We start from the raw sequence: 57,127 nt of genomic DNA on the forward strand, positions 1-57,127 counted from the left end.
CAACAACCTTCGCGACATGCCTGCCAATCCCGTGCTTGATGACCCCGACCCCGAACGCCGCCTGACATACGGTCTGTATCAGGGTGAGGTGATCGGCACGCAGGCTGCACAAACTTATCGCGCCGCGCTGAACCGGCGCTATTTGCCAAGGTTGCTGTTGCGGCTGGAAGAGCAGATGGCAGCCAATATCAACAACCCGGATGTCCTCTATGAAGCGCTCAAGGTCTATCTGATGCTTGGGCTGCAAGGCCCGATGAACAAGGACCTAGTTCGCGAGTGGATGAATATCGACTGGACGGTCTCCTATCCTGGGCCATCGCGCGACCAACTGCGAGCCGATTTGAACGACCATTTGGACGCATTGCTTGGTCAGCCCATGCAGGAAATTGCGTTGAACGGCCCAATGGTAGAGCAGATTCAGGGTATCCTGTCCGAGATGCCGCTGGCCCAGAGGGTTTATAATGGGATTATAGCCAGCCCTGCTTCAACCGCTTTGCCAGAATGGCGGCTTACCGAGGTTGGCGGCCCTGCCGTCACACGTGTTCTGGTCCGCAGTTCCGGAAAGCCGCTCAACTCCGGGATCGAAGGTATATTTACCTATCAAGGCTTCAACGGGGTATTCTTGGGAGAAGCTGTCGGCGTCGCAAAGCGTGTTCAACGGGAAAGCTGGGTATTGGGTCCGCGTGGCGAAGCAGAACAGACGGAACTCGCACTTGCAGCTCTCAGCCGTGATGTTCTTGACCTGTATTACAACGACTACATTGCACGGTATGACGCCATTTTGGGCGATATCGATATCATCCCAATGGAATCGCTCAGTCACGCCGTCGAGGTTACAAATGTCCTGTCCGGACCGACTTCGCCGATTGTGAATATCCTGATGGCGATTTCCGACGAAACACGGCTCACCGAAGACCGCTCTGCATTGGCTGACACTGAGGTCAGCAACAAACTCTCCACCGTGGCTGGAATTGAGCTGCAAGCCAATACCTCGGTGCAAACCCAGATCTTGCTCGAGGCGCTGGCAAAAACGGCGACCGGGCAGGGGGCTCAACCCATAGCGCCGCCCGGCACCTATGTTCAGGACCGGTTTGACTGGTTGCATCAGTTGACGGCACGGCCCGAGGCGCAACCTTCGCAACTTGATATGCTGATGGGCTCGTTGACAGACGTGTACCAGGACCTCAACAAAATGTCGTTCAGCGGCGTGTCAGGAGCGGAAAGCGGGCAGGCCATGCAGCGTTTCATGCAAGAAGCGGCGCGTGTTCCTGGGCCAATGGAACGTTGGGCTACGCAGATTGTCAACGGCTCATCTGGCATCACGACGGACAGCACGCGTGCATCGATCAATGCTCGGTGGCAGGCTAATGTTTTGCCGTTTTGCGAGCAGGTTCTGGAAAACCGCTACCCGTTCGACCGTCGGGCGCGTGCGGACGTTGCGATTGGCGATTTTGCCAAGTTGTTTGGGCCTGGTGGGATGATCGACGCCTTCATGAACGACAACCTGATCAAGCACGTTGATATGCGCACGCGGCCTTGGACATGGAAAACTGGCGTGAACCAGACCGATCTCGGGATAAGTCAGGCGGTGTTGCAACAACTGCAATACGCAGCGGAAATCCGCGATGCGTTCTTTGCAAACGGTCCGCAACCGGCAATTAACTTCCAGATCATGCCCGAAGCGCTCGATCCCAAGGCAAAAGGTGTGACTTTGGAAATTGACGGCCAAACCCTGGAGTTCCGTCATCGCGGCGGGCTGCCATCACCGTTAGCCGTGGCATGGCCGGGGCCTGTTGGGCTTGCGCGGGTCAGTTTCGATCCGCAAAAGAAAAACATCGAAAGCGTACTAAGCCGTGATGGACCCTGGGCGTGGTTTCGACTGTTGGATGCGGCCGAAGTGCGACGAACCAACGTATCCGACCGCAAGAAAGTCATTTTCAATGTCGGAGGCCGGATCGCTATCTTCCAGCTACAATCGGGATCGGTGATCAATCCCTTTGCGTTGCCAGCGCTTGCCAAATTCAGCTGTCCCAAGTCGTTTTGATGCAGCGGCAGAGGTTCGGAGCATTCGGTAAGATGCCGTCGGCTGGCGACTTTTTTCGCCTCAGCCTTTCCCAGTCTTTTGTGGCCGAATGGGATGAATGGTTGCAACGCTGTCTGTTGCAGGGGTCCGAGTTGAATTCCGGAAGATGGAATGAGCTTTACATGTCCGCGCCGATCTGGCGGTTCTGCCTGTCACCGGGACTTGCTGGTCCACAAAAGGTCCTGGGCGTTCTGATGCCGTCAGTCGATCGGGTGGGCCGCCGCTTTCCGCTGACACTCGCCGCTCCAGTAGTTTCCGGCAGCAGTGCTTTTCTGGACCATTTCAACAATATCGGTGTATTCGAGGCCCTAGAGAGGGTTGCATTGGACGCGCTGGATGATGACATGTCTCGTGATCGGTTAGACAAGGCCCTGTCTGAAATAGCCGTTCCATCCTCTCAACAGAACGCGAACATACAAAAAACCGGCAACTGTATCATCCTGAGACAGGAAAACGGGCAAAATGGTTGCTTGCCCGATCTAGCTTCGGGACTAATGTCGGATTCTTTTCGCAATCCGAGCATTTGGAGCACAGTCGTTCAGGGCGGTTCCCGTCTGATGGTCTGCGAAGGTTTACCGTCCGGACCAAAGATGCAAGGCTTGTTCAATCTTCATGCCGAAATCTGGGCCGAGGCACCACCTACATGACTTTTTCCAGGGTACGTTACAACGCACGCACGCATGTCGGCCTGAGACGAAAGGTAAACGAAGATTCGATTCTGGCGCTTCCGGATGAAGGTATCTGGCTTGTTTCGGACGGCATGGGAGGCCACGCTGCCGGCGATTACGCCAGCCGTCTGATTGCGGATATGGTGGCCGCAATTCCTTCGGGTCTGACGCCATCCGACAAGCTGCATGCTCTTCGTGACATCCTGCGCCTGGCCCATGAGGCAATCCAAAAAGAAGCCTCGAAGCGCGGTGGGCAGACAATTGGGGCAACAGTGGTTGTTCTGATGATGGCCAACGGGCATTTTGTCGGTTTGTGGGCAGGCGACAGTCGGATTTACCTGATGCGCGATGGTGAAATTCAGATGCTGACATCCGACCACTCCTTTGTGGCCGAGTTGGTTCTGGCCGGTCAGATGACATGGGACGAAGCCGAACATCATCCACAGTCCAACGCCATTACCCGGGCGGTTGGAGTTGGAGGAGAACTGGAACTCGATAAATTTCGTGGCGCACTGCAACCCGGAGACCGATTTTTGTTGTGCTCGGATGGATTGACGAAATACGCTACTTTCGGGATGTTGCAACGTGCCATGTCGGAAATGCCGATCGAAACCATATCGGATCGCTTGGTGCAACTGGCACTGGATGGCGGCGGCAGCGACAATATTTCGGTTATTGTGGTAGATGTGGTTCAATGATTTTAAAAGCAAAAAAATAAGCTCACCTTTTGAGGTTTTGATCTCACAACTGAAGCTCGCCGTCAATGTGTTGATTATGCGTCTTAAAATTCTGTCTCGAGCTCACATCGAAAAGTTTCGGGCCAAATCTGAAAGATTTTCGCAGGCCTCATTGTAAACCGGTACGCGGATTCGAGCCCTCTTCTGGAGAACCCGTGCCCAATCGTGAACGCACTCCTCAAATCTCAGCAAAACTGGTCGGCTCAGACCGCTTGAAAAATACAGTTGCTAAGCCCGTGTCGACGGCACACCTCCGCCGTCGACATGCCTGCCTCGTGTTCCTTGATCGTCCAGATAATCTGCGCTTCGGTGAAACCGCTTTTTCGAATTCATTTGCTCCTTCGAAGGGTTCATCAAACTTGACCTGAGACCCAACTTTCATCCAGTCTTTGGGAGAAACCGTCGTTGATTTGCGCTGCTCCCCAAGTTTGGACCGCCGGAAGCTAGATTTTTCCGGCTCCTTCATGATGGTGGGCTGGTGACGCCATCGGGATAATGCATGGCGATCGGGACGTTATATCCGATCGCACTGTGGGGTCTGTCTTCGTTGTCGTACCTGCGCCAATCCTCCAGCATTTCACGGGCATCCGCAAGACTCATGGACCAGTGCGCGTTCAGGCATTCGGTCTTAGGTAGCAAATGCACCAAAATGCCATCTGGATGACCGGCGAGATCTCGTGTGGAATGGCGGCATGTCGAAACCATTGATTGTTCACACGCTGACAGAGAAGCGGGCCGAGATACTGTGCCAGATTAAAGCATACGAAGCGCAGTTCGCACATGCGAAGCACGATCTGGCGCATGTGAACGCGACGATTGAACTGTTCGCCGCATCTGAACGGCAGCGTGCCCGGTACATTGTGAGCCATGGGTTCTTCAAGAAGGGCGAGATCGCGGATATCTGTGCCCGCCATCTCGGGGTCGATGTTGAGCTGACCACGAGAGAACTTGCCGACCGCGCAATGGCGGAGCGCGACCAGGACATCTCAGATACTGCGCTTAGGAACTCGGTGGTCTTCAAGGTCGTTCAGGCGCTGCGACATGCCAAGCGACGAAAGCTCGTCAGGATGATCGAGAAGAAGAAAGGCATGTGTGTCTGGGGTGCCGGCGACGCCGTCACGCTGCGCGCCGTTGCCAATACCCTTTCCACGACCGGCTGACCGGGGACGCGAGAGCGCCGCCGATCAAACAATCCGCCAGGCGGCCATTGCTCTCCTCCCGATGATCCTCGAGCCAGGCTGCATGGGCCGCGTATGCATCGAGATAACTTCCGTCGACCTTCAGATGCTGTCCGCCAATCATCCGTCTAAGCCGCGAGAAGAAGCTCTCGGCAAGGTTGGTATGAGCTCCTCCGACGCTGTAACCCTCTGAATGATTGATCCTTTGCATGTCAAAGTCAGTTTCCAGAAGACCCAATGCGCGACTTCATCGGCCGAGACAACGGTATCTGGAGCGATCCTTTCCCTTGCGAACTCGACGCCCTGCGCCTCTCGAAGAAAGGTTCTCGTCACAGTTCGGTCGCCCCGCTGGCGGAGCACGACAACCACCCGGCGCTTCCCACTCCGGTTGGCGCGACGCCGCCGGTCGACACGCTCCTCCCGCAGATTGGCGGGCCGGACATGACCACCGAACACGGCGCCATCAACCTCGACCTCGCCGTCCAGACGGACGTCCCGGGTCTCCGCCTTCATTGCTTCTCTGAGCTTGTGCATGGGTAATCCCCCCCGATCTTAAGGGGATGCGGAAGTAGAATTTTCTCGGCAGGATGAACGAGGAGATTCCGATGAAGAAGACACGATTCACAGAGGCCCAGATCATGGGTGTGCTGCGCCAAATGGAGGGCGGTGTGCCTGCCGCCGAGCTTTGTCGCGAGCGCTGGATGAGCAGTGCCACGCTGTACAAGCGGCGGGCGAAGTATGGCGGCATGGACGCCAGTCTCATCAGCGAGATGAAGGCCATGGCCGATGAGAACCGTCGGCTGAAGCGCATGTACGCCGACGTCAGCATGCAGAACGACTTGCTGAAGGAGGCTGTTGGAAAAAAATGATACGGCCAGCTCAGCGCCGGGAGTTGGCCGTGAAAGCGGTGGCGATGAAAGGGGTCAGCATCGCGCTGGCGTGCCGGGCGTTCGGCGTCAGCGAGACGTGCTACAGGCACAGCCCGAAGCTGGATGAGGAGAACGAGCAAATCGCCGACCTGCTCCTCGGCCTGACGGCTGCAAATAAGACTTGGGGCTTTGGCCTGTGTTTTCTGTATCTGCACAACGTGCAGGGGCACAGGTGGAACCACAAGCGGGTTTACCGGATCTACCGCGAGCTGGAGCTGAACCTGCGGATCAAGCCGCGCAAGCGTCTGAAGCGGGAAAAGCCGGACGAACTGGCTGTGCCTGGGCCCCCGAATGAGCTCTGGTCGATGGACTTTATGGCCGACAGGCTGGGGGATGGACCGCAATTCCGGCTGCTGAACGTTCTGGACGACTTCAACCGCGAAGGGTTGGGCATTGAGATCGACTTTTCACTGCCTGCAGAACGAGTTGTTCGAGCCCTGATCGTGTTCGGATAGCCGATCTGCCCGCAGACCCGTTCGAGCGTCTGCACGACATCTTCGCCCCGATAAGTGAAGCGAGGATCGGCTGCCGCACAGAGGCGGGAATGCGTGTCAACAATGGTCAGGATACGCAGCTTGTTGCCCAGGGCAAGTTGGTCGTGCACGAAGTACATTGCCCAGACATCGCTCGGTCCGACTGCTTCCTGGCGATCTTCCCGCAGCTTTGCCTTCACCCGTCGTTTCGGGTGCTTGTTCCTCATCTGCTGGCCTAACTCATTGTAAATCCGGCGGGTCTTCTTCATGTTGATCACCCATCCTTCGCGTCGCAGCAGCACGTGCACACGCCTGTAACCATAGCGCACACCCGTCTCCGCGATCTCTTTGATCCGCCTCTCGACGGCAGCCTGATCCGTTCGCCGGGCCTTGTAGTGGTAGGTGGAGGTGTCGAAGCAGATGGCCCCACAGGCCTTCCGGATCGACACGCCCCAGTCGACGCACATCCTGGTCACGATCTCGCGCAAACGACCAGACTTCAGAGCTTTCGCCGAATGATGTCCTGAAGCATCTCACGGTCAAGCGTCAGATCGGCCACGATCTTCTTCAGCCGGGTGTTGTCATCCTCAAGCGCCTTCAACCGACGTATCTCGTCCGGCAGCAGCCCGCCATACTTCTTCTTCCAATTGAAATACGTCGCCTGACTGATCCCGGCCTTGCGGTAGATCTCCGCGACCGGCGTGCCCTGCTCGCCCTGCTTCAGAATGAAGGCCTTTTGCGCCTCCGTGAACTTCGATGCTTTCATGCGATTCCGCTCCTTTCCCAGCCAAGGAAACCTAGCGGAAAAACCCAGCTTCAATCGATCCAGTTTTCAGGAGGCAGAGCACTACAATCCTGCCCCCTACCGGAATCCACCCCATTTGCACGCATGCTAAACCACGCGTCCTATCTTACCGAAACCATGAACCTGAATTCATTCTCTGGACAAACACCGGTCATGCTAGTTTTCGGCCGTGCAAGCCGCTAGCCTGTTTGTGAAAATCCCACGGTAGCACACTGAAGCTAGCGGGCCTCCTAAGCAACTAACCCCAACCCTTGTTCCCTTGCCAGCCGGGCGGCGACTGATGCTACGGCGAGATCTTGCAGCCCGACACCCGTACCATCGAACAACGTTATCTGCTCGTCACTGGTTCGGCCTGGTTTGTCTCCATTGATTACGGCACCAATTGAAGTGATATCATCTGCTGAAATCAGGCCGTTGGCAGTGGCGTGTTGCGCCTCACCGATTGACACGGATTGAGCGACTTCATCGGCAAAAATCGTGGACGCGGCAACGAGGTTTGCATCGACCTCTTGCTTGCCCTTGGTGTCGGTACCCATGCAGGCGATATGGGTTCCGGGTTTGATCCAGTCTTTCATAAGCAACGGCTCAAAAGCAGACGTAATGGTGATGATGACGTCGGCCAGTGCACCCAAGTCTTCTGGTGTAACCACTTCAAACGCCATGCCAAGCTCCTCGGCGACAGCCCCGAGGCGTGGCAGCATGTCTGGATGCGGGTTCCAAGCGACGACCTTTTCAAAATCGCGTTGTTCGGCCGCCGCGCGCAGCTGGAAGGTGGATTGATGACCCGCGCCGACCATGCCCAACACTTTAGCATCCTCGCGTGCCAAATGGGCGATCGAGATCGAGGATGAGGCCGCAGTACGGACTGCCGTGAGATAGTTGCCGCCCACCAGAGCCGCCAGTTTCCCAGTGTCAGGGTCGAACAGGAACACGGTGGACTGGTGATTGGTCAGGCCCTTGTCCATGTTGTTTGGCCAATAGCCGCCCGACTTGACGCCCAACACCATACCGGCGCGATCAAAGCCGGATTTGAAGCCGTAAAGCGCGTCGGCATAGCCGATTGCCTCGCGGACGACAGGAAAGTTATACGCATCGCCACGCGCCATAGCGGCGAAGACCGCCTCGACAGCGTCAAAGGCCTGTTTTCGTCCAACCAGTTTTTCGCACAAGGCTTCGCTTACGATCAGTAGGCCATCCGTTTCTTCAGTCATGTCTGTCACCGTGCTTTCTTTGTTGTGGTCGCAGTGCGGAGATCGGAGAAGAAGGAGCACCGCATCCCAGGCCTCGAGGCTATCTGATCAAAAAGCCTTACCACGGGCCGAAACCGGCCACAGAGCTTCGACCTTTCCATTGCGCACGCCGACATACCAGTCATGGACATTTGCTGTGGGGTCGCAATGGCCAGGCACCAAGCGCAACTTGTCATTGACCTGGAGGACACCTTTCGGGTCCGAGATCACGCCGTGTTCGTCAGAGCATTTGATGTATTCCACATCATTTCGCCCATAGACAAAGGGTAGGCCGCTATCGACGGACTGGGCTTTGAGGCCCGCGTCACAAATGGCTTTGTCGGCCTTGGTGTGGCTCATTACCGAGGTCAGGATGAAAAACGCGTTTTCCCATTCTCCTTGGTCGATGCGGTTTCCATCCTTATCCAGAATGCGGCCATAATCGGCATCCATGAATGCGTACGAGCCGCATTGCAGTTCATTGTAAACGCCCGAGTTGCTTTCGAAATAATACGATCCTGTACCGCCGCCTGAGACCAGCTCGCACTCGATGCCTTCAGTTTTAAGGCCTCCGACCGCGTCCTTGACCATCGCGATGGCGATGTCGAGCTTTTCCTTGCGAGCCTCGTAGGTATCAAGGTGCTGCATCGCGCCCTGATAGGCCTGAATGCCGGTGAATTTCAGGTTTGGAGCGCCCTGAACTGCTTTGGCGATTTCAATCACAGCAGTGGTTGTGGTCACGCCGCAGCGGCCTGCGCCACAGTCAATCTCGATGAAAACCTCCAACTCGGTACCGTATTTCTGAGCCGCTGCCGACAGGTCGGCCACGTTGTCAATATCGTCAACGCAGACAATGATGCGTGAGCCGAGTTTTGGCAGACGGGCCAGTCGGTCGATCTTGGCGGGGTCGCGCACCTGATTGCTAACAAGAATATCCTTAATGCCGCCTCGGGCAAAAACCTCAGCCTCGGACACTTTCTGACAGCAAACGCCAACCGCGCCGCCCAGTTCCTCTTGCAGTTTGGCAACATCCACCGATTTGTGCATCTTGCCGTGCACCCTGTGTCGCATGCCATGCGCCTTGGCATAGTCGCCCATTTTTTTGATATTCCGCTCCAATGCATCCAAGTCGAGGATCAGGCATGGGGTCTGAATTTCGCTTTCATCCATGCCAATGGTGGCTGGGATGTCAAAGCCAACTTCCAGATCGTCGATGTTTGCCGGTTTGTTCATTGGTCTTCCTCCTTACCCTTTGACCCAGGGCAGTTTGTCCAGATCCACGTTGCCACCGGTGACGATGACGCCGATGCGCTTGCCTCGGAACGTGCTGGGGTTCTTCAAAATCGTTGCGAGCGGTACGGCCGAAGACGGCTCGATCACCACACGCAGGTATTTCCAAGTCAACTTCATCGCATCAATGATCTCCTGATCGGATGCAGTGAAGATATCGGTCACGTAGTTGGACACGAAATGCCAGGTGTTCTCTTTGAGTGGCACCAGCAGCCCATCTGCCACCGTTTTGGGCGCATCGTCGGCAATGATGTGCCCGGCCTTGAACGAACGGTAAGCGTCGTCAGCCTGTTCCGGTTCCGCCGCATAAATTGCAGTTTCAGGAGCAAGGCTCGAAACGGTCAGACAAGTGCCTGATACCATGCCTCCGCCACCGATGGGGGCGACTACTGCGTCGAGCCCGTCGGTTTGTTCCAGCAGTTCCGCCGAACAAGTGGCCTGTCCCGCGATCACGCGCGGATCGTTATAAGGGTGAACAAATTCGCCACCCGTCCGCGCCTGAACCTCGGCAAAGGTGGCCTCACGCGATGAGGTTGAAGGTTCGCATTCGGTGATGGTTCCCCCATAGCGTCGCACCGCATCCTTTTTGGCCTGTGGCGCGGTGCGAGGCATGACGACGTTGCACGGAATGCCCCGGCGGCCTGCGGCATATGAGAGCGACAGGGCATGGTTCCCCGAGGAATGAGTGCAAACCCCCTTCACCGCCATCTTGTCGGAAAGCCCAAAGACCGCGTTGCAGGCACCGCGCACTTTGAATGCCCCGGCCTCCTGCAAATTCTCGCATTTGAAGAACACCTGCGCGCCGGTCAGGTCGTTCAGATAATCCGAGGTCAAGACCGGTGTGCGTCGGATATGTGGTTTTATACTTTCATGCGCCTCGCGCATGTGGTCGATCGTCAAATCTGCCGCTGAAGTGTAGTCGAGCATACGGTCCTCCTCACGCTGCGGCTTTGGTCGGTGTCTGGCGGCTGGTGCGATAGTAATCCTGCGCTGCCGCGACCCCGCTGCCCAGTTCAATCGGATAGTTCAGGTCAGCCATGGCCATTTCGATGGTGGCTAGACCAGACAGAACCAGCACATCGGTCAGACTGCCCAAGTGTCCGATACGGAATGCCCTACCGTTCATTTCGCCCAGGCCGATGCCGAAGGATACACCATATGCGCTGAATGCGTGATCCGTGAGAGCGTTGCTGTCGAAACCCTCGGGTACAAAAATCGCGCTAACGGTATCGGAATAGAGGTCTGGGGATTGAGCAACCAGTTTGAGACCCCAGGCATCAACTGCACGGCGCACGCCTTCGGCCAACCGGTGATGGCGGGCATAGACGTTGTCCAGACCTTCCTCGAACAGCATCTTAAGGCTTTCGCGCATGCCGTAAATCAGTTGCAGAGGTGGGGTGTAGGGAAACCCGCCCGAGGCATTGGCTATCATCATGTCACGGAAATCAAAGAATGTGCGCGGCAGTTTGGCGGATTTCATTGCCTCCAGCGCCTTGGGGCTGACGCAGAGGATCGCCATGCCGGTGGCCAGCATGAACCCCTTTTGCGAGCCGGAAACAGCGATATCCACGCCCCAGCGATCAAACTGGAAATCAACCGAGGCCAACGAGCTGACACAATCGACGAACAGCATGGCTGGATGATCAGCGGTGTCCATCGCGCGGCGCACCGCGCCTATGTCTGAAAGGACACCAGTGGCAGTTTCGTTATGTGTCGTCAGGACTGCCTTGATCTGATGCTCCTTGTCAGCAGACAGGATTTCCTGGAATTTGTCTGCAGGCGCGCCACTCCCCCACGGGCAATCGATGACCTGGACGTCAAGACCGTGGCGCTGGCACAGATCGATCCAGCGGTGGCTGAACATTCCATAGCGTGCCACAAGAATCCTATCGCCGGGGCTAAGCGTATTGGAAACCGCCGCTTCCCATCCGCCGGTGCCACTGGCGGGAAAGGTGATGACTTGGCCTTTGGTAGTGGCAAAGACCTTCTTGGTATCTTCTAGAACGGGTGCGAAAGTGTCTACGAAATCAGGCGCGCGGTGATCCCGTGTCTGGGCCTGCATCGCAAGGCGCAGGCGATCCGGGATGTTGGTCGGGCCGGGAATGAAGACGGGGTTTTGATCGGACATGGCGGTAACCTCCATTGCTTGCTGCAAGCATGGCTGGTTGTTTTTTGCTTTTCAATTTTTTTGAAAAATATTTCCGAAATATGAATGAAAATATTAAGACACTTATATAAAATGCAAAATTATTTTTCAGTGAAAGATATCCCACGCTTTTGGAAAATGTTTTCTTTGCCTTTTCACGGCCCGATCTGGCAAAGTGGTGGCAGGAGGACTGGACCATGACGATCCAGAAGCGACCGCGCGGGCGGCCGAAATCACCATTCTCGGACAGCAATGTCGCCACTTTGCAATCATTGGATCGCGCACTCGGTTTGTTGGTGGCCTTAGCGAAAGCAGGGCGGGCAACGCTGACAGATTTGTCTCTTGGAATGAAAATCCCGGCTGCAACTACCCATCGAATTCTGACGACATTGCAAAAAAACGATTTTGTGTCTTTTGACGAAACTACGCAGGAGTGGATGATAGGTATCGAAGCCTATCGCACTGGGTCAGTCTATCTGCATCGCACCAGTTTGACCGAAATCGGGCAACCGGTCATGCGGGCGTTAATGGAGAAGACCGGCGAAACGGCCAATCTGGCGGTCCCGGACGGAGCGCAGGTCGTGTTCATTGATCAGGTTGAGACGCGCAACCCGATTCGGGCATTCTTTCCGCCAGGGACCCGCACGGCCATGCATGCGTCCGGAACAGGCAAGGCCATTTTGGCAATGCTGACGGAAAACGAGGTTAAACACCTTCTCAAAGACGTTGGTCTGACGGCTTTTACCAAACACACACGCTCAAGCTCGGAGGAACTCTTCAGGGATCTGGCGGAAACAAGAATGCGTGGCTGGTCGTTTGATGCGGAAGAGCGCTATGATGGCATGTCCTGCATTGGCAGTGCGATTTTGGACGAATCCGGGCAACCCTGCGCCGGGATTTCCATATCTGGCCCAAGCAGTCGTTTTTCCGTTGAAACGGTTGCAATGTTCGGCAACGCGGTTTCTGAGGCGGCGGCCGAAATCACGCAAAAACTGGGAGGTGCACCTAAGCCGCAAGCAAAGTAGAACCCCCAAAGACTTTCTCCGGGGGTTTTGTCTTCTTATTGTCCGCCAATGATGGCGTTCAGTGTCGCTGATGGGCGCATGACGGCCGCAGTTTTCGCAGGGTCAGTGTGGTAGTAACCGCCCAGATCGGCTGCCTTGCCTTGGGCCGCTGCAAACTCCGACAGGATTGCATCCTCATTGTTTGCCAACTCTATAGCGATCGGAGCGAATTCGGTGGCCAGGTCGGCATCGTCATCTTGTTCAGCCAGTGCTTCGGCCCAGTAGCGGGCGAACCAATAGTGGCTGTCACGGTTATCTGGTTGACCAACCTTGCGGCTCGGTGACTTGTTGTTGTCCAGGATGCCTTGGGTCGCATCTTCGGCCGCACGGCCCAGAACACCAGCTTTGGCATTGCCTTTAACATCCGCGAGGAAGTTTAGCGATTCACCCAATGCACAGAACTCACCCATCGAGTCCCAGCGCAGGTGATTTTCCTCAACCAACTGCTGCACGTGTTTCGGAGCCGATCCGCCAGCACCGGTCTCGAACAGGCCGCCACCATTCATCAGTTTGACGATCGAAAGCATCTTTGCTGAAGTGCCCAATTCCAAGATTGGGAAAAGGTCGGTCAAGTAGTCACGCAGCACGTTGCCAGTGATAGCGATACTGTCTTCGCCCTCGGTGATTGTCTCAAGCGACTGCCTGGTGGCTTCGCGTGGGGCCATGATCAGGAAGTTGTCAGCAACGCCCGCTGCCTCAAGGGCTGGTTTGACATAGTCAATCAGTTGCGCGTCATGGGCGCGGTTGGCGTCCAGCCAGAAGATTGCTTCGGACCCGGTCAATCGCTGACGGTCCATCGCAAGTTGAATCCAGTTTTCGATCGGTGCTTTCTTGACGGTGCAGGCACGCCAGATATCACCGGCCTCGACCTGGTGCGAGTGCAGGACTTCGCCATTTGCCAGGACAATACGGATAATGCCGTCTGCCTGCGCCTCGAATGTGGTCGGGTGGGAGCCATATTCCTCGGCCTTCTGCGCCATCAGGCCAACGTTTGCCACGGCGCCTGCAGTTGCCGGGTTCAATGCGCCGTTTTCTTTGAAGAACTTGATCGTCTCGTCATAGATCGAAGCATAACAGTTGTCAGGGATTATGCAGTTGGTGTCACCCTTGGCTCCGGTCTGGTCCCACCCCTTTCCGCCTGCACGGATCACGGCAGGCATCGACGCATCGACGATCACATCGCTGGGTACATGCAGGTTGGTGATGCCTTTGTCGCTGTCGACCATGTACATCGACGGGCGCTCCGACTTGAGGGCTTCGATCGCGGCCATGATATCGGCATTGCCCTTGACGCGTTCCAGCAGGTCACCCATGCCGGAATTCGGGTTCACACCTAGCAACTTCATTTCATCGCCGAACTGTTCGAATACGGGATTCAGCCACGCTTTGACCGCATGTCCAAAGATGATTGGGTCCGAGACCTTCATCATTGTCGCCTTCAAGTGCAGCGAGAACATGGTGCCGTCCACCTTGGTGTCCTCGATGGCTTCCGCAAGAAAGGCGTCAAGCGCCTTAGCAGACATGAAGGTCGCGTCGGCGACCGTGCCTTCTTCCAGCTTCCAACCGTCTTTCAGAACAGTGACCGAGCCATCGTTGTCGACGAACTCGATCTTGGCATCACCTGCCTGAGCGGCTGTGATGGTTGCTGATTTCTCATTGGCATAAAAATCGTCGCCGGGCATCGAGCTGACTTTGGTCTTGCTGTCTTTGGACCATTCGCCCATCGAATGCGGGTTCTTTTGAGCATAGTTCTTGACCGCCTTTGCTGCGCGGCGATCGCTGTTTCCTTCCCGCAAGACCGGATTCACGGCTGAACCCTTGATGGCATCGTATCGGGCACGAGTCTCTTTTTCCTCAACTGTCTTGGGATTTTCGGGATAGTTGGGGATGTTATACCCCTGTCCCTGAAGCTCGGTGATTGCCGCCACTAACTGCGGCACCGAGGCGGAGATGTTTGGCAGTTTGATCACGTTGGCGTCGCGGGTCTTGACCAAATCACCCAATGCCGCAAGATCGTCGGTTTGGCGCTGCCCGTCGGTCAGGTTTTCGGGGAATGCTGAAATGATGCGTCCCGCAAGGGAAATATCCTTGGTTCCGACGCTCACGCCTGCGGCCGAAGCGAACTTTCGAATGATCGGCAGGAAGGATGCGCTCGCCAGTTCCGGCGCTTCGTCTACAATGGTATACAATATGTCGAAGTTCGATTTATCTGCCATATTACTTTACCTTTTTTGCCTTTCTGGGCGTGGGATCCAAGAGTGTGAGGCCACCCGCGTGGTGACGAAAGCGGAGCGGATTGATTGACCCGACCCTGCAGAGACACTGTTTTGACAAGCTTCCCTTACATCCCTATGCGTTTGGGATCAATCGGTCAGAGATGCGCATTTTGCCCCACTTGATGCAATTCCTCGCGACTGTTTGTTTCTCTGCAATCGTGAGACGGTTGAGCGCCAGTGTTCAGCGAAAAACTGGAGAGCAAGTTTTGATGGTAGCGACACTTGGCCGGAGATTGTCTTGAGAAGGCATTTTTCGGGGATGAGACCGAAATGCCGAATTTTGAATTATAGGAAATGACTCTGGACACCTTGCGCGCTCTTTCGATCGCATGGCTGCTGCGCGTGCGCGAATAGACCATGTCGCCGATTCGCGAGAAGTTCTTAGGTAATCAGGATAAGTGGAACACGAAATGGCGCAATTTGCGAATGCCAGAAAGCTTGAGCAGTCGACGATCCCGCATGAGGTATGTCTAATTCCACCCTGCCTGCCGTGTATACTGTGCGCAATGGAAAGGCCCGAGCAGAACACCCGTCGCCCAAACCTCAATAACGGGCGCTGTACATTAGTCTCTTTCTCAAAGACCAGGAGACAGCTCCTGCTGGACAGCTTGGCCACGACAAGCACCAACCATCGGCCGTTCAAACTCAATTCGGTGCACGCAGGCTCGAACAATTTCCGGATTTGCTGAACGAACTTTGAAAATTCAGGATCTGAAAGGGTGACTTACCTTGTTCATTTGATCGAACTCAATCCCGCATCGAGCGCGGACAGTATCGTCTCGACATCTTCAGCGGTTATGATGAGCGGAGGTGAAAGAATGATGTTGCAACCCGAGACACGGATCATTGCGCCTGCTTGATAAGTCGCTTTCTGAACTTTGACAGGGACATCTTTTGAAACGGGCGATTTTACCGTTCGATCCGATACCAGTTCCAAAGCGCACATCAGGCCTTCGCCGCCGCGCACATCGCCAATCAATGCGTGTTTTTCCTTGAGTTTTTGCAAGCCACCGAACAATTCGGCCCCCCTGGTTGCAGCGTTTTCCCACACCCGCAACCTTCGAACTTCGGCCAGCGACGCCAGTGCGGCTGCCGCACCGACGGGGTGACCTGAGTATGTGTAGCCCGAGTCAACGGAGGCCATGCCACTGACATCTGTTTCAAAAACTGATGAAACCTCATCCGAAACCATGACTGCCCCGAACGGAAAATATCCGTTGGTGATCGCTTTGGCGGTTGTCATGAAATCCGGCTTTACACCCCAATGACGAGACCCGCTTTCGTCGCCTGTTCGGCCGAAGGCGGTAATGACTTCGTCGGCGATCAGCAAGATCCCATGATTGTTACAAATTTCACGAACTTTCGGCATGAAGCTCTTGTGTGGGGGGATTACGCCACCAGCGCCGAGTATCGGCTCCATGATAAACGCTGCGATCGTATTTGCATCCTGAAACGCGATTTCAGCCTCGATAGCTTGCAAGCACAGTTGCGCGAGTCGCTCGGGGTCGGATTCATTGAATGGGTTCCGATAGGCATATGGTGCGGGAATGTGGAAGCAACCAGGCAGCATCGGTTCATAGGCATTGCGGAACTTACCGTTCCCGTTGACGCTTGCGCCACCGAAATGGGTTCCATGATAGCCGTATTTCAGGCTGAGAAACTTTGTGCGCCCAGCTTCGCCTCTGATCCGGTGGTATTGACGGGCGAGTTTCAACGCAATTTCGACCGAGTCAGACCCGCCGGACGTATAGAAAGCACGCGTTAATCCGTCCGTCGAGAAGAATTCAGCCAATTCATAAGATAGCTCAATCGCTTTGTCATTGGTGGTGCCTCGAAAGCATGAATAGTATGGCAGGTCGCACAGTTGCTGGGCGATGGCTTCTTTTACTGGCTCGCAAGAGTAGCCCAAATTAACGTTCCAAAGGCCTCCGACCGCGTCGATAGTCTTGTGCCCCTCGACATCAACAATGTGAACCCCTTCTCCGCCGGTCAGGATGGTAGGTGGGTTGGTTTGAGCATCTGCAGGATGAGTCATCGGTTGCCAAAAATGGCGACCGTTATTTTCCATCAGAAAGTTCGAATCTTTCATTGGCTTGAACTCCGGATCATGAATAAGACGAGAGGAACTCTCAAAAACGAACTTTGCGATTGAGGTTCGGCTTCGTTCAGTGAGTTGAGTTTGGATAGTCATGCGGGGCACGCCCCCCGAGGGCGGATGTTATTTCTTCCGCCGCACGTTCCAGTGATATCAGACATTTGGCTTCGAGTTCCGGTGTGGCACGAGAAGTTGGAATAGCCGCCGCAACCGCGCCAACAGCCATTTGATTGCCGTCGAACAGAGGGCGGGCAATTCCTTTGACGCTTTCTTCGAATGACCCTTCGGCGACCGCATACCCACGGTCGCGGATAGTAGAAATCATTGCGGCAAGATCGCAGCGATTGGTGACTGTTTTGTTCGTTACCTTGTGTAGATCGTGGGTCAGGAGGTGCTCCAAAAGGCGTTTGTTGCCAAAGGCAGTTACAACCAAACCCGATGCCGTTGCGTGCAGGGGCAGGATTTCGGAAGGATCCACTACTACACGTACCGAGTGGCTTTGAGTTTCTTCAATTGCAACTGTGTTCAGGTGGAATCTGTCCAGCAGAGACATATGAACGGTTTCTCCAGTTGCTCCTACACACTCCCGTAGGATTGGGCGAGCAATGGATCGGGTGGGAAAAGCCATTTCCCTTTGATTGGCGAGCCTCAGAACCGTACTGCCGAGACGATAGAGCTTGGTGTCCGATTTCTGCTCGAGTAAGCCGAATTCACACAACTCACCAAGAAGACGCAACGCAGTCGCCTTATTCAGGCCGGACATGCGCGTAACTTGCGACAGCCCCAGTTCAGGGTGTTGTGTCGAAAAAAGGTCCAACAAGGACAATGCCTTCAGTGTCGTTCCCACCTTTTAAGCCCTGCTGCTACGTCTCATCTCGACATCAAGCTTGACACAAAGAAGTTAATATAGCAATCTTATTTTTGAAATAACGGTTCAAATAATGAGCCAACTTGGGAGGAAATCTTATGGTCAAACTAACTGCTTTCGCAGGCGCTTTTGTGTTGACGGCAAGTGCGGTTTTCGCAGAGTACCCGGAAAAACCTGTGTCGTTTGTGGTGCCGTGGCCTCCAGGTGATCTGGAGGACGTATTGACCCGGTTGATCGCGGATGAGTTCCAGTCGATGTACGGCGTTCCGGCTGCTGTAGTGAACAAGCCCGGTGGTGGTGGCGGGCCGTTTCCCGGGGCGGTGGAGGTCGCGACCGCGCCTGCGGATGGCTATACTGTGGGTTCGTTCGTGGTGGGCGTTCCGGTCATCGGGCCGGAAATAGGCATTCCTGAACTTTCTCCGAACCCATTTGAGCCACTGGGAATATTCATGACCTATCCATTCGTGGTGGCCGCATCTGGAGATGCCCCGTATTCGAGTTGGGAGGAGCTTGTTGCCCATGGCAAGGATAACGAAGTGGCACTGGGTCATTTCGGGACGTTCCTGCCGCCCACCAAGATCACTATGGCTGCAGCCATCGAAAGTGGGTTTGACTTTGCAAGTGAAGCCGCATTCGACGAACTGAACTGCAACACACTCGCTTCAGGCGATGTGGATGTCATCAACACGACGCTGCAGCAGATCATGCCGTGCAAGGATGATCTGCACATTCTGGCAAGTATCGGCAGTCAGCGTATCGCAATCACACCTGACACCCCAACCGTTACCGAGCTGGTACCCGGTCTGACCTTGTCATTGTGGAACGGGCTTTTCGTTCACAAAGACGTGCCTCAGGAGGCGCGCGACAAGATTGCTGCAGCAGCGCAGAAGGCGTTGCAGTCCGAGCAAGCTCAGAGCCTGATAAATGAAACTGGTGTTCTGATCTATTGGCAGGATGCGGCCGAATCCACGGAGCAGATCGAATCTGACAAAGCCATGTTCGGCAAGGTCGCTGAAATTCTTGGGGAATAAAGCTCGTTGACTTCAATGCCCCCGGATGGACCGGGGGCATGACTCGCAGGGAGGAAGGTCAATGCTTGTAAGAACGCTGCAGGATTTGTTCAAACGCTATCGCCGGCCAGGTGACATTGTATTTGCAATCTTTTTTCTCGCTTTCTCGTTTTTTCTTCTGACGCAGCTTGGAGAGCAAACCAAGCTAGTCAAAAGAACCAAATGGTTTGCACAACCTTCGTTGTGGCCAACCATCGCCGTTTACGGAATGGTTTTGTTCGGTGCGCTTCATTGCCTGAGTTCAGCCCTGTCCCCCCGAATTCCCGGTCGTTGGCGCGAAGTACTTTTCTGGCTGAGGTCGCTGGAATTTGTTGCCTATTTCCTCATCTATGTGTTGGTGGTCCCTTACCTTGGATACCTGCCGTCGACAGTTCTCTTCGCGCTGTTTCTAGCTGTTCGTTGTGGGTTCACGAGTTTTGCCTCCTTGGCTGCATCTGCCGCCTTCGGAGTCAGCGTAGCAATTTTGTTTCGCGCTTTCTTGCAGGTCAAAATCCCGGCGGGCCAGATATATGAGTACCTCCCTGATTCATTGCGGGCGTTTGCCCTGACTTACTTATGAGGCCATCCCGATGGATACGCTGATCTCCGGTTTCGGGATAATTGCTCAATGGAACGTGGTCGCAGCCCTCCTTATCGGGTCGATAGGCGGTGTCATCATCGGCGCATTGCCGGGCGTCGGCGCGGCTGTTGCAATTGCAATTCTCTTGCCCGCCACATTTGCCTTTGAACCCATTGTCGGGCTGACTTTGCTTTTGGGTATATATGGTTCATCCATGTATGGCGGCGCGATCCCTGCAATTCTGATCAATACGCCCGGAACAGCGGTCAACGCCCTGACCACTTATGACGGTTATCCGATGACGAAACGAGGACAAGGGCAGCGAGCGTTGTCGCTGGCCTACTCGGCTTCTTTCTTCGGTGGCATCTTTTCGGTTATCTGCTTGATCATCCTGTCGCCGGTTCTTGCGGCCGTCGCCCCGCATTTCGGTAGTCGCGAGATCTTTCTTGCGGCACTCATGGGCATCATCCTTTTGGTGTTGGCCCATCGGGGGCAAACGTTTGCTGCGGCGATGTTGGCAAGTTTTGGCCTGTTGCTGAACACCGTTGGGCTGGAACCGGTCAAATACACGAAACGTTTCACATTTGACCAAAGCTGGCTGGCCTCGGGGGTCGATCTGATCGTTGTTGTTCTCGGACTCTTCGCCATCAGTCAGGCATTACTACTTATGGTCGACAAAGATCACGCGCCGGGTCAGGCGCATGTCGATGGTAATTTACTTTCGGGGTTCAAGGAACTTTTCGGGATCAAGCGGGTAGCGACTGTGTCATCCAGTATTGGCGTTTTGATGGGTATGGTTCCCGGAGTGGGCGAGTTTACGGCGCAATTCCTATCCTATACCTATGCCCAGAAAAGCTCGAAAGAGCCGGGAAAATTCGGTGACGGCTCGCCGGAAGGCCTTGTCGCGTCGGAAGCGTCGAACAATGCCGTGCCAGGCGCTGCCATGATCCCGTTGCTGGCGCTTGGCATCCCGGGCGAGGCGCTGACCGCGATGATGCTGTCGGTCTTTTACGTCCACAATGTGATCCCCGGCCCCCAGCTGTTTGAAAGCCAGATGGACTTTGTCATGGCGATCTATCTGGCGCTGATACTGCTAAACGTGATTGTTCTGGTCTTTTTGCTGTTCTCGACCAACCTGCTCTTGAAGATCATTCAGATCCCGACTCGTTTTTTGGGAATCATAATCATCATCCTGTCCTTTGTCGGGGTCTACAGTCTGCGAAACTCCATCACTGATTGCGCCTTGGCTTCCGGGTTCGGTGTATTTGGGTTGATTCTAAAGCGGCTAAATCTGCCGATTGTCCCAATCATTCTAGGGATGGTTCTGGGAGGTATCATGGAGGTCAAATTGCGCAGCGCGATGGCCCGGGTCAAGACGCCACTGGACTTTGTTGATCGTCCTATCGCCGCCTTCCTGTTCGCAATGATCGTGCTAATTTTCGCGTTGCATATCAGAGCCTTGATCCGAGAGCACAAAGCCCGCCGGAACCCCGAGCCTGTCGGACCGGAAACAACCACACAACAAGGGTGATTCGAATGCTTGACCAGGCAGCTATAGATCGCATCCGACGCCAGAATATTCCCGATCAGGGCCATTTCATCGATGGCAAGTCTGTTTCTTCGGTATCGGGAGAGCACCTGGAAGTCATCTCCCCTATCAACGGTCAATTCCTGACGCGGATCGCCAAAGGTGTTCCGGATGACATGGCCAAGGCAGTGAAGTCGGCTCGGGCGGCGTTCGAGGATGGTCGCTGGTCTCGCGTGGCGCCTGCTACCCGTAAGAAGATCTTGATGCGGCTGGGAGATCTGATCGAGGAGCGAGCCTTGGAATTGGCCGTGCTGGGCGTTCGTGACAATGGAACCGAGATCAATATGGCCTACAGGGCGGAAGCTTTGTCAGCCGCGGCTACGTTCCGGTACTATGGCGAGGCCATCGACAAGATCTACGGTCAGATCGCTCCAACGCCCAATGATGTACTGGGCTTGGTTCACCACACTCCAGTTGGTGTAGTGGGGGCAATTGTGCCGTGGAATTTTCCCTTGATGATTGGCAGTTGGAAAATCGCGCCCGCTTTGGCCGCCGGCAATTCTATTGTTCTGAAACCTGCTGAAAGTGCCTCGCTTACCCTACTCAAAATAGCTGAGCTGGCTTCTGAAGCAGGGTTGCCTGATGGCGTGTTCAACGTGGTGACCGGAAAAGGATCGGTCGTCGGAGAGGCCTTGGCCTTGAGCATGGACGTGGATATTCTTGTTTTTACCGGATCGGGTGCCACAGGACGGTGCTTAATGAAGTATTCGGCGGAGTCCAATCTAAAGCGCTGTTATCTTGAGCTTGGCGGAAAGTCTCCAAATATAGTGTTCAACGACGTGCCAGACCTGGCTCAGGCAGCGGCAATATCAGCAGCAGGTATTTTTCGGAACTCAGGTCAGGTTTGTGTGGCTGCATCCCGGCTGCTGGTACAAGACGACATAGCTGACGATTTCGTGGCCGAAATGGCGCGCCATGCGGGCGCTTTCCGCGTTGGCGACCCCCTCGATCTGAAAATCCAGATAGGTGCCGTACATTCTCTCGCTGAGCTTTCGTCCAATCTGGATTTTGTTCAGACGGCCCAAGACGAGGGCGCTCGCTGCGTTACGGGTGGCGAGCGGATACTGGAGGAAACCGGAGGTTACTATATGTCGCCCACGATCATGAGTGGGGTCAAACCAACCGATAACCTGTTTCGAAAAGAGGTTTTTGGCCCAGTTTTGGCGGTTACGACGTTCAAGGACGAGGCTGAGGCAATTGGGCTGGCCAACAGCACCGATTATGGGCTGTCCGCCGGGATATGGACCTCGAATATAAGCCGTGCGCATCGGATGGTTGACGCGGTGCGGTCCGGTGTCATCCACGTCAATACATATGGCGGTTCCGATATGACGGTCCCGTTGGGAGGGGTCAAGCAATCAGGCAACGGGCACGACAAATCACTGCATGCGATGGACAAGTATTTGGATCTGAAATCCGCCTGGATTCAGCTTTAAGATAATTTGGTTGCGGCGGTATCGATCGCTAGGAGGAAACGAATGTCAAAAAGAACCATCCTGGTAATTGGCACTTACGACACCAAGGAACCCGAAATGAGGTTCATCGAACAATGCATCAAGGGACAAGGAGCCAATGTTCTGAGTATGGATGTGAGCGTATTGGGTGTTCCTTCCGGCCCGACGGATATCAGCAAGCACGATGTTTCCGCCGCTGGCGGCATGACCATTGATGACGTCATTGCGTTAGGAGACGAGAACAAAGCCTTTCGTGTCATGTCACGGGGGGCTGCGTCGTTGGTTGCGAAAGAACATGCAGAAGGGCGGTTTGACGGAATGTTGGCAATCGGCGGCACGATGGGCACGGACCTCGCGCTCGATTGTGCTCAAGTCCTGCCCATGGGAGTGCCAAAATACATCGCCTCAACCGTCAGCTTTTCTGCCTTAGTCCCCCCTGATCGTTTGGCGCCTGACATCCAGATGATCCTTTGGGCAGGCGGCCTCTATGGGTTGAATTCGGTATGCCGGTCATCCCTTTCCCAGGCTGCCGGAGCCATCGTAGGAGCCACAAAAGCTGTTCAGCCGCCCTCTTCAGATCGACCCATGGTCGGTATGACCTCGCTGGGATCATCCTGTTTGAAATACATGAAAACACTGAAACCTGCACTTGAAGAACGAGGGTTTGACGTGGCGGTGTTTCATTCGACGGGAATGGGCGGCATGGCTTTTGAAAAGCTGGCCGGTGAGGGAGCGTTCAATTGCGTCATGGATTTTTCTATGCAGGAATTCGGCAACTTGATGGCCGGGTCGCTCGTTTCCAGTGGTGAAGACCGGCTTACAAATGCAGGAAAGGTCGGGACACCTCAGATGGTGGCGCCTGGAGCCCTAGACTTGGTGGATTTTGCTGGCTGGCAGGATATCCCGCCGCAATATGCCGGCCGCCCCTTTCACGAACACAATCGATTGATCAAAAGCTCTGTCTTCACAGCTGAAGAACGCCGCATGTGGATACGTGAGATGGCAAAACGAATGGCAGCCGCCAAAGGGGCAACACACTTCTTCTTGCCCCTAGGTGGAGTCGAAGAATGGGACCGGGAAGGGCACGAGGCGCACGATCCAGAAGGGCTTGCCGCATTGGTTGACGAAGCCCGAAAGATTATTCCTGGACAGACGCCAATGACCGAGGTGGACGCGCATATTAATGATAGTGAGTTCAGTGACGCAGTGCTGTCTCTTTTTGATGAATGGATCAGGGACGGGACCGTTTCCAAAGAATTGCGGGCGCAATGAACGACCCTAGAAGAACCATGCCGGTTAATAACCTGCCGTCTCCAATTTACTCGCGGAATGCCTTCACGAAGTAGTCTGTGAGCGGTTTGGTCAAATAGGAAAGCGGCGTTCGCTCGTCCGTCTTGATCAAAGTCTCAACGGGCATGCCCGGAAGCAGAACTTGGCCCTGGAGACGGTCCAACTGCCCCTCATCCAGATAGAGTTCGGCCCGATAAAAACTATACCCGGTTTTTTCGTCCGTAAACACATCAGCCGAAATGGTAGCGACATGGCCGTCGATTTCTGGTGTCTGCCTTTGGTTGAAAGCTGTAAACCTCAGTGTAGCCGCCTGCCCAACATGGAGTTGGTCAACATTAATGGCATCCACCCGCGCCGTTACTTTCAGTGGGGTGTCCTGCGGAACCACATACATCATAGGTTCGGCGGGTTGGACCACCGATTGCAGCGCAAAGATCGTGCTTCCATAAACGACACCTGAGACAGGTGCCCGAATATCCATGCGCGACAACTGTTCACGCAGTGAAAGACGCCGTTCGGCCAGTTCAATCTCGCGGAATTGCAGGTCGCGCAAAGTTGTTATGGCTTCTTCCCTTCGGGTTGCGCCAAGGCGGACGATCTCGATCTCAGTCGAGGCGATCTGGCCTTTAAGCCGGGCTACGGTCGCTTCGAGCTGCCCGATTTCACCGTTCAGGTTTGCGCTTTCGCGCTTCAATGCCGAAACGCGGCTGGTCTGTGTAAGGCCCCTTGTCAGAAGGCTTTCCTGATCTTCCAACTCGTCCTCGATCAGGGCAACTTGCTCTCTCAAAGCGACCAGTTGCGCCTGCGTGCCTTTGATTTCGCTTTCGATCTGCGTTTTCTGCTCCCGAAGTTGTTCCGACTGTTTCTCCATTGTTTCTGCTCGGGCAATGAACAAGCGGCGCTGACCGTCTACAAGTTCCTTCGTCGCATGCTCGTCTTCGGTCAATTGCTGGAGTTTGGTGTTCAGTCCTTCGGTGTCCTCACCATCGCGTTCCGCCTCAAGGCGAGCCTTGCGTGCGAGAAGTTCAAACAGTTGCCCCTGGACGATAGTAAGTTCCGACGACAGGAATGTGTCGTCGAACCGGATCAACATATCGCCCGCATTTACCCTGTCACCGTCGCGAACAAAGATTTCGCCCACGACACCACCATCCGGATGCTGAACCACCTGACGATTTGTTTGAACCTCGACAATCCCCGGAGAGACGATAGCACCAGCAAGTTCCGTTTGCGTGCTCCAGACACCGATGCCGCCAACCAAAATGGCCAGCGCGAAGAACCCTACGGCTGCAGGAAAGGCAATACGCCATGCAGGTTTATTGGACGAAGCAGATATATCGGCCATTACTCGCCCGCCTTTCCGAATTGTCTTTTGATCACACCAGCATTTTGAACCATTGCGCTCAGCACCTCATCACGGTTGCCTATCCGCACAATCTGGCCTTTTTCCACCACGGCTAAACGATCGCATTCAGATATGGCTTGAGGGCGATGAGTCATGATCATGACGGCTTTGCCGACAGACTTGAACTCTCGCACTGCGGCATTGAGTGCTTCGGTTCCTTCCGCATCCAAAGCCGAATTCGGTTCGTCTAGGATCAGCAGAACCGGATCGCCATACAAAGCGCGTGCCATCGCAATCCGTTGCTTTTGACCACCGGACAATTGGCTGTCGTTACCTTCGAGAAACGTGTCATATCCCTTTTGCAGGCTCAGGATTAGCTCATGGGCCTTGGCCTTCTTGGCCGCGGCAATAACTGCCTCGGAATCAGGGTTCAGGGACATGCGGGCAATGTTTTCGGCAACAGTTCCATTGAACAAAGTAACTTGTTGCGGCAGGTAGCCGATATGCTTGCCCAGATCACTGACATCGTACTGGTCCAGCGTGGCTCCACCCAATCGAATTTCCCCCGCCGCAGCGGGCCAAAGTCCCAGCAAAGCCTTCGCCAATGTGGTCTTGCCAGATCCGCTTTTGCCGATAACGCCGATGGCTTCGCCCGGCTCCACAGTCATGCTGACATTGCGCAAGGTTGGCGTCGAGGCACCCGGAGGAATGACTGTCACGGATTGCACCGACAGGTGCGCTTTAGGGATTGGTAACTTGGTTCGCTTGTCTTCTGGAGGGATTGAGTCAAGAAATCTGCTCAACGATGTCCACGAGGTTCTGGCGCGTTCAATGAGCCCCCATTGGCCGATCGACTGTTCTATCGGCGCGAGCGCGCGACCCAATAGGATAGAGCCGGCAATCATCGCGCCTGCGGTCATTTCGTTTTGCAAAACCAGGTAGGCACCAAGTGCTAGCATGGCCGATTGCAGGAATAGCCGAACTGATTTGGTTAGAGATGTAAAGCTGCCGGTCCAGTCGCTAGCGGCAATTGTTTGCCCCAGCGCGTCGGACCTCTGCCGCATCCAACGTGCTGTCACGTCGCGTTGCATACCCTGGGAGCGCACAACTTCGGATGCCTGTCGGGCGCTTTCCGAGAAAGCGTTGGCCAAGGCTGACGCTTTTTGGGCGTCCGCTACGCGCTTGCGCGTCAAAGCCTGATTGAGCAATGCGACAACTATCAGTATGCCTCCTCCCACAATTGCAAGCCAGCCAAGCCAAGGATGAAAGATGAAAATCGCGGCAAGAAACAATGGCGTCCATGGTATGTCCAACACGGCCAAAAGTACGGGAGAACTGCACAGTGTTTGAATAGATTCAAGATCACGCAGGGCCGTCGCAGGGGTAGATCGGGCACGCGGGTGAATCGATTGTCTGAGTGTCGCTTCGAAGACTCTTTCATCCAGTTCAGTTTGCAGCCGCGCTCCAAATCGCGCGACGATGCGGCCGCGGGCATAGTCAAGTAGGGCCATCAGGCCATATAGCAGAGCCACCAGCAAGAACAGCGCAGTCAGCGTTTCTTCAGATCGCGATCCTAGAACGCGGTCATAAACCTGAAGCATAAATAACGGGCCTGTGAGCATCAGAATATTTACAAAGATGCTGAACAGGAAGGCCACGCCGATGTATCGAAGGCCATTGTTTCGCGCCGCTTGAAGTTCGTGGCGTGCCTGAGGCATTTGGCTTAGACGTGTCATATTTAAGATCAGACTTTAATGGGCTCACAAAACGCGTTCGCGATGCTTGATTCCCGGGTTTAATTGTTTCCGAACATTGACTGAATTTTCAGCCGCTTATCAGCTTCAGCCCATGTGTCCGGTCATTCGGTCCCCACATTCTGCAAAGAGTTTTAGGAGCTTTCTCGAAGGAGCTAAATACATCTTCGATTTGTGTCTTCAACACTCCCTAGTTCTTGTATTGCGGAAAATCGCCAAACTTTTTGATACTCAGCGACTTATCGCCTGCAACACACCGGGGCGGGTTTGGTTATGCTAGTATTATGTTTGGAGCCAACCCAACTGCGGACGTGCCGATGGTTTTCAACCCACGATCATCTGTTTCATTTTCAGTGCCTCATATTCCAACTCATTGAGGCGAAACTGAACCACATCTCCAATTGTTATCATCCCGCACAAGTTTCCGTCCTTCAATACTGGCATATGTCGGAAGCGCCCCTCGGTCATACGCTTCAAGACGTCCATTAGAAAATCCTCTGGTGCGCAGCTTTGAACTTTCGTGGTCATCAGATCAGAAACGGACTGAGGCAAGGTCTGTCCAGGCGTCTCGGCCATGCGTCGCACGATATCCCGTTCAGAAAGGATACCCTGCAGCGCGCCATTCTGATCCGTGACGACCAAGGCGCCGATACGTTTTTCCTTCAGGAGTTTTACGACTTCATGAATAGTCTCTCCCGGGCGGACGGAAAACACATCGCCTCCCTTTCCTTCCAAGAGCTTGGCTACGGTCGTCAATGAGTGTGACAAATTAGATTCAACGGTTTGGCTGTAGGTGGTGGTCTCGGCCTTGTCGCCACGCTTGGGCGCTTGGTAAGAGCTTGGGGCCATTGGCTGGTCTCCTCCTGTACCGGTTCGAATTCTTGTGTCCACCTTACCGCTGGTGGGCGATCTGTATAGTGGGCAAATGCGTCACAAAATGTCAGAGTACTGTGAATCAAGGGAAATCTGAATGCTGCAAAATCTTCACCTTACTTCGCTAAGTGGTGTTTTGATTGTTTTCTTGGTCGTTGTCTGCGGTCACCGCTTTCGCCAAGCATGGAAGGAGCAAACGCCGGGCTGGCAGATTCGCGCTTGGCTATATGGAGTACCAGCAGCGCTAGGTTTGATAGCGCTGGGATTCCTTCCTTTCGACCACTGAGTGTTGTTTGACTCCGCAAATATGCGCTGTCATATGCCGAGTGCATTTGTCTCTGGAGTAAGTTTATGCGCCACTGGTTCGCTTTGGTCTTTCTGTGTCTGACTGCCGGCTGCCTGTTCGACAAGGAGTCCGAGGTGGTTCGCCTGTCGGGCGAGACCATGGGAACCACTTACAACATTATTGCCATCGGCGACAATCTGGACTCGGAAACGTTGTCTCAGTCGATCAAACAAACCCTTGCAGCGGTTAATGCAAAGATGTCGAACTGGGATCCAAATTCTGAGGTCTCAACTTTTTCGACATCCAACAGTACTGCTCCTGTCAAAGTCTCCGCCGAATTTGCCCGAGTGATGGCGGCGGCCAATGAAGTGCACGAACAAAGCGGTGGTAAGTTTGATGTAACTCTTGGGCCGTTAATTGAACTCTGGGGGTTTGGCCCTCGCAAGCCCGATGATCCGGTTCCAAGCGACCAAGCCATTTTGGCTGCGCTTGAACACGTTGGGCAAGGGTCGCTTCTCCATTTGGACGAGTCAACATTAATGCTTGCCAAGACAGACGGCAGTGTGGGCATCAATTTGTCGGCTATTGCCAAAGGTTTTGGTATCGATGCAGTGGCTGCTACTTTGGATGCCGCCGATGTCCACGATTACATGGTCGAGATCGGCGGTGACCTTGTGGCAAGGGGTGAGAATGACAAGGGAAAGCCGTGGCAAATCGGTATTGAAAAACCGGAGCCCGGCGCGCAGGCAGTGCAACTGGTCGTGCCTGTTAGTGACTTGGGACTAGCAACATCGGGCGACTATCGGAATTTTTTCGAGCAGGATGGGGTTCGATATTCGCATATTATCGACCCGACAACCGGTCGTCCGATTACGCACCACACCACTTCAGTGACGGTTGTATCCGAAAACGCGATGATGGCGGATGCTTGGGCAACTGCGATGTTGGCCTTGGGATTGGATGACGGTATGAAAGTGGCCGAAAAATTCGATCTTGCCGTCTTTTTTATTGCTCGGGATGTGACAGGCGACGATGAAGCCTATATCACGGTGCAAAGCAGTGCATTCAAGGAAGTGCTGGGCCGAAACTGACCGGGGTAAGAACTAAGATGAGCACATTCGTATTGGCATTCTCTTTGTTGTTGATCATCGTCGTGGGCATGTCTTTGGGTGTCATGCTGATGGGTAAGACGATCAAGGGCAGCTGCGGCGGCCTTAATGCAATATCGGGGGCGGACAAATGTGTCGTATGCCAAAAGGACATCGATCCGGACAGTCCGCTGAGGGACAAACTGCAATGCCCGCGTGCACGTAAAAAGTTGGAAGAGATGGAGAGTGAAGCTTCCGTCTGACGCATCGAGTCTGCATGCGGTACGCTGGGCGCAACAGCATTTTCGTAAGGGTCGTTATAGCCAATCGCCAAACGTTGATTTACAATTCAGTTAGCATGTGAAGTAAATCAATTCGGATGGAGATCATGGTCAGGCCGAAGAACATTCTTTTTATTATGTTCGACCAGCTGCGCTGGGACTATCTGAGCTGTTATGGCCATCCGCATTTGCAGACGCCGAACATTGATCGTCTGGCCTCGATGGGCGTTCGATTCACCCGAGCGTATATCCAATCCCCGATCTGCGGCAGTTCACGCATGTCTACGTATACCGGACGCTATGTGCATTCCCATGGGGCCTCGTGGAACGGCATTCCCCTGAAAGTCGGTGAAGTGACAATGGGCGACCACCTGCGGGAAGCCGGAATGGAATGCTGGTTGGTCGGGAAAACGCATATGAGAGCAGATGCCGAGGGGATGGCTCGGCTTGGCTTGGAGCCTGATAGCCTGATCGGTGCCAGAGTGGCGGAGTGCGGATTTGACGTGTTCGAACGTGACGACGGCATGCTTCCCGAAGGGCCCGACGGTTACTATGATGCGAATGGTGCCGAGAACTACAATAAGTACCTTCGCGCCCTCGGTTACGAGAGCGACAACCCATGGCATGACTTTGCCAACTCAGGACTGGATGAAAACGGAAACGTTTTGTCAGGCTGGTTCCTGAAACATTCCCAGAACCCGGCGAACATTGAAGAGAAACACAGCGAAACGCCCTACCTAACGACACGAGGTATGGAGTTCATGCAAGGTAACGAGGGCCCGTGGGGCCTTCACCTCAGCTATATCAAACCGCATTGGCCCTATGTCGTACCCGAACCTTATGCGTCAATGTATGGTCCAGAGCATGTATTACCCGTAAACCGTTCGGATTCCGAACGACAAAATGCGCACCCAGTGCTGAAGGCGTTCATGGATACCAAGGTGGGAGAGGCTTTTTCGCGCAAGGAGGTGCGAGATGCGGTAATCCCGGCTTACATGGGCCTGATCAAACAAGCGGATGACCAGATGGGTCGGCTGTTCGACTGGATGGAAGAAACGGGACGGATGAAAGACACGGTGATCGTTCTGACTTCGGATCACGGCGATTTCCTTGGGGACCACTGGATGGGGGAAAAGACTTTCTTCCATGATGCATCGACCAAGGTTCCATTGATCATCTTCGATCCGTCCGACGAGGCGGATGATACTCGTGGATCGGTTTGCGATGCGCTGGTGGAATCTATCGATCTCGTCCCAACGTTCGTTGAAGTTGCCGGTGGGCATATTGCGGATCACATCCTTGAAGGCGAAAGCCTGCTGCCAATTCTAAGGAGTATGAGAGGCGACACAAAACGCGACTACGTCATTTGCGAGTATGACTACTCTGCTTCACCAGTCGCCGACATTTTGCAGGCGGATGTTCGCGATGCCGTGATGTTCATGGTTGCAACGGAAAAATGGAAGCTGATCCACTGTGAAGGCGGTCATCCGCCCATTCTATTCGACCTCGAGAACGATCCAAATGAACTCGTGGATCTGGGAAAGTCCGAAGCCCACGGGGACATCATTAGTGCGATGTATGACCGTTTGTTCGAATGGACGCGCCGCCCGTCACAAAGGACCACAAGAACACACGAGCAACTGATCGACATGAGAACAAAAAGCCGAGGACGCGGTGTGATGGTCGGAATCTACGATGAGAATGAAGCCCCACTCCACTTGACCGTCAAATACCGGAAACGAAAAGCGAGGCCGTACAAGAGCTATTTGAAATGATATTCTAGTGGTTTGAGCAAGACGGACGAGTCCGTTTTGGGATTCCCTCTGCCTTGGGGTTGTGCGTGTCTACAAACATGCGCACCGGTGTCAGTTTCAGCCTCTCGTCGACCGACCGTCACCGATTGGATGCGATCGTTTCGAATGGCAACAGCCCCCAGAAGCATGTCTGGCGGGCCCGGATCATTCTTCTGAGCGACAACGGGCACGGCACAGCGGCGATCATGTCGGAGACAGGCAAGTCCAAGACCTGCGTCTGGCGCTGGCAGGAGCGCTTCGTGGAGGAAGGCGTCGAAGGTCTCCTGCGCGACAAGACACGGCCACCGGGAACCCCGCCAACGCCGGCAGATAAGGTCGCTGAGGTCGTGCGGCTGACCCAGAAGCCGCCGCATGAGGCCACGCACTGGACGCTCAGGGTGATAGCCAAAGTTGCCGGGGTGGCGCCTTTGACGGTACGTGGCATCTGCAAGGCGCATGGCCTCAGCCCGCATCGCTGGCGCGCGTTCAAACTCTCGAAGGATCCGAACTTCGTAGACAAGCTGATCGACGTGGTGGGGCTGTATGTCGACCCGCAGGCGCACGCGGTGGTGCTTTCGGTCGATGAGAAGTCACAAATCCAGGCGCTGGATCGCACACAACCGGGCTTGCCGATGAAGAAGGGGCGGGCCGGCACGATGACGCACGACTACAAGCGCAACGGAACCACCACACTATTTGCAGCGCTGAACGTGCTCGACGGAACCGTGATTGGTCGGAACATGCAGCGTCATCGCCATCAGGAGTTCATTCGCTTCCTGAATGACATTGAGCACCGCGTGCCCTCAGGCAGGGAGGTCCACGTGATCCTGAACAACTACGCCGCGCACAAGCACGCCAAGGTCCGCACCTGGCTGGAGAGGCATCCGCGCTGGACCTTCCACTTCCTGCCCACAAGCTGCTCCTGGCTGAACGCGGTCGAAGGTTTCTTCGCCAAATTGACCCGGTGCCGCCTGCAACGCGGCGTGTTCCACTCACTCGTCGATTTGCAGGCCGCCATCAACCGCTTCATCGCAGAACACAACACGACCGAGGCCAAGCCTTTCCGCTGGACGGCCGACCCCGACCGGATCATCGCCGCGCGAAACCGTGGGTTCCAGACCTTGGCTTCGGGCCGATAGGTCGATCGAAGTCTGACAGAAGTCGTCAGATGACGGCTTGGAGCCCAAGGCGGCCAAATGTGCTAAGGTCAAATGGCCGCAAGAGGGGATGTTGGCTTTGGTGACTTATGTCAGAACTAGATAGTCAATGGATCGACATTCCGGACGAGCGTTTGCAGCGCTTCGAAGCGATGTTCCGGTGGAGCGAAGAGACCGCCCATTACTATGATGGCGCGTGTCTCGCCCCTGGGCTTGATATTCTGGATTTTGGCTGCGGCCCGGGACATCAAGCAATCGAATTTGTCGACCGAGTTGCCCCTGACGGTCATGTTCATGCTGCCGACGTAAATGAAGATTTTCTCGCGAGTGCTCGATCAAAGGCAGAACAGGCAGGAATTGCCGATCGCATAACCACGCACCTATTGACCGATGAAGATGTGCCCTTGCCGACGGCAAGCGTCGATCGAGTCATCGTGCGAAACACGCTTATTCATGTACCCAAGCCAGAGGCGAATTTGGTTGAGTTTCGGCGTGTGCTGCGTCCGGATGGGAGGCTTCATATGATCGAGGGTGACCGGCGTCTTATGGCCGTCGAACCTCTTGAAATGAGAGAATGGAACGATCTCATCGAAGCGGCGGCTTGGGCCTGGGAACAGCCCGTCATCGGACGTCGGCTTCATGCTCTGGCACGACGTGCGGGCTTCTCCGATATCAAGGTCCAAGTCGTTACTGCAGCCGACACGACCGGCCGGTTGCTTGGCATGATCCGTACGATCGGCGAATATGCGATCGAGGGCGGGATGTCAGCACAGCGTGTCGCGACACTCTTGAAAGATTTGGAAGGTGCCGCCGTGGACGGGACCTATTTGGCAGTGTCTCCGCAGTTTGTAGTCACCGCGCGGACACAAGCCTAACCTCGCGGTATCATTCTTACCTCCGACCTTCGCCGAGGGGCGTGCGACAGGGTTCGCGATGTCTGATTCTGACCATTAGAGCATGATCTCCAGCTAGCCTACTGATCAATGGGCTTCTAGCCTATTAGTCTTTCTTGAAAGCGTCCCTCAGTGCAGCGCCAAGTGCACCAGTGCTGCCGATCTCTTCGGGGGCACTCCTGCGCTGATGGTTTGTTGCTGAGCTGCCTTTGTTCGATGCCGGCCCGCGTGCCGACCGATCTCTCTCAGCAACAGCCCCGCCATCCTTCCGCATGGTTAGACCGATGCGCTTTCGAGAAACATCTACCTGAACCACACGCACCTTTACAACTTGGCCCGTTTTTACCACCTCGTGCGGGTCTTTGACAAACCGATCGGCCAACTGGCTGACGTGAACCAGCCCGTCTTGGTGAACGCCTATGTCAACAAACGCACCGAACGCCGCGACGTTCGTTACAGTACCTTCTAGAACCATACCAGGTTTGAGATCGGTGATTTCTTCAACACCGTCGGCGAAGGAGGCAGTAACAAAACTCGGGCGTGGGTCGCGACCGGGTTTTTCCAGTTCTGACAAGATGTCTCGCACTGTTGGCAAGCCAAAGGTGTCATCGACGAATTGCTCGGCGCGTAAAGTCGTGAATGCTCCGCCACTGCCCATAATCTGCCGAATGTCTCGGCCGCACGCCTTAACGATGCGGCGGGCAACAGCATAGGCTTCGGGATGCACGGCGGATGCGTCGAGCGGTTCGTCTCCATCCGGGATGCGAAGGAAACCGGCACATTGTTCGAATGCACGCGGGCCAAGGCGGGCGACTTTCAACAGTTCTTTGCGTGTTCTGAAAGCACCATTAAGGTCCCGATGTGCAACGATCGCCTCGGCCAGCCCAGGGCCCAAACCGGACACGTGTGAGAGCAATTGTGCAGACGCCATGTTCAGGTCGACGCCCACGGCGTTCACGACGTCTTCAATCACGGCTTCCAGTGATTGACCCAAACGATGCTGATCCACGTCGTGCTGGTATTGACCGACACCGATTGACTTTGGTTCAATTTTGACCAGTTCGGCCAATGGGTCTTGCAGTCGGCGAGCGATTGAAACGGCGCCGCGCAAGCTGACATCAAGATCCGGAAACTCTCGTGCCGCAAGTGCCGAAGCAGAATAGACGGAGGCACCGGCCTCGGACACCACAACTTTAGTTGGACCTTTTACCGAATTCGGCAGTAGTTTCAACGTGTCTGCGACCATTCGTTCTGTTTCGCGACTGGCAGTTCCATTGCCAATAGCGATGAGTTCGATCTTATGTTCGGTAATCAGCTTGAAGATTGTGGTTTGCGCCCCACGCAAATCGTTCTTGGGCTGGAACGGATAGAGCGTCTCTGTGGCGATAAGTTTACCGGTCGCATCGACGACTGCGGCCTTGACGCCGGTTCTGATCCCTGGATCAAGGCCGAGTGTCGGACGTGCGCCCGCCGGGGCTGCGAACAGTAGATCCTTGAGGTTGCGCGCAAAAACCTGAATGGCTTCTTCCTGTGCGCGAGTTCGCAGATCTGCCATGAGTTCGACCATCATCGACAACGAAAGTTTCACCCGCCAACTCCAACCGGAAACTTTGCGCAACCATTGGTCACCGGGGCCATCGTCCCGTGTTTCCAAATGAGCTGCCACCATCGCCTCGGCGCGTGCAGTGCCGCTTTCTGGCTCGGGCGCAATATCCAGAGTTACGATGCCTTCTTTCGATGCTCGCAGCATCGCTAGCGCCCGGTGAGACGGCACATTTGCCCATAACTCAGTATGATCGAAATAGTCGGAAAATTTCGCTCCTTCCTGTTCCTTGCCGTCGATCACTTTTGACGTCAGAAATGCTTCTTTCTGCATGAAGCTGCGCAATTTTCCCAGAAGATTTGCATTTTCGGTTAGTCGTTCGGCGACGATGTCCCGGGCACCATTCAATGCGTCCCTGGACGTTGGCACTGCTTCGGTTACATAGCCTTCCGCCAGCTTTTCCGGGTCGGCGCTGCGGTCAGACAAGATGGCATCGGCCAGAGGTTCGAGCCCGTTTTCTCTAGCAATCATGGCCTTGGTGCGGCGTTTAGGCTTGTAGGGCAGATATATATCTTCAAGCTGTGCCTTGGTGTCGGCTTGTGCGATGGATTTCTTCAGATCGTCCGTGAGTTTCCCCTGATCATTTATCGAGTTCAGGATCGTTTCACGTCGTGCTTCCAGTTCTCTTAGATACGACAGCCGGTCCGACAGAATCCGCAGTTGAGTATCGTCCAGCCCACCTGTCACCTCCTTGCGGTAACGGGCGACGAATGGCACGGTGGCTCCTTCGTCCAGCAACTTGACCGCTGCGCTCACCTGTTCAGGGCGGGCGCTGATTTCGGTGGCAATTGTGCGGGCGATCCGGTCCAAACCTGTCTCCTTGAATCAAATTAGAGGAACTTCTTAGCCAGTGCCTTGAAGGAGGGAAAGAGACGGTTGCACCGATCACGGGAAAAAGAAGCCGGCCTAGATCTCTGAAGCAGGAATCTCACCCAGGCGACTGAGTTTCACTTCAGCGATTTAAGATAAGCGGCGATTGCGGCGCGATCTTCGGGGGTGAGTTGCGAGGTGTTCTTTATAACTGCAACCATGTGCCCTCCGGCACTGTCAAAGTCCGGAGTAAACCCGGTTTCGAGGTAGTATGCGATGTCCGCAGCGCTCCACGTCAACTTGTCCGGCGTCAGGGCAGGGATACGCCCTTCGCCGGTCGGATTGGGGGCGCCACCCAACCAAACGTTTTTTTTCAGGCCGCCCAACGCATCCCGAGGTGTATGGCATTCGCCGCAATGTCCCAGTGCTTCAACCAGCATGCGACCACGTTCAACTTCTGCTGTGGTGACCTCGGGCATAACCCAGTCGGCGGAAAATTTGAGCCGTTTCCATAGCCCCAACCCTCTGCGAACCGAAAATGGAAACGTGATTTCGTGCGGTAGGCTTGCGTCATCAGCTTCGGGGAGTGTCCGCATGTAGGCCCAGAGATCGGCAATCTGTTGATCCGTCATGCGTGTGTACGAGGTATAGGGGAACGCAGGATAGTAGTGCTGCCCGTCCGGTGAAACCCCATATCTCAGAGCGGTTGCGAAATCCGCCAGGGACCAATCACCAATTCCAGCGGATGGGTGCATGGAGATATTTGGTGCCAGGAATGTGCCAAAATCAGAAGGAAACCGTTGTCCTCCGGACAATGTCAACGAATCCTCCGCGCCTGGCGATTGATGACATGACGAACAGCCCGCCGCGAGGAACACTGTTTTCCCGGCCACTGCATCACCTTCTTTTTCGGAAAATGCCTCAGAAGAGAGGCGCTCAGGCGCCGTGAGCAAAAAGAAAACAATGGCGGCCAAAACGGCCGCCAAAGACAGCGCTAGGACACCCCGGCGCATATAGAGCTAGTTCTGAGGTTCACGGAAATCGTCGTGGCAACCTTTACACGTGCCTCCGACGGCTCCGATCGCTGCACCAATCTCGGCTGCACCTTGTCCAGCTGCAGCTTGCATCTGCACTGCGGCAGGGGCAAACGCAGCCCACTTTTCCTGGAACCCTGCGGAATTGCTCCAGATCTCAGGCTTGGCTCTTGTGCCCTCATTGGCTCCGGCTTCCGAGCCCTCAGGCCAATTGGTCAACTGGTTTATATTTGAAATCGCGACAAGATTGTCTGCTGCTGCTTGCGCCAAACCAGCATCATATTCCAACTCGCCTTTGGCCATCGCACCGAGAATGCTGATGTTCAATGCCTGCATTCGCATCTGGCCTTGCCTCGCATTTATGGCCGACGAATAATCTTGGGCTTGTGCAATCCCGGTACTTAACAAAGTCGCTATCGTGATAGTTAAAAAGGTCTTTTTCATGTGTCGTCCGCCTCTCCGGTCGTTTGACCTGTTAAACAATAGAGCGTTTTTTGAAATTGCCATAGCAACTTCTGCGACCGGTCCGGTATCAGGGACCTCCAGTAGGAGCGCGCATGCAAGTCGGGGTTCATGGCCTGTCGCACCGGTCCGGTCAATATGAGCCTGCGACAATCCAGTTCTCAGCCAAACCGACCAAGGTCTGAGAAGGTTGTTCTTCGGTCAGGACCAGAGTCGGAGATCGAGGCAGAAATGGTCCGAAGCAGACCAATTCGAGGATAACACGGGACAAAAGTCTGATTTCCTAGAATTCAATACATGTTCAAATTGCCAGAGAGACGGCTATACCCGTCGGTTTTCGCACTGGCAGAAGGAGAAAGACGGATGAAACAGGCGACGAAATTGGCTTTGACCACAGCCCTATCAGCAACACTGGCAGCAATTCCATTGACCATAACCACTAACGAGCGCGGGTTTGTAACCTTATCCGTGCCAGTAGCATGGGCGAAGGATGGTGAGAGCGGCGGAAACAGTGGCCCCGGTGGTGGAGGGGATAGTGACGGAGGAAGCAGTGGATCTGGCAGCGGCGGCGACGACAGTGACGGCGGGAATAGCGGGCCTGGCGGCGGCGGTGACGATAGTGACGGCGGGAATAGTGGATCTGGCGGCGGCGGCGACGACAGTGACGGCGGGAATAGCGGATCTGGCGGCGGCGGCGACGACAGTGACGGCGGGAATAGCGGATCTGGCAGCGGCGGCGATGATAACAGTGGGCCTGGAAACAGTGACGATGATGATCGCGACAGCCGAAGCTCGCGAGATGATGATGACGACGATGGACGTCGCGGAAGGAAGGGCCGAGGATTGGACGATGACCCGAATCATCATGGGCGCGAAGTGACTTTTGCGGATGGATCGAAGATCGAAATCGAAAATGGCCGGTTCGAACGGAAGAACGCGCTTGGTCGCACGGTCGAAGAACGCCCTGCGACGCCCCAGGATTTTGAGAATTTGGCGAATGCCCGCAGTACACAGGCGACGGCGCCCAGAGGAGCTGCCAGCCGAGCAAAAGGTGGCGGCACGGTAGCCAGTTTCGAGATCAGCGGACGGAATATTGAAGTCAACTATGTGGATGGGTGGAAAGAAGAAATCGAGAATGGGCAGTATGAGTTGAAAGACGCCAACAACAACACTGTGGTTGAACGGACAGCAACACGGCAGGACAGAAGCCGGTTGTTTGGTGCGTTCGAATAGCTTTCATAATTTGTGAAGTTGGTAAAAGTGCCTGGAAAACGGGTCGGTAACCGGTTTCTATATGGACAGACTAGAGGACCTGATCGCGTAGTTGGTCAGGTCCTTTGGCAAGTATCTGGTTGCACCAGTTTTGGCGCCCTTTCTCGAACTAGAACATGAAATCCAAAATACGTAGAGCAAGAACAAGAAGCATGGTTTTCGCTTCCTGCCTGCGAAACACCGCCGAAAGGTGCGCAGTTGCCGTGCCCAACGGATCGGACCGTCAATGAGATTGTCAGGTTCTAGTGCATCAAACCGAACCGCCCATTTCGGGCAGAGTTTTCAAACGTTTTCCACTCAGGACTGGCCGAGGTGGTGGGCCTTTCAACGCGTGTCGGAAGTCAAAAAGAAACAACATCCAACCTAGGCACCAGAAACACGCAGCCCAAAAGAGAAAGTTACTGGAAGATGGCAAGACCAGCACAGAGGCTCTTGTAATGGTGGCAAGCCAAATCAGGGCGACTGCGGCAATAAATACTCGGCTGGCCTTCAGATTGCCGTCTCCGATATGGGACGAAGCTCGGCCCGAAATGGCCATGATAAGTCCCGCCATCGCGCCCATCGTCAAAATGTGCAGCGCGGTGGTTTTGTCCAAAGGCCATTCGAATGCTTTAATAGAACCCATCACTGCCAAGCCAAGTGGAAGAAACAAAAAAGACCCATGCAAGGCGACTAGGAGCGGGTTCCCGAGGACTCTGTGGGTTTGCCACTTACGCATGGACACCAGGATCAAGAGTGAGGCAACCATAAGAGCAACGCCCTCAGCACGCTCTCGCTCGACTAGGAAGAATGCGAATGCGATTAGCAGGAAGGCAATGCTGGCGTATCTGTTTCGGGTGCCTTCGAACTCGGTGACACATTCGCACGATCGCGACATCAGCCAGTTTCGGGTAAAGGCGGGTATTGCTGTACTGCCGATGTTCAGGATCATCAACGCAAACAACAAAATCATAACATGCAGTACCGACGAGCTGGTCGCGAAATTACCCCATGAGGCGCCAGCTAAAAGGGCGCCGTCCAATCCGGACATGGCAAGCACCGCGATGCAGTAGAAAGATCTTCGGTAGGCCTTCGCGGTCACAATGCCTTGGAAAAGTAGGCCTGCCAGTACAAGAAAATACCCTGAATTCGCGATGACAACGAACAATGATGGCAGCCAATCTGCTGTTGCCATTGTGAATCGTGCAAATACCCAAAGACCAACCAGTAATTTCAGACGCCACCCGCAAATCGGATCGGCGCCGGTCCACGAGGGCAAGGCGGTGAGCAAATATCCACCTGTGGCGGCTCCTGCAAATCCAAAGATTAGTTCGTGAGCGTGCCAAAGCGAAGGGGATGGAAAGACCGGCGCGGGAATGCCAATCAAGGGGCCAAGCGGCCACCACATTACCGACAGGAGCGCTGCGAGTATGGCCGCGAGAAACAGCGGTCGGTAAGGGGCGGCTAAAACCTGAGCAAATAGAGTATCCGAACCGCCGTAGTGAGAATTCATACCGCGTTAATATCGGCACCGGACCAACTCAAACCGGTATCGCCTGTAAGGAAACCGTCGCTAAATCTGATACCAGGGTTTTGCGCCGAAATCTCCTCCGTAAGGCCCACGGCCGATGTCTCACCTTCCAGCAAACGACGATACCCCTTGCACAAATTGGTGAAACCCTTCGATTGTGGAGATAGGCGCAGCGCAGAGACCGCGCAGTCTGCCAATAGCCCAATCTGGTTGGCAGCACAGGCATATGTCTCGGACAGGGTCTGCACTCCGTTCATAGCCAGAAACGGTTGATCGTCCAATGTTCGAACCTGCAGGCCATCGGGGTCATCTTCGCAGGCATATTGGCAATTGTCTTTAATCCGCCCATGCAAGCGCGCATGATAGCATCGACCAGACATGGCCAAGGGTATGCGCCCATGCCCCCAGATTTCGATCGCAACACCGAGTTCCTGAGCCTTGTCCGTCAAGCGCCGCACCGAGTTCAGAGGCAGTTCAGGCGGCAGGCAGATGCGGGTTGCACCGCGCTTGGCGAGCCATGACAGCGTACCCTCGTTATAAACATTGATCAAAGGACCGACATGAAAGTCGACGCCTTTCGGCAGGTAAGCCAGCGCAGTCAGGTCATTGACCTCGACAGCCGCGCCCAATTCGGCTAGCTCGGCAGTCAATTTCCGTTCACGTTTTAATGTCACAAGCGCAAGGCTGGTGAGTACCACCTGTTTCCCCGCTTCTGCTAACGTGGTCATCGCTGCCGGGATCTGGTCTTGGTAGAATGGCAACCGTTTAGAGCACACGAGTTCACCCAGAACGACCCTGTCCACAGGTGCCGTTGCAAGATCAGAATAGAATTTGGTCCAGTCCTCTGTGGGCCAAAAGAACTGATTTGGACCAACCGTGAGTTCCATGGCGTCACCTCCATGTTTTTTTATAGGCGCCAGTAGTCATGGCCTGGCCTTCTGACAGGCTTGCCAACATGCCGACAGGCAGCGGCCTGCCTTGTTCGAGCGCGTCGACGGCAGCGCGGAAGTTTCGAACGACTTGGGCCACGTATGAGCGAGAGCGTTGGCGACCCTCGATTTTTAGGGCCGTGACGCCCGCCTTTTTCAACTGGGGAATTAGTTGTTCGGCATTCAAGCTGACCGGGTCTTCGAAAAGATGGCCTTTTTTTTCGCCTGCGCTGAAGCACCCTTTGCACAATGTCGGGTAAGGGGCCGGTTCACCCCTGCCTGCCCGGTGGATGGTAAAACCTCCAAGACGTGCATCCAAAACGCCGTTCTCTTCGATGTACTCAACATGGCTGGCTGGTGAACAAACCCCGTTCATGTTGGGCGATTTTCCGGTCGCGTAAGAAGACAAGGAGCACCGGCCTTCGGCCATCACGCAGAGCCCGCCAAAGACGAATACTTCGGTTTCGACGTCAATTTCTGAATTTATCGCGGCAATTTCGGGTACGGAAAGGACGCGCGGTAGAACAACCCGTCTCACTCCGAACTCACTGGCATAGAAGTTGATTATGTCGGCGTTGGCAGCGGCCGCCTGAACCGAGAGGTGACGGCGCAATTGAGGAAAATTAGCGGCCGCGTAGTCCAACAGGCCTGGATCGGCCAGGATCACGGCATCGGCACCTGCCGTTCCGGCGTCTGACACAGCGCGGTGCCAGGTGCTTTCCGCCCCTGCACGCGGATAAGTGTTGATTGCGACCAGAACTTTTGCTCCATGCGCATGTGCAAAGGACACGCCTTCACGCATTTCTTCTCGACTGAAATTCAGGCCGGGGAAATTCCGGGCGTTGGTTTCATCTGCAAAGCCGCAATAAACGGTGTGTGCTCCGGCCTTAACGGCTGCACGCAACGCGGCCGGTGTTCCTGCGGGGCATACGATTTCCATTACCACGATAAATTCTCCTCGGGTCGCGAGAGAAACAAACCCGTCCTACGTTCGGTCAGTGCAATCAGACGCAGAAGTGGAGTTGAAAATGGCCCTGAAAAACGCGCGCATTCCTGTGCTAGATCCAGTTCTTCTTCATCTATCGCATTGCGCAAAGCCAATGCGGCTGCCGTGTCGCCTTCGATCGTCAAGTCTCTGGAAAAAAACAGCGCGTCACCGTCGTATGCGCCATGGACAAGGCCTAGAAGTGCTGCAAGTGGCCCTGAAATTCGAGCGTCGCCATTGCACCTATTGCGCAAGACACGCACTCGCGGTTTGCCGCCATTTGGTTCCATCAGAATACAGATAGGCAGATCAGTGGGGTCCAGGACAAACCGCGACGAAACGTGTTCGCCCAAACGCCGGAACATGCCCGGGTGACGCTTTGCCAAGGCGCGGGTATAGCTGGTCAGGGACAGCGATAGCGGGCCAAGGGGTATGACCCTTAGCGCCCGTCCCAATGCCGGTGGAAACCGTGGGATGATCGGGGAGGGCTGAGGCAATGAGTGGTCCTTTCCTGCCGTGTCTGCACCTGTCCTAGTTTGATTGTGCCTCGCGTAATTTGACTGATGTCAATTCAGCTTGTGAATTCCTCTGATAGCTCGCGATCATCCGCAAAGGAGTTCCGCCATACGCGACCTGCCCCCATTTCCTGACCTGCGATCCTTTCTCGGCTGGTGCGCTGAGGCCGGGCAGTTTCAAACGGTGTCAGAGCCGGTTCCTATCCGCCATCGGATGACGGCGGTGCATCGCGTTGTTTTAGAGCAAGGCGGCCCGGTGTTGCAGTTCAATCACCCGGAATGCTCCGACAGTAGTCTTGGAGGGATGCCTGTTGTAACCAATCTGTTTGGCACGACTGAACGGGTCGCTGCGGGGCTTGGCATGCTAGAGGTTAACCTGCCCAAGCTGGGAGAATTTCTTGCGGCGTTGCGCTCTCCTTCGCCACCCTCCGGCGCACGTGACGCGCTCTCGCGTTGGCCGATGCTCAATGCTGCGCTGTCAACCAGACCGAAATTCCTATCGTCTGCACCCGTTCAGGGCATTGTTCGGGAGGGTGACGAAGTCGATTTGAACGTCATTCCTGTGCAGACTCATTGGCCGGGTGATGCTGGCCCGCTGATTACCTGGCCAGTTGTGTTGACTCGTCCATTCGGCACCAAACCTGAAGACATCTCACGTTACAACGCGGGAATCTACAGGGTTCAGGTATTGGAAGAGAACCGTCTGATCATGCGCTGGTTGCCCCACAGGGGTGGCGCGGCGCACCATCGGACATGGGTGCTTCAAGATGAACCAATGCCTGTTGCCATTGCCCTAGGGGCCTGCCCGGCACTTTTGCTTTCAGCGGCGCTGCCGTTACCAGAGACGGTCTCGGAACTGAGTTTTTCCGGTGTGCTTGGTGGAGTTCGACCTCGCTTTGCACCCGCAAAAACTGTTCCTCTGATGGTTCCGGCCGAGGCGGAAATCGTGTTGGAAGGTTGGATTTCGCCCGCGGAAACGGCGCCAGAAGGACCCTTCGGGGATCATACCGGATACTACAACGCTGCCGAACCATTCCCGGTAATGCGGGTGACGGGAATGACCAGCCGAAAAGAGCCTCTGTATTTGTCCACCTATACAGGGAGACCACCAGACGAACCTGCGATTATCGGAGAGGTTTTCAATACACTTGCCTTGCCAACGATCCGCGCGCAAATCCCGGAAATCCGTGACCTTTGGTTGCCACCTGCTGCCTGCTCCTATCGCATGGCGGTGGTGAGTATAGATAAGCGTTATCCCGGACAGGCACGTCGGGTTTTGATGTCGCTATGGGGAATGCTGCCACAATTCAGCTATACCAAGATAATTGTTGTCGTTGACTCGGACATCGATCCGTCAAACTGGGACGATATTGCCTGGGCATTGGCCACACGGATGGACCCCGCACGGGACGTGATGATCATTGATGGGACGCCCATGGACTATCTCGATTTTGCCTCGCCCAAAGCCGGTTTGGCCGGAAAAATGGGCATCGATGCGACGAAGAAAATTGATAGTGAAACCACCCGTGAGTGGGGAGAAGTTATGAGAACCGATCCGGAAGATGCGGCCTTTGCAGCCGATTTCGTGAGACGTGCTCTACCGGGGCTCATTCCATGATGCCCAGGCGCGTTGTTCTTGGGATTTCCGGGGCGTCAGGCGCCGCACTGGGTCTGTCGGTCGTCCGACAATTGGCAATACTTGGCGCCGAAACCGACCTGGTGATCAGTGCGGCTGCGGAACGCACGATTGAGCTAGAATGCGGGCAGGCGGCATTTGAAGAAGCCTGCAAGATTGCAACACGAGTCCATGACATAAACGATGTTGGTGCTAGCATCGCTTCGGGGTCGGTTCCGGTATCGGGCATGATCGTCGCACCATGTTCCATGCGAACACTGGCGGCGATAGCGAACGGATTGGACGACAATCTGCTGACCCGCGCGGCCGGAGTGCAGCTCAAAGAACGGCGGCGCTTGGTTTTGTTGGCACGCGAGGCACCTCTGATTTTGACCCATCTACGTAACATGACCACAGCGGTGGAGCTGGGAGCAACGATATTCCCGCCCGTTCCCGCATTTTACCTGCAACCTGAATCGGTCGCCGCCATCATCGATCAAATTGCAGCACGCGCCATAGATCACCTTGGAATAACGGTTCCAATGGCGCGTCAGTGGGCCCCCGAAAAGACCACTCTTTCTGGCCTTTCCTAGTTTTTGCAGTTCCCATGTCAGGTGCGTTGTAAGCCATTGTGGTCTGACAAAATTGGACAAGTGGCTGGTTCATCAACGTCAGGCGTTGGTTTGGGATTCCGACAAACCCTCAATCTGCAGGTCGAATCCGGCTTGAATATGCGCGGTGAATGCCTCCAGTGCTTCGGTTGGGTTACCAGTTTCGATAGCTTCTACGAGATTCAGGTGGTCACCAAGGGACTTGGAAATATCGACGTTCTCGATTGCCGAAAACAGGTGAAATGCCATCGCTTTCCCCCAAATCATATCGAACATGTCGAGAAGGAATTTATTGTCAGCCTCCACCATGAAGGCCCGGTGAATGCGTCTGTTTGCAATGAAGTAATCCCGTGTGGTTGGGTCTTCGAGGTCTTCTTCGATGCGAATGAGGGCGCGCAGCCCGTCCAGGGTTTTGGCCGAAGCATTGACCGCAAGGATACGTGCGGCTTGCCCTTCGATGGCTGCACGGGCCTGATAAAGTTGCTTGACTTCATTGTGGTCCATTTGCGCGAGGCGAAACCCACCGCTAGCGACGACTTCCAGTACGCCTTCGGTCTCCAACCGCATTAACGCCTCGCGGACCGGAGTTCGGCTGATATTCAATTCTGCGGCCAGTTTCTCCTGCACCAGTCGGTCTTCTGTCGATATCTCGCGGCTCATGATTGCTTCTACGAGTTGGTCGTAAACTTCATCCGCCAGCCGTCTGCGCTGCGTTTTTATTTGTTTTAGTGCCACTCAGTGCCTCGCTTTCTTCATTGCTGAATCCTGTATTCAATAATGCAGGCGATGCCAAGCCGAATAGGGTTGATATTGCTCGTGTACTGTATACAGTATACAAAGCAAAACGAACAGGGAGTTCTCTTATGTGTGGAATCGCTGGCAGGATTCTTGCTGCTCCGGGCCAAGTCGGGGCCGATCTTGTCGCCTTGATGGATGCGCAGGAGCATCGTGGTGCCGACAGCACTGGCTTCGCTATTTACGGGGTGCCGCGAGACACCGGATACGTGCTGAGAGGTATGGGTTTTGACAAATCGCTGCAGGGATCTGACCTCGATGAATTCGAGGCAGTTTTGAAGGCAAATGGGTCCGGCTTCCTGTCCGAGCCAAAGATCGTGACGGACGCCAACAGACACTATTGCTTTCGTATGGAAATATCCGAACCGGTCAACTTGCAGGCTTGGGTTTCGGATGCGGACACACTTACCAACCGCATCGAAATTCAATCCTGCGGTCGCAGTCTGGAAATAGTTAAAGACATCGGAGGCGCCGAAGCTGTTGCGGATAAACACGGAGTTCGCGACATGATCGGTACGCACGGATTGGGGCATGCACGTCTTGCCACGGAAAGCTCTGTGCTGCCAAATGCATCGCATCCGTTTTGGGCGCGGCCATTTTCGGATGTGGCGATCGTCCACAATGGGCAGATCACGGACTATTTTTTGTGGCGCAACCGCCTGACCCGTGCCGGGTATCGCTTTCTGACTGAAAATGACAGCGAATTGATAGCCGTTTGGGTCAGTGATCAGATGAAAGCCGGTTTGACGATGGAGCAGGCACTGAAAAAGTCTATCAACTCGATCGATGGTGTTTTTACTTATATGATTGCCACACCATATGGGATCGGGTTTGCCAAGGATCGCTTTGCCATGAAGCCGCTCGTCGTTGTCAACCAAAACGGCGAGTTGGCGGCCGCCACCGAAGAACAAGCCGTGCGCCGCGTTGTTTCCGAAGAATGTGATGTCATCAATCATGACGGCCCTTCACTAACGGGCATCTGGGGTGTCGGAAACCGGAGTATGGCGGCATGAGCGAAACGGCAACGCTTACCGACGAAATCGTCATTGAAGTTGGGGACCGCCCAATCCGGGAAATCAACCGGGAGATAATGGCGGCTTGCAGTCTCGGTCAACCGATCCGTGTGACGAACACCCTTTCACGGCACAATCTTGGTATTGGCCTGCCTGACAATGTCGACATCGCATTCGAAGGTTCCGTCGGCTACTATTGTGGTGGCTTGAACACCGGTGCCAAGATTGCCATCGAAAGAAACTGCGGCTGGGCCGTGGGTGAAGGGATGGCCAAGGGTCACATCACCGTTGGTGGTTATGCAGGCATGTCCTGCGGTGCTGCCATGATTGGCGGCACGATTCACGTCAAGGGCAACGCAGGGCCACGTGTTGGCGTTGCCATGAAAGGCGGAAACATCGTGGTCGAGGGGAAGATCGGCTATCAATCCGGCTTCATGGCACATGCGGGTAAAATCATCGCGCTAGGCGGCGCGGGCGCGTCCTGCGCGGACGCCTTGTGGCAAGGAGAGGTTTGGGTCGCGGGTGAGGTCGAAAGCACTGGTGTGGACGTCAAAATCATCGACCCAACCGCAGAGGAAGTGGCAGAAGTAGACGCCATTCTGCGACCGCTAGGGCTGACTGACAGTTCTCGAAACTGGCGAAAAATGGTTTCAGGTCAGCGCCTTTGGTATTTTGAAAGCAGGGACGCAAGCGCATGGCTCATGATCTGAGTAAACCATATGAATATCCATTCGAAACGGCCTCGGAGAATGAAATCCGGTTTCGCGATGCCGGCGCAGTCGAAGGTAGGCCCGCAGGTGTTCCCTCCTCTTATGATGAAGGCGGGTCCACCCGGTGGACGCCAGAGGCGATTTCCGAGGTGCACGCTCTAGCACAACTCGGTCGCTATCAGGTGCGCGGTTACAACACTTTCAACAAGCGATTGCCGACATTCGACGATCTAACCTTCGTGCCTGCGACGATGACACGCCTGCCGTTGGAGGGATATCGCGAAAACTGTGATACCACGACGGTCTTGGGTGGTGGTCGCGGGCTTGTAGAACGCCCTGTCGAATTGAAAATTCCGATATACATAGCCTCGATGTCTTTTGGGGCCTTGTCTGCCTCGGCCAAGGCTTCCCTGGGGTTCGGGGCCTCGAAAGTCGGCACCATGACCTGTACGGGCGAAGGTGGAATGCTGGAAGAGGAACGCCAAGCGTCACGCATTCTACTCTACCAGATGTCTCCTGCTCGCTATGGAGTCGATCTGGATCACCTTCGGCGCGCGGATGCTTTGGAGCTGGTTGTGGGGCAGGGGGCCAAACCCGGAACCGGAGGTCTATTGCTGGGCATGAAGGTCAGCCCGCGTGTCAGCAAAATGCGGACATTGCCGGAAGGTGTCGATCAACGTTCAACGATCCGTCATCCGGATTTTCTGGGGGCTGACGATCTGGCCGTTAAAATCGAAGAGTTACGGATCGCAACGAACTATCAGGTGCCGATCTTTATCAAGATGGGTGCGACACGTCCACGGTTCGACGTGGCAATTGCTGCCAAAGCCGGGGCGGATGTCGTTGTCGTTGACGGCGCCGAAGGAGGAACTGGTGCGTCTCCGGAATTGTTGCTGAACCACACCGGAATTCCGACGATGAGCGCGATCCGGGCTGCGCGAGAGGCGTTGGATGAATGCGGCATGACGGGCAAAGTTTCGTTGGTGGCTGCTGGTGGCATCAGATCCGGGGTCGATGCCGCGAAGTGTCTAGCATTGGGTGCCGATGCCGTAATGATCGGCAATGCGGCGATGGTGGCCCTAGGGTGCAATTCTCCGCGCTATGTGGAGGATTACAAGGCATTGGGGACGTCTCCTGGGGCATGTCATCATTGCCATACAGGTCGTTGTCCAGTCGGAATCGCAACACAGGACCCTGAGCTGGAAGTGCGGATGAATCCCAAGGCGGGAGCAGAAAGGATTGCACGATACCTGACGGCCATGACCATGGAAATCACTGCTCTGGCAAAGGCTTGCGGCAAGTCATCTGTCCACAACTTGGAAACCGAAGATCTGCGCGCTTTGAGCTTCGAAGCCTCTGCCTTTACTGGTGTCAAAATGGCGGGGATAGACAGGGCGTTCGATTGGTGAAAATTGCCATCCTCGAACTGACAGGGCATCCCCTTCCGTTACTGAAGGGGACACCACGGACCGCGAGCCAAATCAAGGGGTGGTTGGCGCCGCATTTGGGAAGCGCAGAGTTTTCGGTTGCAAACGTCGTCGATGGCGAGGCGTTGCCTGAGATAGGCACGTTTGACGGGGTTATAGTGGGCGGGTCCGAATTTGGAGTTTATGACGCCCCGCCGTGGATACAGCCGCTCAAAGATTTTTTGCTGAACACAAAAAATGCGGGCAAGCCCATCTTCGGAATCTGCTTTGGTCACCAAATCATGGCAGATACATTTGGCGGCAGGGCCGCGAAAGCGTCCGTTGGCAACGTGATTGGCGCGCGAGAATTCGATTTTGGATCTTCAGTGGTTCCGAGCTACGTCTGGCATCAAGACCAAGTGACCCGGGTTCCGGCGAGCGCAAAAGTCACTGCGACGGCGGCGCATTGTCCTGTCGGCGCACTGTCTTATGATTTTCCCGCAGCATCGGTTCAGTTCCACCCCGAGTATACCAAAACACATTTGCGCGAGATAGTTGAGCGAGGTCGGGGCGTTTTTTTGTCTAAAACCGAGGCGGAACTGGCATTGGCTTCAATCCAAAATGCTGTGGTGCCACGCGATCTGGCTGTAAAGGAAGCTGTCTCGCTGTTCCGCAGTGCGTAATGGATATCCATGGTGTGCGGAGTTGATCTTGATCAAATTCCAAAACCTTGAAGATTGTATACTGAATACGGTATTGGCGGAGACAATTGAATGGCTAGGTTTGATGATTTCTTTCAGGCGATCTCTCGCGTTGCAAATCTGGGGCGTTCAGAAAAGCTGAGCGATCGTGAACTGGCTGATCTTGGTTTGAGCCGGGCCGATTTTCAGGCTCTGCGTTCCGGATCGCCCGGAGCGCGGGAGCGAATTGTTGCAATGGCCAGTCAGTTTGGTTTGAGCGAAGAAGCGCTCGATTCTCGTCCGGAACTTAGTCTCGAGCTCGCTGAAAAATGCGGGTACTGCGATCAGGCCAAGACTTGCAGAGACGCGATCCGCAAGGGTGAACACTTGCCCGAAGACAGATGCCCAAACGCCAACATCTATCGCGCTCTGTCGGGCAGTTAACGACCGCTGGGACTTTCCTTGGGGCTCAGCTTTCGCCGCCCCGATAGTTTGAAGCGTTCGGCTGTGCCGAAGTCTCTCAGACCGACGCCTGCTACAAATTCTGCAAATACGGGCGCATGTTTAAACAAATGTCCCGAGCAACCTCCGGCAAGAAAAACGTTTTCGTGTTCGGGATGCCAGTCAGCAATGAAATGAGTGTCCGGTGTCAGAATTATCTGATTGAACTTTGAGTCGACAACCCGTTGACCTTCGAGGCCCGGAAAGCGATGCCGTATATAACTGCGGGTTCGTCCTAGCGTCGCTTGGCGAATTAGCCGTTCGTCATTGTCCAGATCAATCTTGTCGGGGATCACCACTGCTGCCTTGACACCTGACCCCTCCGAAGAGGGCAATCCAAAAGAACCCTGCCCGTGGTCGATCCAACACGGCATTCTGCCCATGTCGAAGTCTTCTGACCCATCAGGGGTCGAGGTGTATAAAACATTGACACCTACAACGGTCGTGATCGGTTTCACCGTTTTGGGAAACATGTCGGCCATCCAGGCCCCGGTCGCGATGATGATCAGATCGGCTTCCAATGGCTGCCCATCAAGCATTGGGCGCTCGACATCGTCCGTTGTAACCCGCCCCCTGGTGACTTCGCCGCCTGCACTGCGAAACAGACCCAATGCGGTGATCACACAGCGGTGTGCCATCAGCATTCCCGCCTCAGGTTCGAACAAAGCATATTCGATGTCCGGCACCCGGAATTGTGGAAATCGAGATTCGATATCGGAACGTTCGAACTTGTAATACGGAACTCCGATACGATCGAATGTATCAGCCGTCGCATCTTCCCAATCGCAATGTCCCCGCGTTGCAAGAATCAGTGCGCCACATTCGTACATCAGGTTTAGACCGGTTTCGGCTTGCAGTTCGAGCCAGCGCATCCGACTTTCGCGGGCCCACCGAGTATAGAACTCGTCCCGGCCTGAAATAGCACGGATTACTCGGTTGTAATCCGTTGAAGATGCACGAGAATGTCCAGGTTCCCACCTGTCGATCAGCGTTACTTGCTCTCCGCGTCGCTGCAATGTCAGGGCCGTCATGACCCCAACAATGCCGCCGCCGACTACAATTACAGAGCTTCCGGGCATGGCGCAGATTTTCCTTGTTTCTCGGCCGTATTCGTGAATACTGTATACAGAATACAACTTAAGAAAAGCCAAAAAGCGACAGGGAGAGCGCATCAATGAGTTCGGATTTCGAGCTGCCCGAGGGGACGCACACCGTCATTCTCGGTGTCGGAGACCTAAACGGAATTATGCGCGGAAAGCGTATTCCGGCGAGCCATTGGGATCAGATTTGCAAAGGCGGCAACGCCCTTTCAATTGCGCTCTTTGCTATCGATATGACATGCGATGTCTGGGACACTCCGTATGTCAATTTCGATAATGGCTATCCTGATATGCATGTCTTTCCGATGAGCAAGCCCGTCCCGGTTCCTTGGGAGCCGGGTGTCGCGGTCTGTTTTGGTCGGGCCGAAGGCATGGATCACAAGCCGGTTCCGATCGACCCCCGTCAGGCCTTGGTGCGACAGGTGGAACGTGCGCGGGACATGGGGTTCGAAGTCAACGTCGGGACCGAGCTTGAGTTCTATTTGCTGGACCCCGACACCGGGCAACCACGTGACAACGGCATCCAAGTTTATGGGCTGGGACGGGCGGCCCGGATGGAGCATATCGTTGGTCCGATCCGTCAACAAATAAATGAATGCGGCATCCCAATAGAACAATCCAATCCCGAATACGCAGCAGGGCAAATCGAGGTGAACATTCGGTATGGCGAGGCACTTCAGGCCGCTGACCGGGTAGTTTTGTTCAAATCGCTGATCCGGCAGCTGGGTATTGCGCATGGGTATCTGGCGACTTTCATGCCAAAACCGTTCTTTGAACAGTCGGGCAATGGATTCCACACACACTACTCCCTGTGGAAGGATGGCAAGAACGCTTTTGCCGAAAACGGGAAAATCAACGACACGGCTAAAGCATTTATTGCAGGACTACAAAAGCGCATGTGTGAAAGCGCAATTTGCGGAAGTGGGACGGTGAATGGATATCGTCGTCGCGCGCCTTATACCTTCTGCCCAATTAACGCGAGTTGGGGATACGACAACCGAACAGTCGGTATCCGCGTCATCGAAGGCTCCGATACTTCTGTTCGCGTTGAAAAGCGTGACGCGGGTGCCGATGCCAACCCCTATCTTTTGCTGGCCGCAGAAATCGCAGCAGGTCTGGACGGTATGGAACAGGGCCTTGAACCCAGTAAGCCCACGATGGGCAACGCGTATGAGGAGGCCATCGGGGACGCGATTCCGACTGATCTACCCACTGCCATCAATCTGGCGCGCAGTTCGGATTGGCTTAAGGATGTGATGGGCGAGTTGCAGTGGGAACTTGTCCTTCAGCAGGCCGAGCGTGAGTTGGGTTTCTTTGCCGAGCAGGTGACGCAAGTCGAATTGGACCGGTACCTGAGGACGCTCTGATGCTGATAGGCAAAGTTACAGGCACTGTTACTGCAACTGCCAAGGACGCGCGCTTGGTCGGCAAAAAGCTGTTGATCACCGATATCGTCGACAGTCGCGGCAAGGTCCTTCGACCGGCTTGTGTCGCCGTAGATACGAGTGGTGCGGGGATCGGAGACACTGTGCTCGTGGTCGGTGGATCGGCAGCACGGATGGCTGCGGATTTGTCCACAGTGCCGGTGGATCTGACCATTGTGGCGGTTGTGGATCACATCTCGGCCAACTGACTTCAACACTTATCAACGTTTTACTCTGGAGGAACAAAAATGGCGAAACCAGTTGCGGGGCAGATGGCCCTGGGCATGATCGAGACCCGCGGCCTCGTCGGAGCGATTGAGGCTGCAGACGCAATGGTCAAGGCCGCAAGCGTTACGATCGTCGGACAAACCAAAGCGGGTGGCGGTCTCGTGACCACCCTTGTTCGCGGCGAAGTTGGTGCCGTGAAGGCCGCCACAGACGCGGGCGCGACCGCAGCCAATAAAGTGGGCGAAGTCGTTTCAGTGCATGTCATCGCACGTCCTCACGACGAGCTTGAAGCCATCATTGATGGGCTGGGTGCAGGCACAACTGCCTGAATCTTCGTGGCAGTCGAGTAAGGAGCAACCATGTCCGCTGGATTCGCAGAATTCACCCGTGCCGTAGCAAGCGGCGCAACAAGGGAAGCCGCACCAACCCAGAAATATGGCAAGATTGCCGTTCTGGGCGGAGGGCCGGATGCCCGACTTCTGGCTGCTCTGTGTCTGGCAGAAAGGGCAGACGTTACGTTGTTTTCCGCCTACGGCAGTGAACTGGACTTGCTGGAGAAATCGTCGGGCATCGGTCTTCGTGGTGTTGGACCGGTGGGGTCATATCATGTGAACCGGGATGGCCCGTCTGTCCGCACTACCGCCGAACTGGACGCCGCGGTGAGCGGGGCCGAAGTGATCTTTCTCACAGGGCCAGTCCACAAGCAGCGTACCTATGCAATGGTACTGGCCGATCATCTGAGTGACGGCCAGGTTCTGGTGCTTGCCCCTGGCCGGTCACTGGGCGCTGTCGAAGCGGCGTGGATGCTGCGCATTGGCGGCTGTAAGGCGGATGTTACCTTAGTCGAGATACAGGGGCTGCCGTATTGGTTCGCTGCCGAGGGTTCGGTGTTGAATTTGACTCACGCCGCTCCAATGGCCGGAGCGACTTTGCCGCGCGGTCGAACCCATGTGCTTGACGGGCTAAGCCAGTTTCTTCCCAACCTGAGCCCCGTTGACTCGGTCTTGGTTTCCAGTTTCGGAGATCTTTCCGCCGCAGTGGAAATCCCTGCCTTGGTGCTCGGAGGCGCCGCACTGGAAAAGGGAGGTCCAAGTGTTCCGATGGGTGGTGAACTGCTGGCGACAAACATCACATTCTCCGCACTGGTCGGCGAAGACCAACGCGCTGTGATTGTAGGACTCGCCGAAGAACGGCGCAGGGTTGCGGCGGCCTTTGGCGTCAGGGATTTGCCCGACATCGATGACTGGATCGAACGCTTCGCAGGTGCGGACAGGGGCGAGTTTTCGCGTCCTGTCCCCCACCGGCAGGTCGCAGTTGGTTTGATGCGCGATGGCGTACTTGGGTCTCTGGTGCCACTCGGTTCGGCGGCAACGCTGGCAGGTATTCCCGCGCCGCTGACCCGCAGCTTGATAGCGATCACGGATCAGATGCTGGGGGCGGATGTGGCCGCCGCGGGCCGCAAGCTGGACAGCATTGGTATTTCCGCAGGCGACGTCGATCAGGCGCGTCGTATTTTTGACGCCATTGCCACTGGAGCAACGTGATGGATGCGGATCTGAAATCGATCGCCGCCGCGCGGCGTGCTGCTGAAACGGCCTTTTCCGCATATCGTGCCTTCTTAGGGACCGATCCTACTCAGGTTGATGCCATTGTTGATGCCATGGCCCGCGCAATCGAACCCGAGGCCGAGCGGCTTGGGCAAATCGCCGTCGAGGAGACCGGTTACGGCAATGTCCCGGACAAACGGCTAAAGAACCTGTTCAACGCCCTATCAGTCGCGGATTATCTGCGAGACGTAACAACCCTTGGCCTGTTATGGCGCGACGACGCGACCAAAATCGCAGCTTTTGGCGAACCAATGGGGGTGGTCGCCGCACTCATCCCCGTGACAAACCCGACCTCGACCATCATCTACAAGGTGCTTTCGGCGGTCAAAGCGGGAAACGCCATCGTTTGCGCCCCGCATCCACGTGGTGTGCGTAGCGGTATCGAAACAGTAAAGGTCATGTCCAGCTTAGCGGAACAGATGGGGGCGCCCAAAGGGTTGATCCAATGTCTTGATGCCGTGACGATACAAGGCACCGCCGAGCTGATGAAGCATCGACGCACCTCCGTTGTAATGGCGACCGGTGGGCCAGCGATGGTGAAAGCGGCCTATTCCAGTGGCAAGCCGACCCTCGCGGTTGGTGCCGGGAATGTGCCTTGCTATGTTCACAAATCCAAAAAGGGCGATTTGGCCGAAGTGGCTGAGATGATCGTAACCTCCAAATGCTTCGACTACGGCACGGCCTGCGTCAGTGAGCAGGCTATCGTTGCCGATCCCGAGATAGCGCGCGATCTGCGCCACGAGTTAAAGCTGAAGGGCGCCTACTTCTGTACTCCGGCAGAGGCGGACCGGTTGGCCAAGGTAATCTTCAAAGGCCCTCAAGTGATGGACCCCGAGCGCGTGGGGCAAAGCCCGCAAGTTCTGGCCGATGCCGCTCAATTTTCGATCCCTCCGCGTACGAGGTGTCTGGTTTCGGAAGAAACCGAAGTCGGATGGCAGCGACCGTTGTCGGCGGAAAAGCTGAACCCTGTTCTCGCCTTTTATGAGGCCAAATCAACCGAACACGGCGTCGAATTGGCACAGTCTATTGCAAAGTTTGAAGGATGGGGGCATTCGTCGATCATCCATTCCGACGATCCTGAAGTGGTGGCCCACTTTGCGACCGTTCCGACTGGGCGGGTTTTGGTGAATACGCCCGGCATCATGGGGGGGATGGGGTATTCCACCGATCTCGAACCGTCGTTCATGCTCGGAACAGGAACGTGGTCCGGTTCGATAACGTCGGACAACGTTACGGCCCTGCATCTCATCAACATCAAGCGGGTTGCATACCAAAGCCGGCCTTGGCGCGACATTTATGAGGAGTATGGCGCATGAGCGATATCACCATCCGGGCGCTGATGCAGATTGATAATCTGCAACCGAAATTTGCTGCTTACAACGGCGCAACAGTACAAGGTTCAGTGCCTTTGTCCGGCGACACTGTGCTGATCGGAGAGTTCGCGCCTGGAAACGGGGTGTTTTCACTGATCGATCGCGCGCTCAAGGCTTCGTCAGTCGAGGCGACAACCCAAATGGTCGAACGTGAATTCGGTTTCTTCATACTACGTTCACCGTCCAATGCCGAGGTGTCCGCGGCGCGAGACGCGATGCTGGCGGAGCTTGGTGCGTCGATGTCGGATCGGATGAAACCCTCCATCAGTTCCACGCAGATCATCACCAGCGTCGAACCGTACCAAGCTCAATTGTTGAACAAATGGCGGAAGGGTTCGTTGATCGTTCCTGGTCAGACTTTGGGGATCGTGGAATGCGCACCCGCCGCTTATATTTCTATTGCGGCCAACGAAGCGGAAAAGGCGGCTGAAATCGATATTGTCGAGGTGCGCGCCGTAGGGCGTTTCGGAAGGTTGTTCATTTCTGGTTCCGAAAACTCGGTCAAAACGGCTGTTGAAGCGGCAGCGCGCGCCATCGAAACCGTGGATGGGCGATCGAACTGATGGCCGGATCGCGGGTCATAGGGTCCGAAGCGATCGAAGAGGTCCGACGGCGCGGTCGGATCGTGTTTGAAATCCTGCCGGGCGACATTGTTACTGCGCTGGCGCGTGAAACGGCAGAACGTTTGGGCATTGGTTTGGTTGAAGGCCCGCTCGAAAAGCCGGCCCCACCGCGAACTGATGGTAAAGCCTCGATGCGTCGCGTGCTTTATCGTAGGTCCCCCAAATGGATGCCTCCGTCCCGCGCACCGCGCAAGGCCCGACGACTGGGAAAACTCGCTTTGATTGGGGCGGGAGGCGTGGGTGGCAATATTGCTCACTTGGCAGTGTTGAACGATATTGCAGATGACATTGCCCTTGTCGACATTACTCCAGGTTTGGCCGCGGCAACAGCGATGGACCTCAACCAAGCGTCGGGCATTACCTGTGCTCGATCACGTTGCTTTGGAGGTGAAAAACTGGATCTGGTAGCGGGCGCCGAAGTGGTGGTTGTCACTGCGGGCCGAGCTCGGCGCCCCGGCATGAGCCGATCCGATCTTATCAACGTCAATGCGCGTGTTATCCGGCAAGCCGCCGAAGCAATCCGGACCAGTGCACCTGAGGCCGTTGTGGTCGTCGTTACCAACCCACTGGACGAAATGACCGTGGAAATGTTGCGCGCCACAGGGTTTCCGCGTGAGCGGGTTTTGGGCATGGCCGGCACTCTTGACAGCAGCCGTTTCCGTCATGCGCTTGCGATGGAGGCGGGTGTCGCTCCGGCTGAAGTCGATGCAATTACACTCGGCAGTCACGGCGATGAAATGACCCCAATTTCTAGCCTTGCGCGGATCAAGGGGCGTCCAGTCGGCGTCTTTCTGACCAAAGACCAGATCAACGCTTGCGTGAAGGACGCGATAACCGGCGGAGGGCAGGTTGTGGCGCTAAAGAAATCCGGTTCGGCAACGATTGCCCCTGCGCATGCTTCGATCGAGCTGATTGATCACATTCGCGGCGCGCGAACTGGTCCGGTTCCCGTGTCGGTGATGTTGAAGGGTGAATATGGTATTGACGGCGTCGTACTTGGCGTCCCTGCGCATCTTGGCGCAGGTGGGCTTGTCACAATTGAAGAACTG

At 55.2% G+C, this 57,127-nt stretch carries 52 protein-coding genes and 4 pseudogenes (2 of these 56 only partly in view); 32 read left to right on the forward strand and 24 right to left on the reverse strand.

The window, feature by feature from the left end:
• The 3 genes in view from tssM to AC2FMY_RS07130 are tightly spaced (each overlapping or abutting the next) and all read left to right on the forward strand, a layout consistent with a single transcriptional unit that may run on beyond the window.
• Positions 1–2,044, forward strand: the 3' portion of a protein-coding gene (gene tssM / locus AC2FMY_RS07120; protein WP_496745270.1) for a type VI secretion system membrane subunit TssM. Its footprint begins 1,526 nt before the window's first position; the window shows 2,044 of its 3,570 coding nt (coding positions 1,527–3,570); the start codon falls outside the window, past its left edge; its stop codon occupies positions 2,042–2,044.
• Positions 2,044–2,730 carry a type VI secretion system-associated protein TagF gene (tagF, locus tag AC2FMY_RS07125; protein ID WP_480750793.1) on the forward strand — a complete coding sequence of 229 codons (687 nt, stop codon included), beginning with the start codon at positions 2,044–2,046 and terminating at the stop codon, positions 2,728–2,730. The genes tssM and tagF overlap by 1 nt, the downstream gene beginning before the upstream one ends.
• Positions 2,727–3,449, forward strand: a complete 723-nt coding sequence (locus AC2FMY_RS07130) for a PP2C family protein-serine/threonine phosphatase (RefSeq protein ID WP_496745272.1) — start codon at positions 2,727–2,729, stop codon at positions 3,447–3,449. The genes tagF and AC2FMY_RS07130 overlap by 4 nt, the downstream gene beginning before the upstream one ends.
• Positions 3,450–3,703: 254 nt before the next feature.
• Here AC2FMY_RS07130 and AC2FMY_RS07135 read toward each other — a convergent pair.
• Positions 3,704–3,817, reverse strand: a pseudogene (locus tag AC2FMY_RS07135) (transposase); the annotation flags it as partial.
• A gap of 133 nt (positions 3,818–3,950) precedes the next feature.
• Positions 3,951–4,118, reverse strand: a pseudogene (locus AC2FMY_RS07140) (integrase core domain-containing protein); the annotation flags it as partial.
• Positions 4,119–4,180: 62 nt separating this feature from the next.
• On the opposite strand from AC2FMY_RS07140, the gene AC2FMY_RS07145 reads away from it, so the two are divergent.
• On the forward strand, positions 4,181–4,648 hold the full coding sequence (locus tag AC2FMY_RS07145; protein WP_496745273.1) for a hypothetical protein: 468 nt from the start codon (positions 4,181–4,183) through the stop codon (positions 4,646–4,648).
• On the opposite strand, the gene AC2FMY_RS07150 is transcribed toward AC2FMY_RS07145, so the two are convergent.
• Both AC2FMY_RS07150 and AC2FMY_RS07155 read right to left on the reverse strand, forming a co-directional pair.
• The gene (locus AC2FMY_RS07150; RefSeq protein WP_496745275.1) at positions 4,605–4,904 is read right to left on the reverse strand and encodes a transposase; all 300 of its coding nucleotides are present in this window, start codon (positions 4,902–4,904) and stop codon (positions 4,605–4,607) included. The genes AC2FMY_RS07145 and AC2FMY_RS07150 overlap by 44 nt on opposite strands.
• Complete coding sequence (locus tag AC2FMY_RS07155; protein WP_496745277.1) at positions 4,787–5,200, reverse strand: transposase; 414 nt, start codon at positions 5,198–5,200, stop codon at positions 4,787–4,789. The genes AC2FMY_RS07150 and AC2FMY_RS07155 overlap by 118 nt, the downstream gene beginning before the upstream one ends.
• A gap of 71 nt (positions 5,201–5,271) precedes the next feature.
• Between AC2FMY_RS07155 and AC2FMY_RS07160 the strand changes: the two are divergent.
• Positions 5,272–6,035, forward strand: a pseudogene (locus AC2FMY_RS07160) (transposase); the annotation flags it as partial.
• On the opposite strand, the pseudogene AC2FMY_RS07165 reads toward AC2FMY_RS07160, so the two are convergent.
• The 5 genes and pseudogenes from AC2FMY_RS07165 to bhcA all read right to left on the reverse strand — a co-directional run.
• Positions 6,032–6,834: pseudogene (locus AC2FMY_RS07165) on the reverse strand (transposase); the annotation flags it as partial. The pseudogenes AC2FMY_RS07160 and AC2FMY_RS07165 sit on opposite strands and share 4 nt — an antisense overlap.
• Before the next feature lie 269 nt (positions 6,835–7,103).
• Entirely contained in the window at positions 7,104–8,084 is a 981-nt protein-coding gene (gene bhcD, locus AC2FMY_RS07170; RefSeq protein WP_496748686.1) for an iminosuccinate reductase BhcD, read from the reverse strand.
• A gap of 87 nt (positions 8,085–8,171) precedes the next feature.
• Entirely contained in the window at positions 8,172–9,335 is a 1,164-nt protein-coding gene (bhcC, locus tag AC2FMY_RS07175) for a 3-hydroxy-D-aspartate aldolase BhcC (protein ID WP_496807173.1), read from the reverse strand.
• Between the two features lie 12 nt (positions 9,336–9,347).
• Positions 9,348–10,319, reverse strand: coding sequence for a beta-hydroxyaspartate dehydratase BhcB (gene bhcB, locus AC2FMY_RS07180; RefSeq protein ID WP_496746510.1), 972 nt, complete (start codon positions 10,317–10,319; stop codon positions 9,348–9,350).
• A gap of 10 nt (positions 10,320–10,329) precedes the next feature.
• Positions 10,330–11,520 (reverse strand): L-aspartate--glyoxylate aminotransferase BhcA, encoded by a 1,191-nt coding sequence (gene bhcA, locus AC2FMY_RS07185; protein ID WP_496746508.1) that lies wholly within the window; start codon positions 11,518–11,520, stop codon positions 10,330–10,332.
• A 215-nt stretch (positions 11,521–11,735) separates the two neighbouring features.
• Here bhcA and AC2FMY_RS07190 point away from each other — a divergent pair, with 215 nt between their 5' ends.
• Positions 11,736–12,563 (forward strand): IclR family transcriptional regulator, encoded by an 828-nt coding sequence (locus AC2FMY_RS07190; RefSeq protein WP_496807174.1) that lies wholly within the window; start codon positions 11,736–11,738, stop codon positions 12,561–12,563.
• A gap of 35 nt (positions 12,564–12,598) precedes the next feature.
• Here AC2FMY_RS07190 and AC2FMY_RS07195 read toward each other — a convergent pair whose 3' ends face one another.
• From AC2FMY_RS07195 to AC2FMY_RS07205, 3 genes are all read right to left on the reverse strand, one after another.
• Positions 12,599–14,818: an NADP-dependent isocitrate dehydrogenase gene (locus AC2FMY_RS07195; RefSeq protein WP_496746506.1), complete on the reverse strand. Its 2,220-nt coding sequence runs from the start codon at positions 14,816–14,818 to the stop codon at positions 12,599–12,601.
• 793 nt (positions 14,819–15,611) lie between these two features.
• On the reverse strand, positions 15,612–16,967 hold the full coding sequence (locus tag AC2FMY_RS07200) for an aminotransferase class III-fold pyridoxal phosphate-dependent enzyme (protein WP_496746504.1): 1,356 nt from the start codon (positions 16,965–16,967) through the stop codon (positions 15,612–15,614).
• Positions 16,968–17,043: 76 nt separating this feature from the next.
• Positions 17,044–17,820 (reverse strand): IclR family transcriptional regulator, encoded by a 777-nt coding sequence (locus tag AC2FMY_RS07205; RefSeq protein WP_496746502.1) that lies wholly within the window; start codon positions 17,818–17,820, stop codon positions 17,044–17,046.
• 119 nt (positions 17,821–17,939) lie between these two features.
• On the opposite strand from AC2FMY_RS07205, the gene AC2FMY_RS07210 reads away from it, so the two are divergent.
• The 5 genes from AC2FMY_RS07210 to AC2FMY_RS07230 all read left to right on the forward strand — a co-directional run bounded on the left by AC2FMY_RS07210 (position 17,940) and on the right by AC2FMY_RS07230 (position 23,784).
• Complete coding sequence (locus AC2FMY_RS07210) at positions 17,940–18,872, forward strand: tripartite tricarboxylate transporter substrate binding protein (RefSeq protein ID WP_480750781.1); 933 nt, start codon at positions 17,940–17,942, stop codon at positions 18,870–18,872.
• A gap of 61 nt (positions 18,873–18,933) precedes the next feature.
• Positions 18,934–19,470: a tripartite tricarboxylate transporter TctB family protein gene (locus tag AC2FMY_RS07215; protein ID WP_496746499.1), complete on the forward strand. Its 537-nt coding sequence runs from the start codon at positions 18,934–18,936 to the stop codon at positions 19,468–19,470.
• Between the two features lie 10 nt (positions 19,471–19,480).
• Entirely contained in the window at positions 19,481–21,001 is a 1,521-nt protein-coding gene (locus AC2FMY_RS07220) for a tripartite tricarboxylate transporter permease (protein ID WP_496807175.1), read from the forward strand.
• A gap of 5 nt (positions 21,002–21,006) precedes the next feature.
• Positions 21,007–22,494: an aldehyde dehydrogenase gene (locus tag AC2FMY_RS07225; RefSeq protein WP_496807176.1), complete on the forward strand. Its 1,488-nt coding sequence runs from the start codon at positions 21,007–21,009 to the stop codon at positions 22,492–22,494.
• A 42-nt stretch (positions 22,495–22,536) separates the two neighbouring features.
• Complete coding sequence (locus AC2FMY_RS07230; protein ID WP_496746494.1) at positions 22,537–23,784, forward strand: Tm-1-like ATP-binding domain-containing protein; 1,248 nt, start codon at positions 22,537–22,539, stop codon at positions 23,782–23,784.
• Positions 23,785–23,830: 46 nt separating this feature from the next.
• Here the strand turns inward: AC2FMY_RS07230 and AC2FMY_RS07235 are convergent, their stop codons facing one another.
• The 3 genes from AC2FMY_RS07235 to AC2FMY_RS07245 all read right to left on the reverse strand — a co-directional run bounded on the left by AC2FMY_RS07235 (position 23,831) and on the right by AC2FMY_RS07245 (position 27,750).
• Positions 23,831–25,147, reverse strand: a complete 1,317-nt coding sequence (locus AC2FMY_RS07235; protein WP_496746492.1) for an HlyD family type I secretion periplasmic adaptor subunit — start codon at positions 25,145–25,147, stop codon at positions 23,831–23,833.
• A complete protein-coding gene (locus tag AC2FMY_RS07240) occupies positions 25,147–26,865 on the reverse strand; it encodes a type I secretion system permease/ATPase (RefSeq protein ID WP_496807177.1) in 1,719 nt (572 codons plus the stop codon). Before AC2FMY_RS07240 ends, AC2FMY_RS07235 begins: the two co-directional genes overlap by 1 nt.
• 360 nt (positions 26,866–27,225) lie before the next feature.
• The gene (locus AC2FMY_RS07245; protein WP_480750775.1) at positions 27,226–27,750 is read right to left on the reverse strand and encodes a CBS domain-containing protein; all 525 of its coding nucleotides are present in this window, start codon (positions 27,748–27,750) and stop codon (positions 27,226–27,228) included.
• A 375-nt stretch (positions 27,751–28,125) separates the two neighbouring features.
• Between AC2FMY_RS07245 and AC2FMY_RS07250 the strand changes: the two genes are divergently transcribed.
• The 5 genes from AC2FMY_RS07250 (at position 28,126) to AC2FMY_RS07270 (ending at position 33,254) form a co-directional block, all read left to right on the forward strand.
• Positions 28,126–29,151, forward strand: a complete 1,026-nt coding sequence (locus tag AC2FMY_RS07250) for an FAD:protein FMN transferase (RefSeq protein ID WP_496746488.1) — start codon at positions 28,126–28,128, stop codon at positions 29,149–29,151.
• A gap of 17 nt (positions 29,152–29,168) precedes the next feature.
• A complete protein-coding gene (nqrM, locus tag AC2FMY_RS07255; RefSeq protein ID WP_480750773.1) occupies positions 29,169–29,411 on the forward strand; it encodes a (Na+)-NQR maturation NqrM in 243 nt (80 codons plus the stop codon).
• 125 nt (positions 29,412–29,536) lie between these two features.
• Positions 29,537–31,204 (forward strand): sulfatase-like hydrolase/transferase, encoded by a 1,668-nt coding sequence (locus AC2FMY_RS07260; protein ID WP_496746520.1) that lies wholly within the window; start codon positions 29,537–29,539, stop codon positions 31,202–31,204.
• 77 nt (positions 31,205–31,281) lie between these two features.
• On the forward strand, positions 31,282–32,361 hold the full coding sequence (locus AC2FMY_RS07265) for an IS630 family transposase (RefSeq protein ID WP_496746518.1): 1,080 nt from the start codon (positions 31,282–31,284) through the stop codon (positions 32,359–32,361).
• Between the two features lie 152 nt (positions 32,362–32,513).
• Positions 32,514–33,254 carry a methyltransferase domain-containing protein gene (locus AC2FMY_RS07270; protein ID WP_496746486.1) on the forward strand — a complete coding sequence of 247 codons (741 nt, stop codon included), beginning with the start codon at positions 32,514–32,516 and terminating at the stop codon, positions 33,252–33,254.
• A gap of 124 nt (positions 33,255–33,378) precedes the next feature.
• Here AC2FMY_RS07270 and AC2FMY_RS07275 read toward each other — a convergent pair whose 3' ends face one another.
• The 3 genes from AC2FMY_RS07275 to AC2FMY_RS07285 all read right to left on the reverse strand — a co-directional run bounded on the left by AC2FMY_RS07275 (position 33,379) and on the right by AC2FMY_RS07285 (position 37,163).
• Positions 33,379–35,685, reverse strand: coding sequence for a Tex family protein (locus AC2FMY_RS07275; RefSeq protein ID WP_496807178.1), 2,307 nt, complete (start codon positions 35,683–35,685; stop codon positions 33,379–33,381).
• 137 nt (positions 35,686–35,822) lie between these two features.
• Positions 35,823–36,698, reverse strand: coding sequence for a c-type cytochrome (locus AC2FMY_RS07280; RefSeq protein ID WP_496746482.1), 876 nt, complete (start codon positions 36,696–36,698; stop codon positions 35,823–35,825).
• A 6-nt stretch (positions 36,699–36,704) separates the two neighbouring features.
• Positions 36,705–37,163, reverse strand: a complete 459-nt coding sequence (locus AC2FMY_RS07285) for a c-type cytochrome (RefSeq protein WP_496746480.1) — start codon at positions 37,161–37,163, stop codon at positions 36,705–36,707.
• A gap of 553 nt (positions 37,164–37,716) precedes the next feature.
• Here AC2FMY_RS07285 and AC2FMY_RS07290 point away from each other — a divergent pair.
• Together AC2FMY_RS07290 and AC2FMY_RS07295 are read left to right on the forward strand one after the other, a co-directional pair.
• Complete coding sequence (locus AC2FMY_RS07290) at positions 37,717–38,061, forward strand: hypothetical protein (RefSeq protein ID WP_496746478.1); 345 nt, start codon at positions 37,717–37,719, stop codon at positions 38,059–38,061.
• A complete protein-coding gene (locus AC2FMY_RS07295; protein ID WP_496807179.1) occupies positions 38,025–38,414 on the forward strand; it encodes a hypothetical protein in 390 nt (129 codons plus the stop codon). The genes AC2FMY_RS07290 and AC2FMY_RS07295 overlap by 37 nt, the downstream gene beginning before the upstream one ends.
• Before the next feature lie 289 nt (positions 38,415–38,703).
• Here the strand turns inward: AC2FMY_RS07295 and AC2FMY_RS07300 are convergent, their stop codons facing one another.
• Genes AC2FMY_RS07300 through ubiT form a run of 4 tightly spaced genes read right to left on the reverse strand, consistent with a single transcriptional unit; the run spans position 38,704 to position 42,374 of the window.
• Positions 38,704–39,945 carry an NnrS family protein gene (locus AC2FMY_RS07300; protein ID WP_496746476.1) on the reverse strand — a complete coding sequence of 414 codons (1,242 nt, stop codon included), beginning with the start codon at positions 39,943–39,945 and terminating at the stop codon, positions 38,704–38,706.
• The gene (gene ubiV, locus AC2FMY_RS07305) at positions 39,942–40,850 is read right to left on the reverse strand and encodes a ubiquinone anaerobic biosynthesis protein UbiV (RefSeq protein ID WP_480750763.1); all 909 of its coding nucleotides are present in this window, start codon (positions 40,848–40,850) and stop codon (positions 39,942–39,944) included. The genes AC2FMY_RS07300 and ubiV overlap by 4 nt, the downstream gene beginning before the upstream one ends.
• Positions 40,851–40,854: 4 nt before the next feature.
• Positions 40,855–41,832, reverse strand: coding sequence for a ubiquinone anaerobic biosynthesis protein UbiU (gene ubiU / locus AC2FMY_RS07310; RefSeq protein ID WP_496746516.1), 978 nt, complete (start codon positions 41,830–41,832; stop codon positions 40,855–40,857).
• On the reverse strand, positions 41,832–42,374 hold the full coding sequence (gene ubiT, locus AC2FMY_RS07315) for a ubiquinone anaerobic biosynthesis accessory factor UbiT (protein WP_496746474.1): 543 nt from the start codon (positions 42,372–42,374) through the stop codon (positions 41,832–41,834). The genes ubiU and ubiT overlap by 1 nt, the downstream gene beginning before the upstream one ends.
• A gap of 127 nt (positions 42,375–42,501) precedes the next feature.
• On the opposite strand from ubiT, the gene AC2FMY_RS07320 reads away from it, so the two are divergent.
• Together AC2FMY_RS07320 and AC2FMY_RS07325 are read left to right on the forward strand one after the other, a co-directional pair.
• Positions 42,502–44,010: a UbiD family decarboxylase gene (locus tag AC2FMY_RS07320; protein ID WP_496746514.1), complete on the forward strand. Its 1,509-nt coding sequence runs from the start codon at positions 42,502–42,504 to the stop codon at positions 44,008–44,010.
• Positions 44,007–44,600: a UbiX family flavin prenyltransferase gene (locus tag AC2FMY_RS07325; RefSeq protein WP_480750762.1), complete on the forward strand. Its 594-nt coding sequence runs from the start codon at positions 44,007–44,009 to the stop codon at positions 44,598–44,600. The genes AC2FMY_RS07320 and AC2FMY_RS07325 overlap by 4 nt, the downstream gene beginning before the upstream one ends.
• Before the next feature lie 78 nt (positions 44,601–44,678).
• Here AC2FMY_RS07325 and AC2FMY_RS07330 read toward each other — a convergent pair whose 3' ends face one another.
• Positions 44,679–45,353, reverse strand: a complete 675-nt coding sequence (locus tag AC2FMY_RS07330) for a GntR family transcriptional regulator (RefSeq protein ID WP_496807180.1) — start codon at positions 45,351–45,353, stop codon at positions 44,679–44,681.
• Here AC2FMY_RS07330 and AC2FMY_RS07335 point away from each other — a divergent pair.
• The 5 genes from AC2FMY_RS07335 (at position 45,347) to AC2FMY_RS07355 (ending at position 49,666) form a co-directional block, all read left to right on the forward strand.
• Complete coding sequence (locus tag AC2FMY_RS07335; RefSeq protein ID WP_496807181.1) at positions 45,347–46,426, forward strand: class II glutamine amidotransferase domain-containing protein; 1,080 nt, start codon at positions 45,347–45,349, stop codon at positions 46,424–46,426. The two genes, AC2FMY_RS07330 and AC2FMY_RS07335, sit on opposite strands and share 7 nt — an antisense overlap.
• Positions 46,423–47,136: a GltB/FmdC/FwdC-like GXGXG domain-containing protein gene (locus AC2FMY_RS07340; protein WP_480750759.1), complete on the forward strand. Its 714-nt coding sequence runs from the start codon at positions 46,423–46,425 to the stop codon at positions 47,134–47,136. The genes AC2FMY_RS07335 and AC2FMY_RS07340 overlap by 4 nt, the downstream gene beginning before the upstream one ends.
• Positions 47,121–48,545 (forward strand): FMN-binding glutamate synthase family protein, encoded by a 1,425-nt coding sequence (locus AC2FMY_RS07345; protein WP_496748611.1) that lies wholly within the window; start codon positions 47,121–47,123, stop codon positions 48,543–48,545. Before AC2FMY_RS07340 ends, AC2FMY_RS07345 begins: the two co-directional genes overlap by 16 nt.
• A complete protein-coding gene (locus AC2FMY_RS07350; RefSeq protein ID WP_496807182.1) occupies positions 48,542–49,225 on the forward strand; it encodes a type 1 glutamine amidotransferase in 684 nt (227 codons plus the stop codon). Before AC2FMY_RS07345 ends, AC2FMY_RS07350 begins: the two co-directional genes overlap by 4 nt.
• Positions 49,226–49,315: 90 nt before the next feature.
• On the forward strand, positions 49,316–49,666 hold the full coding sequence (locus tag AC2FMY_RS07355; RefSeq protein WP_480750756.1) for a YjiS-like domain-containing protein: 351 nt from the start codon (positions 49,316–49,318) through the stop codon (positions 49,664–49,666).
• On the opposite strand, the gene AC2FMY_RS07360 is transcribed toward AC2FMY_RS07355, so the two are convergent.
• Entirely contained in the window at positions 49,663–50,802 is a 1,140-nt protein-coding gene (locus AC2FMY_RS07360; protein WP_496748271.1) for an FAD-dependent oxidoreductase, read from the reverse strand. The genes AC2FMY_RS07355 and AC2FMY_RS07360 overlap by 4 nt on opposite strands.
• A 95-nt stretch (positions 50,803–50,897) precedes the next feature.
• On the opposite strand from AC2FMY_RS07360, the gene AC2FMY_RS07365 reads away from it, so the two are divergent.
• The 7 genes in view from AC2FMY_RS07365 to AC2FMY_RS07395 are tightly spaced (at most 39 nt apart) and all read left to right on the forward strand, a layout consistent with a single transcriptional unit that may run on beyond the window.
• Positions 50,898–52,190: a glutamine synthetase family protein gene (locus AC2FMY_RS07365; protein ID WP_480750754.1), complete on the forward strand. Its 1,293-nt coding sequence runs from the start codon at positions 50,898–50,900 to the stop codon at positions 52,188–52,190.
• A complete protein-coding gene (locus AC2FMY_RS07370; protein ID WP_480750753.1) occupies positions 52,190–52,456 on the forward strand; it encodes a EutN/CcmL family microcompartment protein in 267 nt (88 codons plus the stop codon). Before AC2FMY_RS07365 ends, AC2FMY_RS07370 begins: the two co-directional genes overlap by 1 nt.
• A 39-nt stretch (positions 52,457–52,495) precedes the next feature.
• The gene (locus AC2FMY_RS07375) at positions 52,496–52,804 is read left to right on the forward strand and encodes a BMC domain-containing protein (RefSeq protein ID WP_480750752.1); all 309 of its coding nucleotides are present in this window, start codon (positions 52,496–52,498) and stop codon (positions 52,802–52,804) included.
• Positions 52,805–52,834: 30 nt separating this feature from the next.
• Complete coding sequence (locus AC2FMY_RS07380; protein ID WP_496748270.1) at positions 52,835–54,019, forward strand: hypothetical protein; 1,185 nt, start codon at positions 52,835–52,837, stop codon at positions 54,017–54,019.
• Positions 54,019–55,398: an aldehyde dehydrogenase family protein gene (locus AC2FMY_RS07385; RefSeq protein ID WP_496748269.1), complete on the forward strand. Its 1,380-nt coding sequence runs from the start codon at positions 54,019–54,021 to the stop codon at positions 55,396–55,398. Before AC2FMY_RS07380 ends, AC2FMY_RS07385 begins: the two co-directional genes overlap by 1 nt.
• The gene (locus AC2FMY_RS07390) at positions 55,395–56,018 is read left to right on the forward strand and encodes a BMC domain-containing protein (RefSeq protein WP_496748268.1); all 624 of its coding nucleotides are present in this window, start codon (positions 55,395–55,397) and stop codon (positions 56,016–56,018) included. Before AC2FMY_RS07385 ends, AC2FMY_RS07390 begins: the two co-directional genes overlap by 4 nt.
• Positions 56,018–57,127, forward strand: the 5' portion of a protein-coding gene (locus AC2FMY_RS07395; protein WP_496748267.1) for a malate dehydrogenase. Its footprint extends 72 nt past the window's final position; only the first 1,110 of its 1,182 coding nucleotides appear in the window; it begins with the start codon at positions 56,018–56,020; its stop codon lies off the right edge, out of view. Before AC2FMY_RS07390 ends, AC2FMY_RS07395 begins: the two co-directional genes overlap by 1 nt.

The sequence above is a fragment of the Ruegeria sp. YKSE079 genome (genome assembly GCF_059612845.1).

Excerpts from the sequence above, each read along its gene's own strand:
- AC2FMY_RS07250 (WP_496746488.1), top strand. The coding sequence starts at position 28,126 with ATGCGCCACTGGTTCGCTTTGGTCTTTCTGTGTCTGACTGCCGGCTGC.
- bhcA (WP_496746508.1), bottom strand. The coding sequence starts at position 11,520 with ATGTCCGATCAAAACCCCGTCTTCATTCCCGGCCCGACCAACATCCCG.
- AC2FMY_RS07200 (WP_496746504.1), bottom strand. The coding sequence starts at position 16,967 with ATGAAAGATTCGAACTTTCTGATGGAAAATAACGGTCGCCATTTTTGG.
- AC2FMY_RS07145 (WP_496745273.1), top strand. The coding sequence starts at position 4,181 with ATGTCGAAACCATTGATTGTTCACACGCTGACAGAGAAGCGGGCCGAG.
- AC2FMY_RS07385 (WP_496748269.1), top strand. The coding sequence starts at position 54,019 with ATGGATGCGGATCTGAAATCGATCGCCGCCGCGCGGCGTGCTGCTGAA.
- ubiV (WP_480750763.1), bottom strand. The coding sequence starts at position 40,850 with ATGGAACTCACGGTTGGTCCAAATCAGTTCTTTTGGCCCACAGAGGAC.
- AC2FMY_RS07195 (WP_496746506.1), bottom strand. The coding sequence starts at position 14,818 with ATGGCAGATAAATCGAACTTCGACATATTGTATACCATTGTAGACGAA.
- AC2FMY_RS07390 (WP_496748268.1), top strand. The coding sequence starts at position 55,395 with ATGAGCGATATCACCATCCGGGCGCTGATGCAGATTGATAATCTGCAA.
- AC2FMY_RS07155 (WP_496745277.1), bottom strand. The coding sequence starts at position 5,200 with ATGCACAAGCTCAGAGAAGCAATGAAGGCGGAGACCCGGGACGTCCGT.
- AC2FMY_RS07325 (WP_480750762.1), top strand. The coding sequence starts at position 44,007 with ATGATGCCCAGGCGCGTTGTTCTTGGGATTTCCGGGGCGTCAGGCGCC.
- AC2FMY_RS07345 (WP_496748611.1), top strand. The coding sequence starts at position 47,121 with ATGGCTCATGATCTGAGTAAACCATATGAATATCCATTCGAAACGGCC.
- AC2FMY_RS07375 (WP_480750752.1), top strand. The coding sequence starts at position 52,496 with ATGGCGAAACCAGTTGCGGGGCAGATGGCCCTGGGCATGATCGAGACC.
- AC2FMY_RS07365 (WP_480750754.1), top strand. The coding sequence starts at position 50,898 with ATGAGTTCGGATTTCGAGCTGCCCGAGGGGACGCACACCGTCATTCTC.
- bhcB (WP_496746510.1), bottom strand. The coding sequence starts at position 10,319 with ATGCTCGACTACACTTCAGCGGCAGATTTGACGATCGACCACATGCGC.
- ubiU (WP_496746516.1), bottom strand. The coding sequence starts at position 41,832 with ATGGAAATCGTATGCCCCGCAGGAACACCGGCCGCGTTGCGTGCAGCC.
- AC2FMY_RS07235 (WP_496746492.1), bottom strand. The coding sequence starts at position 25,147 with ATGGCCGATATATCTGCTTCGTCCAATAAACCTGCATGGCGTATTGCC.
- AC2FMY_RS07355 (WP_480750756.1), top strand. The coding sequence starts at position 49,316 with ATGGCTAGGTTTGATGATTTCTTTCAGGCGATCTCTCGCGTTGCAAAT.
- AC2FMY_RS07380 (WP_496748270.1), top strand. The coding sequence starts at position 52,835 with ATGTCCGCTGGATTCGCAGAATTCACCCGTGCCGTAGCAAGCGGCGCA.
- AC2FMY_RS07370 (WP_480750753.1), top strand. The coding sequence starts at position 52,190 with ATGCTGATAGGCAAAGTTACAGGCACTGTTACTGCAACTGCCAAGGAC.
- AC2FMY_RS07265 (WP_496746518.1), top strand. The coding sequence starts at position 31,282 with ATGCGCACCGGTGTCAGTTTCAGCCTCTCGTCGACCGACCGTCACCGA.
- AC2FMY_RS07210 (WP_480750781.1), top strand. The coding sequence starts at position 17,940 with ATGGTCAAACTAACTGCTTTCGCAGGCGCTTTTGTGTTGACGGCAAGT.
- AC2FMY_RS07340 (WP_480750759.1), top strand. The coding sequence starts at position 46,423 with ATGAGCGAAACGGCAACGCTTACCGACGAAATCGTCATTGAAGTTGGG.
- AC2FMY_RS07130 (WP_496745272.1), top strand. The coding sequence starts at position 2,727 with ATGACTTTTTCCAGGGTACGTTACAACGCACGCACGCATGTCGGCCTG.
- AC2FMY_RS07245 (WP_480750775.1), bottom strand. The coding sequence starts at position 27,750 with ATGGCCCCAAGCTCTTACCAAGCGCCCAAGCGTGGCGACAAGGCCGAG.
- tagF (WP_480750793.1), top strand. The coding sequence starts at position 2,044 with ATGCAGCGGCAGAGGTTCGGAGCATTCGGTAAGATGCCGTCGGCTGGC.
- AC2FMY_RS07285 (WP_496746480.1), bottom strand. The coding sequence starts at position 37,163 with ATGAAAAAGACCTTTTTAACTATCACGATAGCGACTTTGTTAAGTACC.
- AC2FMY_RS07225 (WP_496807176.1), top strand. The coding sequence starts at position 21,007 with ATGCTTGACCAGGCAGCTATAGATCGCATCCGACGCCAGAATATTCCC.
- bhcC (WP_496807173.1), bottom strand. The coding sequence starts at position 9,335 with ATGAACAAACCGGCAAACATCGACGATCTGGAAGTTGGCTTTGACATC.
- bhcD (WP_496748686.1), bottom strand. The coding sequence starts at position 8,084 with ATGACTGAAGAAACGGATGGCCTACTGATCGTAAGCGAAGCCTTGTGC.
- AC2FMY_RS07260 (WP_496746520.1), top strand. The coding sequence starts at position 29,537 with ATGGTCAGGCCGAAGAACATTCTTTTTATTATGTTCGACCAGCTGCGC.
- AC2FMY_RS07220 (WP_496807175.1), top strand. The coding sequence starts at position 19,481 with ATGGATACGCTGATCTCCGGTTTCGGGATAATTGCTCAATGGAACGTG.
- AC2FMY_RS07230 (WP_496746494.1), top strand. The coding sequence starts at position 22,537 with ATGTCAAAAAGAACCATCCTGGTAATTGGCACTTACGACACCAAGGAA.
- AC2FMY_RS07240 (WP_496807177.1), bottom strand. The coding sequence starts at position 26,865 with ATGCCTCAGGCACGCCACGAACTTCAAGCGGCGCGAAACAATGGCCTT.
- AC2FMY_RS07360 (WP_496748271.1), bottom strand. The coding sequence starts at position 50,802 with ATGCCCGGAAGCTCTGTAATTGTAGTCGGCGGCGGCATTGTTGGGGTC.
- AC2FMY_RS07280 (WP_496746482.1), bottom strand. The coding sequence starts at position 36,698 with ATGCGCCGGGGTGTCCTAGCGCTGTCTTTGGCGGCCGTTTTGGCCGCC.
- nqrM (WP_480750773.1), top strand. The coding sequence starts at position 29,169 with ATGAGCACATTCGTATTGGCATTCTCTTTGTTGTTGATCATCGTCGTG.
- AC2FMY_RS07190 (WP_496807174.1), top strand. The coding sequence starts at position 11,736 with ATGACGATCCAGAAGCGACCGCGCGGGCGGCCGAAATCACCATTCTCG.
- AC2FMY_RS07215 (WP_496746499.1), top strand. The coding sequence starts at position 18,934 with ATGCTTGTAAGAACGCTGCAGGATTTGTTCAAACGCTATCGCCGGCCA.
- AC2FMY_RS07300 (WP_496746476.1), bottom strand. The coding sequence starts at position 39,945 with ATGAATTCTCACTACGGCGGTTCGGATACTCTATTTGCTCAGGTTTTA.